The organism is Cohnella yongneupensis, from assembly GCF_042655785.1.
In the GTDB taxonomy this organism is placed as follows: domain Bacteria; phylum Bacillota; class Bacilli; order Paenibacillales; family Paenibacillaceae; genus Cohnella; species Cohnella yongneupensis.
Genome location: NZ_JBHSNC010000005.1, coordinates 57672 through 115342, shown reverse-complemented (window position 1 = coordinate 115342; position 57671 = coordinate 57672). Strand labels below are relative to the sequence as shown.

The 57671-nt window shown below is 50.5% G+C and carries 46 protein-coding genes and 5 pseudogenes (1 of these 51 only partly in view); 39 read left to right on the top strand and 12 right to left on the bottom strand.

Annotated elements, in window-relative coordinates; translation table 11 throughout:
• Window positions 1-18: 18 nt before the first annotated feature.
• The 13 genes from ACFPQ4_RS01600 to ACFPQ4_RS01540 all read left to right on the top strand — a co-directional run bounded on the left by ACFPQ4_RS01600 (window position 19) and on the right by ACFPQ4_RS01540 (window position 15216).
• Window positions 19-639, top strand: a complete 621-nt coding sequence (locus ACFPQ4_RS01600; protein WP_378109965.1) for a nitroreductase family protein — start codon at window positions 19-21, stop codon at window positions 637-639.
• A gap of 808 nt (window positions 640-1447) precedes the next feature.
• Entirely contained in the window at window positions 1448-1699 is a 252-nt protein-coding gene (locus ACFPQ4_RS01595) for a response regulator (protein ID WP_378109964.1), read from the top strand.
• Between the two features lie 75 nt (window positions 1700-1774).
• Entirely contained in the window at window positions 1775-2659 is an 885-nt protein-coding gene (locus ACFPQ4_RS01590) for an alpha/beta fold hydrolase (protein WP_378109963.1), read from the top strand.
• A 104-nt stretch (window positions 2660-2763) separates the two neighbouring features.
• Window positions 2764-4017, top strand: coding sequence for a substrate-binding domain-containing protein (locus ACFPQ4_RS01585; protein ID WP_378109962.1), 1254 nt, complete (start codon window positions 2764-2766; stop codon window positions 4015-4017).
• Between the two features lie 78 nt (window positions 4018-4095).
• Window positions 4096-5586, top strand: a complete 1491-nt coding sequence (locus tag ACFPQ4_RS01580) for a sugar ABC transporter ATP-binding protein (RefSeq protein ID WP_378109961.1) — start codon at window positions 4096-4098, stop codon at window positions 5584-5586.
• Entirely contained in the window at window positions 5567-6550 is a 984-nt protein-coding gene (locus ACFPQ4_RS01575; protein WP_378109960.1) for an ABC transporter permease, read from the top strand. The genes ACFPQ4_RS01580 and ACFPQ4_RS01575 overlap by 20 nt, the downstream gene beginning before the upstream one ends.
• Window positions 6551-6580: 30 nt before the next feature.
• Window positions 6581-7399, top strand: a complete 819-nt coding sequence (locus tag ACFPQ4_RS01570) for a sugar phosphate isomerase/epimerase family protein (protein WP_378109958.1) — start codon at window positions 6581-6583, stop codon at window positions 7397-7399.
• Window positions 7400-7444: 45 nt separating this feature from the next.
• Window positions 7445-8611 carry a levoglucosan dehydrogenase gene (locus tag ACFPQ4_RS01565; protein WP_378109957.1) on the top strand — a complete coding sequence of 389 codons (1167 nt, stop codon included), beginning with the start codon at window positions 7445-7447 and terminating at the stop codon, window positions 8609-8611.
• Window positions 8612-8805: 194 nt separating this feature from the next.
• Entirely contained in the window at window positions 8806-10353 is a 1548-nt protein-coding gene (locus tag ACFPQ4_RS01560) for a response regulator (RefSeq protein WP_378109956.1), read from the top strand.
• A gap of 14 nt (window positions 10354-10367) precedes the next feature.
• Window positions 10368-12005 (top strand): sensor histidine kinase, encoded by a 1638-nt coding sequence (locus ACFPQ4_RS01555; protein WP_378109955.1) that lies wholly within the window; start codon window positions 10368-10370, stop codon window positions 12003-12005.
• 571 nt (window positions 12006-12576) lie between these two features.
• Window positions 12577-13602, top strand: coding sequence for an LLM class flavin-dependent oxidoreductase (locus tag ACFPQ4_RS01550; protein ID WP_378109954.1), 1026 nt, complete (start codon window positions 12577-12579; stop codon window positions 13600-13602).
• Window positions 13603-13768: 166 nt separating this feature from the next.
• On the top strand, window positions 13769-14893 hold the full coding sequence (locus tag ACFPQ4_RS01545) for an NADH-dependent flavin oxidoreductase (protein WP_378109953.1): 1125 nt from the start codon (window positions 13769-13771) through the stop codon (window positions 14891-14893).
• Between the two features lie 20 nt (window positions 14894-14913).
• Window positions 14914-15216, top strand: a complete 303-nt coding sequence (locus ACFPQ4_RS01540) for a Rossmann-fold NAD(P)-binding domain-containing protein (protein ID WP_378109952.1) — start codon at window positions 14914-14916, stop codon at window positions 15214-15216.
• 193 nt (window positions 15217-15409) lie between these two features.
• Here the strand turns inward: ACFPQ4_RS01540 and ACFPQ4_RS01535 are convergent, their stop codons facing one another.
• Window positions 15410-15628, bottom strand: coding sequence for a hypothetical protein (locus ACFPQ4_RS01535; protein ID WP_378109951.1), 219 nt, complete (start codon window positions 15626-15628; stop codon window positions 15410-15412).
• A gap of 187 nt (window positions 15629-15815) precedes the next feature.
• On the bottom strand, window positions 15816-16694 hold the full coding sequence (locus ACFPQ4_RS01530) for a MerR family transcriptional regulator (RefSeq protein ID WP_378109950.1): 879 nt from the start codon (window positions 16692-16694) through the stop codon (window positions 15816-15818).
• Between the two features lie 168 nt (window positions 16695-16862).
• On the opposite strand from ACFPQ4_RS01530, the gene ACFPQ4_RS01525 reads away from it, so the two are divergent.
• From ACFPQ4_RS01525 to ACFPQ4_RS01510, 4 genes are read left to right on the top strand one after another with little or no spacing between them, the layout of a single operon-like run.
• Window positions 16863-17795: a methyl-accepting chemotaxis protein gene (locus ACFPQ4_RS01525; RefSeq protein ID WP_378109949.1), complete on the top strand. Its 933-nt coding sequence runs from the start codon at window positions 16863-16865 to the stop codon at window positions 17793-17795.
• A gap of 34 nt (window positions 17796-17829) precedes the next feature.
• Window positions 17830-18840 carry an EAL domain-containing protein gene (locus tag ACFPQ4_RS01520; protein WP_378109948.1) on the top strand — a complete coding sequence of 337 codons (1011 nt, stop codon included), beginning with the start codon at window positions 17830-17832 and terminating at the stop codon, window positions 18838-18840.
• Window positions 18828-20636 (top strand): DegV family protein, encoded by a 1809-nt coding sequence (locus tag ACFPQ4_RS01515; protein WP_378109947.1) that lies wholly within the window; start codon window positions 18828-18830, stop codon window positions 20634-20636. The genes ACFPQ4_RS01520 and ACFPQ4_RS01515 overlap by 13 nt, the downstream gene beginning before the upstream one ends.
• Window position 20637: 1 nt before the next feature.
• The gene (locus ACFPQ4_RS01510) at window positions 20638-21417 is read left to right on the top strand and encodes a DUF1295 domain-containing protein (protein WP_378109946.1); all 780 of its coding nucleotides are present in this window, start codon (window positions 20638-20640) and stop codon (window positions 21415-21417) included.
• A gap of 632 nt (window positions 21418-22049) precedes the next feature.
• Here the strand turns inward: ACFPQ4_RS01510 and ACFPQ4_RS01505 are convergent.
• Entirely contained in the window at window positions 22050-22460 is a 411-nt protein-coding gene (locus ACFPQ4_RS01505; protein ID WP_378109945.1) for a winged helix-turn-helix transcriptional regulator, read from the bottom strand.
• Window positions 22461-22610: 150 nt separating this feature from the next.
• On the opposite strand from ACFPQ4_RS01505, the gene hxlA reads away from it, so the two are divergent.
• The 3 genes and pseudogenes from hxlA (at window position 22611) to ACFPQ4_RS01490 (ending at window position 24551) form a co-directional block, all read left to right on the top strand.
• Window positions 22611-23243: a 3-hexulose-6-phosphate synthase gene (gene hxlA / locus ACFPQ4_RS01500; protein ID WP_378109944.1), complete on the top strand. Its 633-nt coding sequence runs from the start codon at window positions 22611-22613 to the stop codon at window positions 23241-23243.
• A gap of 3 nt (window positions 23244-23246) precedes the next feature.
• Entirely contained in the window at window positions 23247-23810 is a 564-nt protein-coding gene (gene hxlB, locus ACFPQ4_RS01495) for a 6-phospho-3-hexuloisomerase (RefSeq protein ID WP_378109943.1), read from the top strand.
• A 22-nt stretch (window positions 23811-23832) separates the two neighbouring features.
• Window positions 23833-24551, top strand: a pseudogene (locus tag ACFPQ4_RS01490) (3-ketoacyl-ACP reductase).
• Window positions 24552-25183: 632 nt separating this feature from the next.
• On the opposite strand, the gene ACFPQ4_RS01485 reads toward ACFPQ4_RS01490, so the two are convergent.
• From ACFPQ4_RS01485 to ACFPQ4_RS01470, 4 genes and pseudogenes are all read right to left on the bottom strand, one after another.
• Window positions 25184-26425 carry an MFS transporter gene (locus ACFPQ4_RS01485; protein WP_378109942.1) on the bottom strand — a complete coding sequence of 414 codons (1242 nt, stop codon included), beginning with the start codon at window positions 26423-26425 and terminating at the stop codon, window positions 25184-25186.
• A 60-nt stretch (window positions 26426-26485) separates the two neighbouring features.
• The gene (locus ACFPQ4_RS01480) at window positions 26486-27625 is read right to left on the bottom strand and encodes a winged helix-turn-helix domain-containing protein (RefSeq protein WP_378109941.1); all 1140 of its coding nucleotides are present in this window, start codon (window positions 27623-27625) and stop codon (window positions 26486-26488) included.
• Window positions 27626-27874: 249 nt separating this feature from the next.
• Window positions 27875-28508: pseudogene (locus ACFPQ4_RS01475) on the bottom strand (SDR family NAD(P)-dependent oxidoreductase).
• A gap of 6 nt (window positions 28509-28514) precedes the next feature.
• Window positions 28515-28622, bottom strand: a pseudogene (locus ACFPQ4_RS01470) (MerR family transcriptional regulator); the annotation flags it as partial.
• Between the two features lie 218 nt (window positions 28623-28840).
• Between ACFPQ4_RS01470 and ACFPQ4_RS01465 the strand changes: the two are divergent.
• Window positions 28841-29938, top strand: coding sequence for an L-dopachrome tautomerase-related protein (locus tag ACFPQ4_RS01465; protein ID WP_378109940.1), 1098 nt, complete (start codon window positions 28841-28843; stop codon window positions 29936-29938).
• Between the two features lie 192 nt (window positions 29939-30130).
• Here ACFPQ4_RS01465 and ACFPQ4_RS01460 read toward each other — a convergent pair.
• Window positions 30131-30794, bottom strand: a pseudogene (locus ACFPQ4_RS01460) (class I SAM-dependent methyltransferase).
• A gap of 148 nt (window positions 30795-30942) precedes the next feature.
• Window positions 30943-32028, bottom strand: coding sequence for a sensor domain-containing diguanylate cyclase (locus ACFPQ4_RS01455; RefSeq protein ID WP_378109939.1), 1086 nt, complete (start codon window positions 32026-32028; stop codon window positions 30943-30945).
• Window positions 32029-32291: 263 nt separating this feature from the next.
• Between ACFPQ4_RS01455 and ACFPQ4_RS01450 the strand changes: the two genes are divergently transcribed.
• Window positions 32292-32768: an NADPH-dependent FMN reductase gene (locus tag ACFPQ4_RS01450; protein ID WP_378109938.1), complete on the top strand. Its 477-nt coding sequence runs from the start codon at window positions 32292-32294 to the stop codon at window positions 32766-32768.
• A 363-nt stretch (window positions 32769-33131) separates the two neighbouring features.
• Window positions 33132-35483 carry a P-loop ATPase, Sll1717 family gene (locus ACFPQ4_RS01445; RefSeq protein WP_378109937.1) on the top strand — a complete coding sequence of 784 codons (2352 nt, stop codon included), beginning with the start codon at window positions 33132-33134 and terminating at the stop codon, window positions 35481-35483.
• Between the two features lie 521 nt (window positions 35484-36004).
• Here ACFPQ4_RS01445 and ACFPQ4_RS01440 read toward each other — a convergent pair.
• Window positions 36005-36475, bottom strand: coding sequence for a rolling circle replication-associated protein (locus ACFPQ4_RS01440; RefSeq protein ID WP_378109936.1), 471 nt, complete (start codon window positions 36473-36475; stop codon window positions 36005-36007).
• 253 nt (window positions 36476-36728) lie between these two features.
• Here ACFPQ4_RS01440 and ACFPQ4_RS01435 point away from each other — a divergent pair, with 253 nt between their 5' ends.
• The 8 genes from ACFPQ4_RS01435 (at window position 36729) to ACFPQ4_RS01400 (ending at window position 45526) form a co-directional block, all read left to right on the top strand.
• Complete coding sequence (locus ACFPQ4_RS01435; RefSeq protein WP_378109935.1) at window positions 36729-39089, top strand: chitobiase/beta-hexosaminidase C-terminal domain-containing protein; 2361 nt, start codon at window positions 36729-36731, stop codon at window positions 39087-39089.
• A 143-nt stretch (window positions 39090-39232) separates the two neighbouring features.
• Window positions 39233-39715: a MarR family winged helix-turn-helix transcriptional regulator gene (locus tag ACFPQ4_RS01430; RefSeq protein WP_378109934.1), complete on the top strand. Its 483-nt coding sequence runs from the start codon at window positions 39233-39235 to the stop codon at window positions 39713-39715.
• A 32-nt stretch (window positions 39716-39747) separates the two neighbouring features.
• On the top strand, window positions 39748-40962 hold the full coding sequence (locus tag ACFPQ4_RS01425; protein WP_378109933.1) for an MFS transporter: 1215 nt from the start codon (window positions 39748-39750) through the stop codon (window positions 40960-40962).
• 137 nt (window positions 40963-41099) lie between these two features.
• Window positions 41100-41366, top strand: coding sequence for a hypothetical protein (locus ACFPQ4_RS01420; protein ID WP_378109931.1), 267 nt, complete (start codon window positions 41100-41102; stop codon window positions 41364-41366).
• A 102-nt stretch (window positions 41367-41468) separates the two neighbouring features.
• Window positions 41469-41930, top strand: a complete 462-nt coding sequence (locus tag ACFPQ4_RS01415) for a phage tail protein (RefSeq protein WP_378109930.1) — start codon at window positions 41469-41471, stop codon at window positions 41928-41930.
• A 312-nt stretch (window positions 41931-42242) separates the two neighbouring features.
• Window positions 42243-43643, top strand: coding sequence for an ABC transporter substrate-binding protein (locus ACFPQ4_RS01410; protein WP_378109929.1), 1401 nt, complete (start codon window positions 42243-42245; stop codon window positions 43641-43643).
• Between the two features lie 62 nt (window positions 43644-43705).
• Entirely contained in the window at window positions 43706-44668 is a 963-nt protein-coding gene (locus ACFPQ4_RS01405) for a carbohydrate ABC transporter permease (protein WP_378109928.1), read from the top strand.
• Between the two features lie 3 nt (window positions 44669-44671).
• The gene (locus ACFPQ4_RS01400; protein ID WP_378109927.1) at window positions 44672-45526 is read left to right on the top strand and encodes a carbohydrate ABC transporter permease; all 855 of its coding nucleotides are present in this window, start codon (window positions 44672-44674) and stop codon (window positions 45524-45526) included.
• Window positions 45527-45950: 424 nt separating this feature from the next.
• On the opposite strand, the gene ACFPQ4_RS01395 is transcribed toward ACFPQ4_RS01400, so the two are convergent.
• A complete protein-coding gene (locus ACFPQ4_RS01395) occupies window positions 45951-46313 on the bottom strand; it encodes a hypothetical protein (protein ID WP_378109926.1) in 363 nt (120 codons plus the stop codon).
• 797 nt (window positions 46314-47110) lie between these two features.
• On the opposite strand from ACFPQ4_RS01395, the pseudogene ACFPQ4_RS01390 reads away from it, so the two are divergent.
• The 7 genes and pseudogenes from ACFPQ4_RS01390 to ACFPQ4_RS01360 all read left to right on the top strand — a co-directional run.
• Window positions 47111-47353 (top strand): annotated as a pseudogene (locus tag ACFPQ4_RS01390) (AAC(3) family N-acetyltransferase); the annotation flags it as partial.
• 52 nt (window positions 47354-47405) lie between these two features.
• Window positions 47406-50084 (top strand): glycoside hydrolase family 10-like protein, encoded by a 2679-nt coding sequence (locus ACFPQ4_RS01385; protein WP_378109925.1) that lies wholly within the window; start codon window positions 47406-47408, stop codon window positions 50082-50084.
• Window positions 50085-50144: 60 nt separating this feature from the next.
• Window positions 50145-51236, top strand: a complete 1092-nt coding sequence (locus tag ACFPQ4_RS01380; protein ID WP_378109924.1) for a HupE/UreJ family protein — start codon at window positions 50145-50147, stop codon at window positions 51234-51236.
• Window positions 51237-51361: 125 nt separating this feature from the next.
• A complete protein-coding gene (locus tag ACFPQ4_RS01375) occupies window positions 51362-53698 on the top strand; it encodes a LamG-like jellyroll fold domain-containing protein (protein WP_378109923.1) in 2337 nt (778 codons plus the stop codon).
• 33 nt (window positions 53699-53731) lie between these two features.
• Window positions 53732-54841 (top strand): SGNH/GDSL hydrolase family protein, encoded by a 1110-nt coding sequence (locus ACFPQ4_RS01370; protein WP_378109922.1) that lies wholly within the window; start codon window positions 53732-53734, stop codon window positions 54839-54841.
• 227 nt (window positions 54842-55068) lie between these two features.
• Window positions 55069-55275: an RNA polymerase sigma factor gene (locus ACFPQ4_RS01365; RefSeq protein WP_378109971.1), complete on the top strand. Its 207-nt coding sequence runs from the start codon at window positions 55069-55071 to the stop codon at window positions 55273-55275.
• A gap of 104 nt (window positions 55276-55379) precedes the next feature.
• A complete protein-coding gene (locus ACFPQ4_RS01360) occupies window positions 55380-56174 on the top strand; it encodes an arylamine N-acetyltransferase family protein (protein ID WP_378109921.1) in 795 nt (264 codons plus the stop codon).
• A gap of 150 nt (window positions 56175-56324) precedes the next feature.
• Here the strand turns inward: ACFPQ4_RS01360 and ACFPQ4_RS01355 are convergent, their stop codons facing one another.
• A complete protein-coding gene (locus ACFPQ4_RS01355) occupies window positions 56325-57356 on the bottom strand; it encodes an SGNH/GDSL hydrolase family protein (RefSeq protein ID WP_378109920.1) in 1032 nt (343 codons plus the stop codon).
• Window positions 57357-57597: 241 nt separating this feature from the next.
• Between ACFPQ4_RS01355 and ACFPQ4_RS01350 the strand changes: the two genes are divergently transcribed.
• Window positions 57598-57671 carry the 5' end (the start) of a MurR/RpiR family transcriptional regulator gene (locus ACFPQ4_RS01350; RefSeq protein ID WP_378109919.1) on the top strand. It continues 796 nt past the right edge of the window, so 74 of the gene's 870 nt are visible here — the first part of the coding sequence; its start codon is at window positions 57598-57600; the stop codon falls past the right edge of the window.

Here is a 57671-nt window from a genome sequence, read left to right as displayed (position 1 = left end):
GAAAAGAGGGGAACCTGCATGCCGCAAGTTACAAATCAGCCGTTGACCGTCACGGAAGCGATCGAATCCCGCCACAGCATACGTAAATTCGTTCAGGAAGCGATTCCGAAACAAGATTTGCTGGAATTGATAAGATTGGCCGGGCTGGCGCCGAGCGCATGGAACCTTCAGCCTTGGCGGTTTCACATCGCCGCGGATCCCGCGATGAAGGCGAAGCTGCAAGAAGCCGCGTACGGCCAGCAGCAAGTTACTTCCGCCTCGGTGGTCGCCGTGGTCGCCAGCGATATGGAGGATGTGCTGGAAAAGCTTGCGGATACCGTACATCCAGGACTGTCTGCGGAGAAGAAAGAAGAGGAAACGGCCAATTTGTCCGCTTTCTTCGGGTCGATGAGCGTAGAAGAAAGAGGGCAATGGGGACTCGGTCAAACTTATATCGCGCTCGGATTTCTACTCCTTGCAGCTGAGGGGATGGGATATGCCACTGTCCCGATGCTTGGGTTCGACCCGAATAAAGTCAAGGATATCTTGAATCTTCCTGAACACGTCAAGTTCGCAGCCTTGGTGCCGATCGGGCGCAAAGCTGCCGAAGGATACGCCACCCATCGCCATACTGTCGACCGAATCGCCATTTTCCATTAATTAAGGTTCATCATCATGATAGAGGATATCGACCCGGCGGAATTGCGCGGGGTGGCGCAATGAATTTCGGAGCGGCTGGCTGATCGGCCGGCTGGCCGACCGTTCGGCTATCATAGGGAGATCGGCAAGAGGCTTGAATAAGGACAGACATCGCAAAAGGGCATCCGGTCGGGATGCTCCCTGTTATCACCACCTTCTATGCCTCTAAGAACAGCATTAGAGAACCAGTTTAATGACCGATATATTAAAGAGCCACCGATCATAAAAATATCGGTGGCTTGTTTTGTTTATTTTCTGCTAACTATCGACGCTTCAACTCCGCAAATCTCATCATATCTACTTTGAAACACAGCTTTATCTGAATTCATAAAGGAACTTCTTGGATCGTCATGTTCCCAAGGAGACAATTTTTTATACATATCCCTCAGTTTGTTAGATTCGGCGTCAAGCAACGGCGTTAGTCTTGTATACTCAGAAAACACCGAGACTTTAATATTATCGCGCTTAAACTGAGTTCTAGTCTCATTAAAAACATGTACGTTAATATTTTACCCATACGCCCAGGCCTAGAGTTGCCTCATTCGCCTGGAATTCGCGGACGAACAATACCTGTGTCTGTCGATTAGCGACGATGGCCGGGGCATACCCGACGGGCATCATGCGGGCGTAGGCATTCTTTCCATGCGCGAACGCGGTGGAGAATGCAGCATCACCGCCAAGGCGTCAGGAGGAACCTGTGTCTCCGCCCGGTTGCCTTTGCGATCGTCACAGCCATACCTAACATAAGGACAGGAAGGAAAAGACGCAAATGGACCCTGTTCTTCTGTTAATTGCTGACGATCACTCGTTCTACCGTGAGGGCGTGCGAACAATGTTGCAAAGGGTGCCCGATATGGAAGTCATCGGCGAGTCCTCCGACGGCATTGAGGCAACACAGCGCATCCTCCAAACCAGTTCAAGTATCCAGGTATTGGTGGTTACCTGCCGTGCGTCACAAGAAAAAGACAAACTCACTAAAACAACCATGACAAACGTTAAATGCCTCGTGTTCATGGATTAGCCGTCCGCAGGTAATATTGAGTTGTGAGAAAGACGATGGCTTTCTTACAATACCCAAAAGAAATGAGGAGAACAAATGGCTCAACTGATTGTAGATCACAAAGGAAATCCCGTCACACACGGCCGCGAAACCGTTAACGGAGTTCGTCTCCATTACTATACCGCTGGCGAGGGTGAGCCTATTGTCCTGCTGCACGGAGTGCCGAAAACCTCCTATTACTGGCGCAACGTATTGCCGAAGCTGTCCCACAAATACAAAGTCATCGTTCCAGACCTTCGCGGTTTCGGCGATTCCGCCCGCACGTTGACTGGTTACGATATGCCGAACATGGCGGAAGACATCGCGCAACTGATGACGGCTCTCGGCCACGAGAAATTCTACCTGGTCGGCGAAGACTGGGGCGCTGCGGTAGGCATGGCGCTCGCGATGAAATACCAGGATCGCGTCAAGAAATTCGTTTACCAGGAAATGCTGCTTCCCGGCTTCGGTCTGGAAGACTGGTCGCACCTGACGGAAGAGAACGTGCGTACGAACCACTGGATCTGGCACATCAACTTCTACAACGTACGCGACTTTCCGGAACTGCTCATCTCCGGCAGAGAAATGCTGTACTTCTCCCACTTCATCCGTCACGAATGCTACGATCCGACCGCAGTTTCGGAAGAAGCGATCGCCGAGTACGTGCGCTGCTACGCTGCGCCGGGCGGATTGCGGGCGATGTTCGAAGTGTACCGCGCGACGTTCCAGGATGCGGAATTCTTCAAGACCGCACTCAACAACAAGCTGAAAATGCCGGTTCTGGCGCTCGGAAGCACCTACTTCATCGGCGACGAAAACACCCGCGAAATGAAGCTGGTTGCGGAGAACGTCGAAGAAGCAAGCCTGCCTTGGGGTCACCAGCTCGCTGAAGAATGCCCGAACGAACTGAGCGAAGTTCTGCTGAAATTTATCGGCAAGTAAGACGCGCATAACCGTTTCAGCAACATCACGCCACATTCATCCCGTGGCGTGATGTTGCAAATAAGGGTTGCATCTCGATCGAGAATCTCAGGGGGAACAGACAAATGAAAAACAAAAAGCTGATTCTGATCAGCTCGGTGGCGCTTCTCATGCTCGCTACGGCTTGCGCCAAAAACAACGACAGCGCGAATGCGGACAATTCCGCAGCGCCGGCCTCCTCGGCTGGGAGCAGCTCCACCGCTTCCGCGCCAGCTGCCGACGGCAGCAACATTGCGGACGTCAAGCAGCCGCCGTGGTATCAAGAGCCAAGCGCCGCGCAATTGGAAGCGGTTAAACTGGACAACGCTTCCGACACGATTGTCAGCAGCGGTCCGCACGGCGAACCGGCAACGCCGGCAAGCGAAATCAACATTTCGGACGAGCAAAAAGCCAAGATCAAAGCGGGCAATTTCACCGCAGCGATCTCCATGGGCTTCCTGGGCGACGACTGGTCCCAGCAGCAGCTTGCCGGCCTGAAGTCCACTTTCAGCGATCTGGGCATCAAAGTGATAGCCGAAACGAACGCGAACTTCAAGGATACGACGCAAATCTCCGACCTTCAAGCTATCGCAGGCAAGAAGCCGAACATTGTGGTCAGCATTCCGCTCAACGGACAAACGACGGCCAGCGCATACAAGGCGCTTGCAGCCGCCGGCACCAAGATCGTATTTATGGACCAGCCGGTAGACGGCATGGAAGCGGGCAAGGATTACGTTTCCGTCGTTTCCGCGGACAGCTTCGGCCTCGGTATGAACATTGCCGACGAATTGGCCAAAGCCGTCGGAGACAAAGGCGAAGTCGCCGCACTCTATTACGCTCCTAACTTCTATGTCACCAACCAGCGCTATCAAGGTTTCGTGGCTCGTCTGGCCGCCAAACATCCGAACATCAAGTTGGTTGAAGCGCAAGGCTTCCAGGATCCGAACCGTTCCCAGGAAGTGGCGGCAGCCATCCTGACGAAATATCCGAAGCTGAGCGGCATGTACGCCAGTTGGGACGTGCCCGCAATGGGCGCCGTAGCGGCTGCGCGCGTCGCAGGCAAGTCGACCGACAGCTTCAAGATCGCGAACGAAAATCTCGGCAACGAAGCCGCCCTCAACATGGCGCAAAAAGGCTTTGTCTCCGGCATCGGATCGCAGCGCCCGTTCGACCAAGGCGTTGCCGAAGCCAAACTGGCCGCTCTCGCCATGATCGGCGAGAAAACGCCGGCTTACGTTGCGGTACCTTCGCTCGCCGTCAACCGCGACAACCTCGCGGACTCCTACAAGGCGATCTATCACAAGGATGCTCCCGCAGATATTCTTGACGCTTTGAAATAAGAACAGACCGATGAAGGCATGGCCGGGGCGAAAGCCTCTGCCATGCCCAACCATTTTATACCTGCAGGCGGTGAGAGCGTGACAATCCCACACATTCTTGAAATGGCGAACATCAACAAGTCGTTCAGCCGCGTACCCGTGCTGAAGAACGCCCGCTTCGAGCTGCGGAGGGGCGAAGTTCACGCCCTGATGGGAGGCAACGGCGCCGGAAAATCAACGCTGATGAAAATATTGACCGGGGTGTATACGAAAGATTCCGGCACGATATCACTCGAAGGCCAGCAGGTGGAGTTCCACAAGCCCAAGGACGCCGAGCGAAACGGCATCGCGATGATTTTCCAGGAGTTTAGTCTGATCCCGACGCTGACGGTTGCGGAAAACATTTTCCTGAAGCATGAGCCCAGAATAGGCATTTCCATCGACGGCAAGGAGATGGTTAAACGCTCCAAGGCCATTCTCGACGATCTGGAGGTGAACATCGACCCGAACGCGAGACTCGATTCGCTCAGCGTCGGTTACTGGCAGATGGTGGAGATCGCCAAAGCGTTGTCCAAAAACGCGCGCATTCTGGTGATGGACGAGCCTACCGCCTCCTTGACGGAAAGCGAGATCCGGTCCCTGTTTCAATTGGTCGGGCGCCTGAAGAACGCAGGCATCACGATCGTGTACATTTCGCACCGGATGGCGGAAATTTACCAAATCTGCGACCGCATCACGGTCATGAAAGACGGGCAGAATGTGCTGACGAAGGAATGCAGCGAAATCTCGATGGAGCAAGTGATCGAATCTATGCTGGGGAAAGAAACGGCTTCATTCGAGTGGCAGGAACGGAAATACGACAAACCTGCCGAACCCGTTGTCCGCGTCCGCAATGTCGCCGTCGGGAGCCGGGTGAAGAATGTCAGTTTCGACCTTTACCCCGGCGAAATCGTAGGGTTGGCTGGCTTGATGGGAAGCGGAAGGACGGAAATCGCGGAGGCTATCTTCGGCATTCGCAGCCGGGACAAGGGAGAAATCCTGATTAACGGAAAGAAAGTCAAGGATGTCCGCGATGGCATCAGGCAAGGGATCGCGCTGGTTCCGGAGAACAGGCGTAAGCAAGGCCTAGTTCTCGACCATTCGGTTCGAAGCAACGTGATGCTGACGAACATATACGATTTGTCGAAACGGCTGTTCGTGAACGATTCGGCCGGCACGACCATGACGAACGAGTATATCCGGAAGCTGAATATCAAAACCGACGGACCCGAGAAAGTGGTCAAACTGCTGTCCGGCGGCAACCAACAAAAAATCGTGCTTGCCAAATGGCTGGCTAAAAACCCGAGCCTGCTGATCTTGGACGAACCTACCATCGGCGTGGATATCGGAGCAAAATCGGAAATCGTTGAGATCGTCCGCGAGCTTGCCAACAGAGGAATCTCCGTGCTTGTCATCTCCTCCGAATTGCAGGAGCTTCTGGCGATAAGCGACAGAATTCTCGTTCTATTCAACGGCGAAATCATGAAAGACATAAATCGACGCGATATCGAAACCGAGGAGGTTCTTCACCATGCAATCCAAGGGTACTAAAGGCGCGGAACCGATGGCGGTTTCCCGGCCGGGTTTTCGTTTCCATTGGAGAGATTATTTCGTTTATATCGCGTTCGCGATCGTCCTGATCTATTTTGCCTTCACGATCGCGTCGGACGGGTTCTTCCTCTCTTCCAACCTGTTCAACATCGTCCGCGCGACGACCATGATTTCCATCATGGCCGTGGCCATGACGTTCGTTATCTCGGCGGGAGAGCTCGACTTGTCCATCGGATCGACGACGGCATTCTCCGCTCTCGTTTCCGCGATGGTCATGGAACACGGGTACGGCATGGCGGGCGGCGTCATTGCGGCGCTGCTGTGCGGCTTGCTGATCGGAGCCGCCAACGGCATTCTGGTAACGAAAGTCGGCATCCCTTCTTTCCTCGTAACCCTCGGCATGATGCAGCTGCTGCGCGGCGTCGACATGTGGCTGACGAATACGGAACCGGTGGTCATCAAGAATTCCAATTTCAACTTCCTGTTGGGTTCCGGCAACTTCGGCTCGATTCCTGTTCTTCTCGTCTGGTCCATCGTTTTCCTGGTCATCGGCCATTACGTCCTGAAGCACACGCCTTTTGGACGCGAAGTGCTGGCAACCGGCGGAAACCGGTTGGCGGCCGAATATTCGGGCGTCAATACGAAACGCATCAAGTTCTACGCTTTTCTGATGTCGGGCGTCGCCGCGGCGATTGCGGGCATGCTCTATGCGGGCATGATGCAAAGCGCGCGCTACAGCTTCGGACAGGGCGACGAGCTGACCGCGATCGCGGCGGTTATTCTGGGCGGAACAAGCCTCTTTGGCGGTGCGGGCACCATCATCGGCACGCTGATCGGTTCGCTGCTGATTGGCACCATCAACAACGGACTCATCATCATGGGACTCAGCGTCAGCCAGCAGATGATCGTCAGCGGCGCGATCATTATCCTGGCGGTCGCGTTCGGCAAAAAACCGACGTCCTGAAGCTAAGGGCAATTTGGGGGGGCACGCAAAATGAAGATCGGTTATCAAACCAATACGTGGGGCGGCGTTGTCGGTCATCCGGCAGGCGTCACTTCCGTCAAAGATCTGTACTACTTGGCGAACGGTTCTACGGAAACGGCGGTGCACGATATCGCGAAAGCCGGCTATCGCGGCATCGAGCTGTTTGACGGCAACCTGATGCAGTACGAGGACCGCCCCGAGGCGTTCAGAAAGCTGTTGGCCGACAACGGGCAGGCGCTCGTCGGGGTATACTGCGGCGCCAACTTTATTTACGCTGATATTCTGGAAGACGAGCTTTACAAGATCGACAAAGCGGCGAAATTGGCGTCGGAGCTCGGAGCGGAGCATCTGGTGTTGGGCGGCGGAGCCATCCGAGCGGGCGGCATCCGGGAGTCGGATTACCAGGCGCTGGCGGACGGGCTGGCCCAAGCGGCTGCGATCGCGAGGAAATATGGGTTGACCCCGAGCTATCACCCGCACTTGGGCACGATCGTCCAAGCGCCGAAGCAGCTCGACAAGCTGATGGCCATGACGGATATCTCGCTGTGCCCGGATACGGCTCACATCGAGGCGGGCGGAGGAGATCCGGTCGAGGTCATCCGGAAATACGCGAAGCGGATTCCTTACCTTCATTTCAAAGATTACGGAAACGGCGCTTTCCTGCCTTTAGGCGAAGGCGGGCAGCGATTTGCCGATATGCTGCAGGCGCTGGAGCAGAGCGGTTATGACGGTTGGATTACCGTCGAGCTCGACAGCCACGACAATCCGGCCGAAGGCGCCGCCGTGAGCATGAAGTATTTGCGGGACAGCCTGAAAGTAACCGTATAAACTACCCATCTGACAAAATTACCGACAGAAGAGGAGACTTTCACCATGCGAAAATTGAATGTTGCGATGATCGGCGGAGGCTTCATGGGCAAAGCCCATTCGATCGCCTATGCGGGAATGCCCATGTTCTTCTGGCCGGCTCCGGCCATTCCCCAGCGGAAGCTGGTGGTGGACGTAAACGACGAGCTGGCTCAAACGGCCGCTGCGCGATACGGCTTCGAATCCTACGCAACCGACTGGCGCCGCGTCATGGAAGATCCGTCGATCGACATCGTGGATATCGTCACCCCGAACGACTCGCACGCGGAGATCGCGATCGCGGCGGCCAAAGCCGGAAAACATATCATTTGCGAGAAACCGCTGGCGCGGACGGCCGAGGAATCCAAGCGGATGCTGGACGCCGTCAGGGAGGCGGGCGTCAAGCATATGGTGGCGTTCAACTACCGCCGCACGCCGGCGATCGCGCTGGCCAAGAAATATATCGAAGAGGGCGCGATCGGCAAAATCCTGAATTTCCGCGGCACGTACCTGCAGGACTGGTCGGCGGATCCGGCTTCTCCGCTGTCCTGGCGTTTCCGCAAGTCCGTCGCGGGCTCCGGCGCGCTCGGCGATATCGCAACCCATGTGATCGACATCGCCCGTTATCTGGCGGGAGAAATCTCAGAAGTCATGGGCATGGCCACCACTTGGATCAAGGAACGTCCGGTGCAGTCCGGCGGCCTGGACAAGCTGGGAACGGTGAAAGCGACCGGAGACGTCAAGAAGGAAGCGGTCGACGTTGACGATGAAATCAGCACGCTGATCCGCTTCGAAAGCGGCGCGGTCGGCAGCATCGAAGCGACGCGCAACGCCTGGGGACGCAACAATTTCATTACTTTCGAAATCCACGGCGAGCTCGGCTCCATCTTCTTCAACTACGAGCGCCGCGACGAACTGCAGGTTTGCTTCTCGAACGATCCGTCCGACCGCCGTGGGTTCCGCACGATATATACGGGTCCGGCTCATCCTTACGGCGAAGCGCTGTGGCCGATTCCGGCCCTGGGCATCGGCTATACCGAAACGAAGATCGTCGAGGCGCACGATTTCATCTCGTCGATCGTGAACGATACCGAAGTTTCCCCCAATTTCTACGACGGATACCGGATCGCGCTGATCTCCGATGCGATCATCGCTTCCTCCGACAGCGGGAAATGGACCAAAATCACCGAATAGCCGGCAACGGCAAGCGCGCTTGACGTTTCACCACATGAGCACCCTTGGAATCGGTCATCCGGTTCCCTGGGTGCATTGTCATGGTAAGGAAACCATCCATTCCCGCTACTTTTCCCTGCTCAATCGTGTGATGATTGGAGGAGCATCGCACGCGCGGCCGAAAACCGGAGTTCATATGCAAAGGGTGATCCGACATGAAAGTCATTGTCGTGGAAGACGAACCGAACTCGCTTATGGGAATGAAGAAAGCAGTGGAATCTCTGGACATGGAAATCGCCTTGTTTACCTCAAGCCATGCGGAAGAAGCGATGGAAATCATTGCGGAGCACCGGCCGGATTTGATCGTAACGGACATCATGCTGCCCGGCATGACGGGCTTGGATCTGGTAGAGCATTTTGCCGGGGAGCATTATCACCCTAAGGTCATCGTTGTAAGCGGATACAGCGATTTCGAATATGCGCAAAGAAGCATTCGTTTCGGAGCCGCCGATTATTTGCTGAAACCGTTCGACACGGAAGAGTTTGCGGAGAAAGTGCGCAAGTCGCTGCTCCTGATCCGGCAAGAAAAGGATCAGGTCCGGTACCTGCACGAGCAGCATACGTTTGCCCAAATGGGCAATCAGCTGATGCGCGACAATTATTTGAACGATTTCTGCCTGAAGCATACGCCGCTTGAGGAGCATCTGTACCAGAGGCTGAAGTTGTGGAACCTGGCGTGGCTGGCGGACTATTCTTATTGGGTTATCGTGATCGACGCCAAAGGATTTCCGGACGGCAGACCGGCTGGGAAGAACGATGCGCTGCAAACGTTCGCCATCGGGAATATTTTGGGCGAAATGCTGGCGGGGTACGACGAGACCGCATTTTTCAAAGATTCCAAGCAGCGTTGGGTCGTCATGACGGCGAACGCCGAGGTTCGGGAGTCCATTCATTCCGTTGCGGAAGTGGTCAAGCGTTATCAGTATATCGATCTGGCAATCGGGATCAGCGCGGCGGCGCATTTGTTCGAACAGATTCATTTCGGCTACCAGGAGGCCGTCAGAAATTTCAGGATGGATTCCCTTTCGGAGCGTACGGAGTCGCCCGGCGACCCCGATTCGTCCCTCTCCAACGGCGTGACGCCGGACGAAATGGCAACCCTGATCTGCAGACTGGACGAGGAATCGGTCGCGCGGGCGGTGAACCGGTTCGTCCGGGATACAGTGATGCTTGACGGAACGCAGAACAGAGGAGATATCACCCGCGGCGTCCTGAATTATCTCTCGCAGATTCACGACAGTCTGAGCGTAAAAACCGGGAAAGAACTGGAAGAAATTCCGATGAGCGTATGGGAGTCTTTCGACGAATGCGCCACGCTTCAAGAGTATCAGCAAGTACTGCGCAACTACCTGACCGATCTGAGCCGCCGGCTGTTCGCTCCCAAGACGAATGCGCTGGTCGAGCGCGCGATGGAGAAAATGGCGGTGTCGTATATGGAAGATATCACGTTAAGCAGAGTGGCGGAGGAATTGTCGATTCATCCCGTGTGGCTCAGCCAGGTGTTCAAGAAAGAAACCGGACACACCTTCACGGATTATCTTGCCGAGCTCCGGATCACCCGCGCTAAGACGTTGCTCAGGGAGACCAGCATGAAAATTTACGAGATCGCCGCCGCGGTAGGCTACCATGACTTGCAATATTTCGGCACGCTGTTCAAGAAGAAAACGGGCGAAACGCCTAAAGAATTCAGGTACGGCAAATGAAGAGAATGGCGAATTTGAATACGCTTTTTATCAAGATGCTTCTGATTATGGGAGTGTCGATGCTGATCCCGATCGCGGTGCTGGGCCTGTTGTCCTTCGAGAAGTCCAAGCAGCAGATCCAATCCGTCACCGCCCAATTTCTGCAGGACAACCTCGGACTGAACGGCATGCAGGTGCGCAAAATATTGGTCGGCGTCGAAGAAGAGGCGCGAAACGTGTCGGCGTCCTCCGCCATACAAGGTTACGTGAACACCTACGACGCGGCGGATGCGGCGGACCGCGTTCCTTTTGCCGAGGTGGAATCCAGACTTCAGCTGGTGCTGAAAAGCGCTTACCGCATGAATGTATGGACGAAGGATTCGGATGCGTATCGGCTGCTTTCCCGGCAGATCTACGCGTCGGGAGACCGGGGAGTCTGGCTCCATCAGTGGGATCTGAATACGGCGAACCCGGTGTTTACCTATGCCTCCTTGATCCGGAATTCCGACTTCCGCCCCATCGGCGTGCTGACACTGGAAATTCCGGAATACCAGGTGCGCGGGTCCATGGTATTCCCGTCCTCGTTCAAGAATTATAAAGTGATGCTGGTCGACAGCGGCAACCGGATCATTTCCCATTCGGACACGAGCCTGTACAACAAAATCTATCGGGAGGCCGATTATTTTCCTCCGGCTGAATGGGAGAAAGGCGAAATCTCTTTAACCCGGGACGGCTGGAAGCTCATAGCCGCGGTTCCCCGCAACGAGCTTACGGGGACGATCTACCAGATCAAGGATTTCACCGTCTGGATCGTGCTGATCAGCATGATTGTCGTTACGCTGCTTCTGGTCATCCTGGTGCGGACGTTCACGATTCCGGTGAAAAATCTGGTTTTGCATATGAATGAAGTGAAGAGAGGGCTGCTGAACCCCTTTCCCCGGTACAAGGGGAGACGGGATGAAATTGGCCAGCTTGTACGCGGATACAATCAGATGGTCTCCGGCATGCTGGAATTGCTCGAGATGACGAAGTCCATGGAGTCCGACAAAAGGAACCTGGAGCTGCAGAGCCTGACCCACCAGATCAATCCTCATTTCTTCTACAACACGCTTGATGCGATCAAGTGGAGAGCCGAGCACAGCAACGAGACTACGATTGCCGCCATGGTAACCAAGCTGGCCATCCTGCTGCGGTTCAGTCTGAACAATGGCGAAGAATGGACGACGGTGGAGCGGGAAATCGAGCACGCCCGGAATTATCTGGACATCGAGCTTCTCCGGAGCAACCGGTCTTTCGAGGTGTTCAGCCAGATCGCGGCGGACATCCGCAAACGGAAGATCATCAAGTTGATCCTTCAGCCGGTGATGGAGAACGCAGTGAAGCACGGCATCAGCAAGCTTCCCGACGGAAAAGGCAAGATCAGGCTGACCGCAAAACGCGAAGGCGCCGAGATCGTGTTCATCATTGAGGACAACGGGCCTGGCATTCAGGGCGGAACGCTGCCGGACCTGGACAGAATTCCGGAGAAAGGCGTTACCGGGGGCATCGGACTGGTGAATGTCCACAAACGGCTGCAGCTTCATTTTGGGCATAAATTCGGTCTGTTGATGTACCCGAATCAGGAAACCGGATTCAGAGTGGAAATCCGCCATCCCATCATGGATGAAGTGTAAGTGCGCAAAACTTCCATGATCCGGCATATATTTTTGAAAAAATATCCGGTAGTGGCCATGAACTTCTATGTGAATAGCTCGATGGACCCGCAATTGTTAGGAAGTTGCGATACTCGCTCCGCGGCGAATTGTGGATTTGCTGATCCACGGTTGGGTGGGTAGTAGCCGCTGACAGGCAAGACCATATTCAATGTTCTATAATCCGATGTGGAGTCTGATGGGCGATTACAATCACCATTCGGATCATGTTTCTTACTTCTAGAACACTTTTGATCAGGTTATTGTACGCAAACCCATTATAGATAGACTTGGAACGAGAGCTGGAGAGAAGGCGCAAAGCGGGCATCTCCGATGCAGGCTGATTTGTCGGAGCAATACGGAAGGCTGGACCGGGAGACCGGGCTTTTCGTGCATCTCATCCGCAACAAGTAACCTCCTACATCGTTTCACCAATCTAGCAGAGCCGTCGGGGACGTTCCCTGACGGTTTTTCTTTCGCAGGCGGTGATGACACGGTCAATGGACATACTACAGTGAAGGAAACTAATGAAAAAGGAAATGAGGATATACGAATGACTGCCGATCATACAACCAAACAACTGACTGATATCCCTTTTTCGGTGCTTGACCTGTCTCCGATCGTCGCCGGCGGCAGTCCCGCCGAATCGTTCCGGAACACACTGGATCTTGCCCGGCATGCCGAGATATGGGGATACCACCGGTATTGGCTTGCGGAGCACCACAATATGCCTTTTATCGCGAGCTCGGCCACTTCCGTCGTGATCTCGCACGTCGCCGCAGGAACGTCAACGATTCGAGTGGGTTCAGGCGGGATCATGCTTCCGAATCATTCGCCGCTCGTGATCGCGGAGCAATTCGGAACGCTTGAATCCCTGTATCCGGGACGCATCGATCTCGGACTTGGCCGGGCGCCGGGTACCGATCAGCGTACCGCCCGGGCGCTGCGCCGCAGCGGCCGGAATGACGCCGAGGATTTCCCGGAGCAGTTGGATGAGCTGCGGGCGTACTTCGATCCTTCACTGGCGTCAGGACCCATGCCTGTCAAGGCGATTCCCGGCGAAGGGTTATCGATTCCTGTCTGGCTGCTCGGCTCCAGCGGGTTCAGCGCCCAATTGGCCGGTCAGCTCGGTCTTCCGTTTGCCTACGCGAGTCATTTTTCGCCTGTCAATACCGTGCCGGCGCTGGAGTTGTACCGCCGTTCCTTCAAGCCTTCGAAGGCGCTGGAGAAGCCTTACGCGATGGTCGGCGTGAATGTTGTCGCCGCCGACACGGATGAGGAGGCAAACCGGCTGGGAACGACGCTTCAGCAGCAATTCCTGAATCTGATCCGTGGCGAAGAAGCTCCGCTGCAGCCGCCGGTAAGAAGTATGGATGGCCTATGGACCGAGTACGAGCAGCGGGCGGTCCATCAGCAGCTCGGGTCTTCCATCTTCGGCAGTCCGGGAACGGTGAAAGATAAGCTCCAATCGTTCCTGGACGACACCCAGGCGGACGAACTGATGGTCATTGCCCAGGTGTTCGACCATAAGGCTCGCCTGCATTCGTATGAGATTGTTACGAATCTGTTCAAATCGTAAGCCGCGTACGATAAATGAATGTGCGCGCTCACCTCCCGTACCTGATTGGTCACGGCGTACCGTATTCTGAGCTCATTTTAATCGTGTTTCTCCATCTTCCCATGCTTTTCCCGTTGTTGAACAAACTAGTTGAGGTCTAATCATCCATAGGGAGGACATATTACGCATGAACCCCAAATATAAGCCATTATTTGAAGACTTTACGCTGCGAAGCGGCATCCGGCTGAACAATCGAATCGTCATGGCTCCGATGACGAACTGGTCGTCGAATGAGGACGGCACAGTTTCGGACCCTGAGGTCGACTATTATATCCGCCGCGCCGGCGGCGTCGGCATGGTCGTGACCGCATGCACCTACGTCACCCGCAACGGAAAAGGGTTCGCCGGCGAGTTCGGCGCCGACACCGACGATATGATCCCAAGCTTGCGGCGTCTTGCATCCGCGATCAAGGAAAAAGGCGCCGTGGCGCTGCTGCAGATTTTCCACGGCGGGCGACTGTGTCCGCCGGAGCTGGTGCCGAACGGGGATATCGTGAGCGCGAGCGACGTACCGTCGGAACAGAACGGGAATGTCAGGCCAAGGCCGCTCCAGGATGAAGAGATCGAAGCCATCGTACGCGACTTCGGGCAGACGGCGCGACGGGCGATTGAGGCGGGCTTCGACGGGGTGGAGATTCACGGCGCGAACGGATACCTGCTGCAGCAGTTTTTCTCGCCGCATACGAACCGCCGCGACGACCGCTGGGGCGGGGATCTGGCGAAACGGCTGACGTTTCCGCTCGCGGTGGTGGAGGAGGTGAAGCGGGTCGTCGCCGAGCATGCCAAACGGCCGTTTGCCGTCGGATACCGCTTCTCGCCGGAAGAACCGGAGGAGAACGGCATCACGATGGACGACACGTTGAAGCTGGTCGACGTGCTCGCGGGCCGGGAGCTGGACTATCTCCATGTATCGCTCATGGACTTCCGATCCAAACCGCGGGTCGGGGCGGACGACAACAAGTCGCGGCTGCAATGGATTGTGGATACGGCCGGCGGACGGACGCCCGTCATCGGCGTCGGCTCCGTGCATACACCCGAGGAAGCGCTGGAGGCGCTGCTGCCGGGCGCGGCGTTGGTTGCCCTCGGCCGCGAGCTGATCATGGAGCCCGATTGGGTCGCTAAGGTCGCGGAAGGCCGGGAGGCCGAGATCGCGACGACGCTCAGCAAGCAGGACCAGCGCCAGCTGGTCATCCCGGATCCACTCTGGCAGGGCATCATGGGCGCACCGGGCTGGTTCCCGGTGGTGGACTGAACGCTTCGCCGTAGGCCGCGGTGGAGGCTGCGAAGCGCGCGAACGTCGTCGGCGGCGTAGCCGTGCTGGCCGGAAGCGGTCATGAGAACACCGTTTACGAGCTTTCGGGCAAGCCCCTCACGCAGGAGCAGTTCGCCGCGGAGCTTGCTCCGGTGCAGCAGGTGGATAATGAGACGTACGCCTCCATCATGGCGGGCGCCGGCGTGCCCGAGCCCGTGGTGCCGATTGTGGTGGCAATACAACGAGCGATCCGCGAAGGTAATCTGGACATCGAGAGCGGCGTGCTTCGCGGTATGGTGAGCGAGCTCCAGTCCGGGAAATAATTGATTTTGCAGGGGCTATCCTAGGGCCGATTCGAAGATGGCCGGGGATAGCCTTTTTTGCACGGACACAGGTGGGTAAACACGAAAAATCGTGTCCAGACGGGCAAGAAGGCGGGGGGAACGGCGAACGGGCATGAAAATTCGTGTCTGCGAAGTCCCCCTGGCAAGCCGATACGCAGGACACGCTGGCTTGTTACAAAGCAGCGAGCCGTACCGCCGACAAAAGGGACACAGGATCTATCGTGATGAGCAGCAGCAAGCAGGGGAGGAGGGCGGGCATAGCCCCGTGGCTGTCGGTGCGGGATGCATCGCAAGCCGCGCTTTCTATAAGGCGGTGTTTTGAGCGGCCGAGCGGTACCTTCTGGATGACGACAACGGGAAGCTTATCGTCAGCGAAATGTCCGTGGGGCATTGAAACCTCTTTTCGGGTAACAAAAAACGAAACGGCACAGGACTGTGTCCCATGCCGTTTCGATTTACAACTGTATTCGCAGTCTTGTCTTGGAGCTAACTTAATGACATTGCCCAGTCGGGTGCCCTTTTGTTTTTGAGATCATTTACCTCCGCTGATACATGTCCCCTTGCTGATCCAACTATTCTTAAGCGTTATGCCAATCTTCCCACTGTTCGGCAGACAGGTAGCGTACGTTAGCTTTAACAGGACGCCATTCCACTTGGTCGAAGGCCGCCCCTCCAAGCAGGAAACGCAATTGGGGATGATTCCGCGCGGCTACTTCAATCCACTCCATGAGCTTATCCACATAACGGCGGTCCGTAACGGAAGCAGCGATGAAAGAAACAGAATGATTTGTAATAATCCCGTCCAGATCCTTCAAAGGAGTATCGGGTCCCAAATACAAAACGGCGGCTCCGCGTTTCCGCAAGAAGAGGCTGAACGACATGAGTCCGAGATGGTGACGTTCTCCCTCGGGGCAAAAAGCCAATACGACAGGCAGACCGGAATTCACGGGAAAGACCCGGAATAAGGCAGATATTCTGCGCAAAATAGTTTCCGTAGCGAAATGCTCCTGAGCCACGGCGATTTTGCCGGCCTCCCACTCCGTTCCGGCCCTATAAAGAACGGGGACGAAGATACGTCGGAACGCCTCTTCGAAGTCGTATAAGGCAAACGCCAGATCTATCGTCTCGTCCGCTTGGACGGAATCGAAATGGATTAAATTCATATATAGCTTGTCGACTAGACCGTCGAATGTCCGGCTGCTTGTCGCCTGTTCTGCGACCTGTTCCGGGGGGACGGAATCGCTTTTCCGCAGTAGCAACACAGCTTCGCTGATCTTCAAGCCGTTTTGTTCGATTTGGTTTTTAAGGAAGCGAAGCCTAGATAGATCCTCTTCGCTTAACAGGCGGTGTCCGCCTCCGCTACGTCTCGGGGCAATGACCCCGTATCGGTTCTCCCAAGCTCGGATCGTTACAACCGGGATATGCAGCAGCTCGGATGCCCTCTTCATACTGTACATGATACGTTCCCTCCTGTATGTAATTATACATAATCGATACAAAATGAGGAGGGCTTGGCCAAAATTTTGTTCATTTATAAAAAAAATATTCTAAATTCCTTGCTGTTTATGTATAGATTTTGTACAATTACAGTCAATAATCTATACATAATTGAGGAGCACATTCCAATGATTAGAGAACAGGCGACGGCTTCAATAGAGAGACATGGCGATAAGAAACTTCTTGCACTGATGACGGCAATTGAAAGCTCCCTTGCTATGATCGAATTCGACATGGAGGGCCGCGTGCTTTATGTCAACGATAACTTCGCGCAGTCCATGGGTTATCAGGCATCAGAAATGCGAGGAATGCGACATCCCTCGTTCTGTACTCCTGAATTTCGAAACAGCTCCGACTACCTCAAGCTGTGGGAAGGTTTACGGCAAGGCAAGGCGTTCCAGAACAAAATTCAGAGGGTACGAAAAGACGGCCGTCTCGTCTGGCTTGAAGCGACTTATATGCCGATCCTAAACGAAGAGGGAACACCTTCCGGCGTGCTGAAGATCGCGACGAACATCGACGAACGGGAACAAGCGGCTGCCCGATTAACGGAGGACCTCTTGCAGATGTCCGAAGAGCTGCTAGGCAGGGCTCGTGGAGGCATGGCTTGCAGCAAGCAGATCGAAGAAGCCGTCGGCAACGTCGTATCGGGCTCCGAGGACAATATAGCTGTGCTGCATCAGTTGGAAAGCCAGTCCGATTCCATACGCGGAATCGTACGGTCGATTAAAGACGTTGCCGCGCAAACGAACCTTCTTGCCCTTAACGCGGCGATCGAGGCTGCCCATGCGAAGGAGCACGGGCGCGGTTTCGCGGTAGTCGCCAGCGAGGTTCGCAAGCTGGCCTCCCAAGTAGAGCAAGCGACTAAAGAAGTAAGCGGATTCGTCGAAGGAATCCAAGCCCGAGTGCGGGAAGTCGCGAAAAGCACGAAACGTACCCGTACGCTTGCCGCCGAAAGCCAGAACGGGCTTCAGCAAGCCGTCGAAGAATTCCAGGGTATCGGGGAAGCCGCCCATAAGCTCGACGGAAAGGCGAACGAAATCAGGCTGATCCTGAATTAATCGACGAATCCGATCACAGCGGGAGGGAAAACCATTGGGCTGTCAGGGCTGCGGACTAAATGAATTGCTAATCGATATTAAGGCCGAAGGGCCCCTTAACCTGCATTTGCTGCGTGATGCGTCTAGACTTATGCGAATTAGTAACGCGTTGCATCACGCGGACGAAGGCGTTTTAACGATTAAAGAATCCGGCGCTCGCGAGTTTGCGGACTTTTGCGACGATCATATGGATGGAGAGAGGGTGCGGTTTCGGCTACCGGGAGAGGACTGGAGGGCTATGTCGGAGCTCTCGGCGGTACTTGAAACGGAATGGATCGATAAATTAATCGCCGAGCGTCGAATATGCATGTATTTTCAACCTATTGTGGACATCGAAGAACGGATTTATGCCTACGAAGCATTGGCGAGGTTCACGGACGAAGACGGCTCCTTGCTGTATCCTAACATCGTCTTTTCGGCGGCTAAGACACGCGGCCGGCTGTATGCGCTGGACCGGCTATGCAGGATGAAAGCGGTAGAAGAAGCAGCGCCCCTTCGCGCGAAGACGTTTATTAATTTTATACCGACGTCCATTTATTCTCCTGAATTCTGCTTAAAGTCCACGACCGAATTAGCCGCAAAATTGAACGTTGACCCCTCGCTGTTCGTTTTCGAAGTCGTCGAATCCGAGAAGACGGAGGACTTGGAGCATTTGAAGCGTATATTGGCGTTTTACAAAGAGAAAGGGTTTCAATACGCCCTCGACGATGTCGGCGAAGGCTTCAGCACGTTGGAAATGTTGGCGGAGCTAAAGCCTCATTATATGAAATTGGATCGAGCGCACGTTCATGGAGTCTCGCGAAATTCGGCGAAGCAGCGGACGGCGGAACTTTTCCTCGATACGGCTTTACGCATCGGGTCAGTACCGCTTGCCGAAGGTATCGAATCCAGAGAAGACTTTGAATGGTTAAAACAACGGGGGTATCGACTATTCCAAGGCTACTTATTCGGAAAACCCAGCCTTCCTCCTAGCCCTCTACAGGAGGTAAAGACTTGCAATTTCTAAATCATCAAATGTTTTACCGCATGATTCTGGCCGGAGCCAACGAAATTATTGCGAGGGAAAAAGAGTTGAACGCTATCAACGTTTTCCCCGTTCCTGATGGAGATACGGGAAGCAATCTTGCGTACTTAATGCGGATGATCGTACGGGAAACGAAACGGAGCGACACCTCCTCAGAGATGCTCGAAAGCATGAAACGAGCTTGCTTAAGAGGCTCTCGGGGCAATTCGGGCATGATCTTCTCGCAGTTTATCCTCTCCATGTGCAGTTATATGGGCACTCGCCCGGAACTAAAGGCAGAGCAGTTCATAGAAATGTGCGAGCAATCCGCGGCTATGTCCCGGTGTTCGGTGCTTGAACCGAAGGAAGGAACCGTGCTGTCCGTCATGGATGACTGGGTCAACTCTCTTAAAGCAACGTTCCCTCCTTCGGAGGGGCTTGCGAACATGCTGCGTCGCTCGTTCGCCGAGGCATGTATTTCGCTGGACAATACGAAGAACCAGCTGGAAGTGCTTCGAAAGCAAAACGTCGTCGACGCAGGCGCCAAAGGCTTTGTCTATTTCATGCAAGGCTTTATCGTCTCATTGAACGATACTTTTACCGTCGCTGAGCTGGCCTCCGAAGACGCGGAACCATTCGCTTCGCCTACCGTTGCCGCCCACAACCCTTCCCATGATCTTGCTAACTTGGAGTATCGCTATTGTACCGAATTTATGTTCGATATTCGGACGAATTTGGATGAAGTCAAACAAAGTATCGCCGCTATGGGCAACTCGATTGTAGCCGTTGGCGACGGTAATCAGGGCAAAATTCATATCCATACCGACGTTCCCGCGCAGGTCGCCGAAGTGATTCACAGTCACGGCTGGATCGTCTACCAGAAGGTTGAAGACATGAAGCGGCAGCAAGATATGATTTACAACCGCCAAGCGTCTATTGCCCTCGTGATCGACTCTGCCTGCGATATTCCCGAGACGTGGCTGGACGACTATCAGATCCATAGACTCCCTCTGCATTTGCAGTTTGGCCGCTCGACGTATCTAGATAAAGTAACCCTTGAATCAGATACTTTCTACACAAAGCTCGAACAGTCGACCTATCAACCGACGACGTCGCAGCCTGCTCAAGAAACCATTGCTCTGCTATATGAGCAGCTATTGGCTCATTATGACCATATTGTTTCCATTCATCTTTCTAAGCCGCTAAGCGGCACCTACGATGCATGCCGACAGACAGCCGAACGCATCAATTCCGACAGAATACATGTAGTTGACTCGCGGACGTTATCCGGCGCTTACGGGCTTATCGTCCATCGCGTCGCAGATGCTGTTAAAGCAGGGAACACGATCGAGGAGGTGCTTTCCGTGCTGGCAACGTCCATCCCACGATCTGAAATCCTGGTGAGCGTACCGACTTTGAAGCACATGATTAGAGGCGGAAGAGTAAGCCCGCTTCAAGGCAAAATCGCGAGATGGCTCGATATGAAGCCCATTGTATCGGTCGATCAAGAAGGCCGATCGATACTGTACAGCAAAACCTTTTATAAAAAATCCAATCTTAGAAAAATGCTGAAAATGATTGCCCGCATCCATCGCCGCAATCCGATCCAGCGCTATGTTGTCCTTCATTCCGGGGCTAAGGCGGACAGCGCGCTCTGCGAGGAACAAATGGTGCGGATGACCGGACAAAAACCGCTGTACATCGCCGGCGTTGCGCCTGTTATCGGGCTGCATGCAGGCAAGGGAGCGGTGAGCGTGGCCATGATGCTAAGCAGCGAAAATACGAGGGGGACTACATAAAATGTGGACATTGTATGGAATCAGCGGGGCGGCCGTTTTTATTTTTATGGTCTTCTTATTTTTAGCGGCGCAAATCAAGAAAGACAACTCGATCGTCGATATCGGTTGGGGTTTAGGATTCGTCATCGTCGCGCTGACGACATTCGGGTATCAAGAAGGTTTTGACAGCAGGCGAGTACTTGTCACGAGCTTGGTTTGCATATGGGGCGTTCGCCTTGCCGCCTATCTGTTCATTCGTTCCCTTGGTCGAGGGGAAGATTATCGCTATGCCGACTTTCGTAAGCAATGGGGGAGCCGCGCAACGCTGATCGCTTTTTTCCGCGTATTCATGATGCAAGGCTTAATCATGCTGTTGCTCGCATACCCGATCATTCGCGTTAACTCGGAGCAGAGCGGCGCCCTCGATCTTGCCGCTTATCTAGGTTTGGCTGTATGGATTATCGGGTTTGGCTTCCAAGCAATTGGCGATTGGCAGCTTCGACAATTTAAGAGTAACCGTCGGGATAAAGAAGAAGTGCTAACGACCGGGTTATGGCGCTATACCCGTCATCCCAATTACTTTGGCGAAGCCGTCATGTGGTGGGGAATCGCGCTGATCGTCCTTCCTATGCCCGGCGGTTGGGGCGCGATAATCAGTTCCCTGTTGATTAACCTTCTGCTGATCAAAGTTTCCGGCGTACCGTTCCTCGATCGGCGTTACGCGCATAATCCGGCTTACCAGCAATATAAAAAGGAAACCAATCGGTTCTTACCTTGGTTCCCAAGAATTGAACGCCGGTAAGACAATAAAAATTTGCGTCATTTGTAATAAGGTTCGGTTTAACGGGGCTATCGGGGAAAAATAAACCGCTCGAACGCGATCCTTTTTCCTAGAAAAAACAGCCATCTGCATAATACGCCAGCGACCAGGCATCGCTCGCATCTAGCTGAACATTGAACTCCCGCCTTGACTGATACATTATGCCCCAACTTACAACGAGAGACGTAGCTTCCACCATCTTCTGTGGAACTGCGCTCTCCGACTCCTTATTCAGCCATTCAAACAACAGTTGATAAAGTTCCTTTTGCATCGCAATTTCAAAAAGCGATTCAAATTTACAATCCTCTTCTGGTTATGCTCGCCATAGCCTGCCGGCAAGGCATAGTCAGCACCCATTTCTTTATAAAGCCGGCCTTGTTCTATGGTGTCCCCCCTTGAGCCTCATAGTTTTCTTTTCCTTGGTCATTGCTTACAAATTCCGGTATCTGCTGAATGGCTTAACATCAAAAATATAACAAGCCAAAAAACCACTTCTAGCCTGTTCTAACTGCTCAATTCCCTCTAGAATGACTTCAATTTTCTTTACGATATCATCTTGGAACTTTGCATTAACCATCAACATAAGATCATACAGCTTGTCTTTTCCGAGCATACTAACTCTCTAATTTGCTGCTATTATAACCGAGCTCGCCTTCCGCCGTTCCCCTCTCGGCGCCGCGAATCGTCACCTGCTCTCCCATATCCGCGATATAGTCTTTTCCCCACTCGTACATCAGATCCAGAATTGGAATCAGGCTCTCGCCGCGGGGCGTCAGACTGTATTCCACTTTAGGCGGCACGACGGGATACACTTTGCGGTTCACGATGCCGTCGTCTTCCAGCTCCCGCAGCTGCGTCGTCAGCATGCGCTGCGTGATATCCGGAATCAACGATTTAAGCTCGCTGAACCGTTTGGTGCCCTCTTTTCCCAGGTGCCACATGATGATCATTTTCCACTTGCCCCCGATAATGGAGAGCGTCAGTTCTTTCTCGCAATTGAATACCTTGTCCGCATTTCTGCTCATGCTGCAGTCCGCCTCCTACACCGTAGTATACTTTTACACACTATATAACAATATTGTGCCTACTTCCAGTTTTGATACCTTCTCCTTATAATTAAGTTCAGCCTTGCGCATACTCAGTACATTCATACTCAAAGGGGGCACACATTCATCATGAAACTTCAGCTTGCACTCGACTTGGTGAACATTCCGGAAGCCAAGGAAGTCGTGAAGGAAGTACAAGCATATATCGATATCGTCGAGATCGGCACCCCGGTCGTCATTAACGAAGGACTTCGCGCCGTGAAGGAAATCAAGGAGGCGTTCCCGAATCTGGACGTGCTGGCCGATCTGAAAATCATGGACGCCGGCGCTTACGAGGTCATGAAGGCTTCCGAAGCCGGGGCCGACATCATCACGGTGCTGGGCGCGACCGACGATTCCACCATCCGCGGCGCGGTTGAAGAAGCCCGCAAGCACGGCAAGAAAATACTGGTAGACATGATCAACGTGAAAAACCTGGAGGAGCGCGCGCGCGAAGTCGATGCGCTCGGCGTTGATTACATCTGCGTGCATACCGGGTATGATTTACAGGCGGAGGGAGAGAATTCCTTCGAACAGCTTCGCGTGATCAAAAAAGTCGTGAAGAACGCCAAGACGGCGATTGCAGGCGGGATCAAGCTCGCCACGCTGCCGGAAGTCATCGAGGCGTCCCCGGATCTGGTCATCGTCGGCGGCGGTATTACGGGCCAGGCGGACAAAAGTGCCGCGGCGGCCGAAATGAAGCGGCTAATTTCGGCGCGTTAAGCGATGGCGCAGTCCATCAAGCGCCATGCGGCGCATATCGTGCAAGAGCTGGAGCATGCAGCATCGCTGCTCACAGAAGACACCGGCGAACGGCTGACGGAAGCGATTCTCGGGGCCGGACGCATTTTTGTGGCGGGGGCGGGACGCTCCGGCCTCATGATGAAGGCTTTCGCGATGCGCCTGGTGCATCTAGGGCTGCAAGCCCATGTCGTGGGCGAGACGGTAACACCAGGTATTACTAAGGGTGACCTGTTGCTGATCGGCTCCGGTTCGGGCGAGACGCGGACCTTGATCGGCATGGCCGAAAAGGCGAAGGCGCTGGATGCGGACGTCGCCGCACTCACCATCCAGCCGCAGTCGACGATCGGAGCGCTGGCCGACATCGTCGTTCAGCTGCCGGGCGTGCCGAAGGATCAGGCGTCCGGCCGGGATTTGACGGTGCAGCCGATGGGATCGTTGTTCGAGCAGACGCTTCTGGTTGTGCTAGACGCCGTCATCCTTCGGATCATGGAATCGCAGCACCAGAACTCCGGCAAGATGTACGGCAATCACGCGAATCTTGAATAACAGGCAGGAGGGAAATCTAGGCATGCTAAAAGGTAAAACGGCTATTATTACAGGCGCGGGAAAGGGGATCGGCCTCGCGGTCGCCCGCGCCCTCGCGCAGGAAGGCGTGCGTCCGGGCCTGATGGCGCGGTCCGCGTCCGATCTGGAACGCGCGCAGAAAGAGCTGAAGGAGACATACGGGGTCGACGCCGCCATCGCGACGGCCGACGTCAGCAACCGCGGCGAGGCCGAAGCGGCTGTCGCCCGCTTGATTGGTGAGCTCGGCACCGTCGATATCCTGATCAACAACGCGGGAACGGCGACGTTCGGCACCGTGGCGGACATGGATCCCGAGGAGTGGCAGCGCATCGTTCAGGTCAACTTGATGGGGACGTACTACGTTACACGCGCCGTGCTGCCAACGATGCTGGAGCGCAAGTCCGGCGACATTGTCAATGTCGCGTCCACGGCCGGAGAACGCGGCTTCGCGACGGGTTCGGCCTACTCCGCGTCCAAATTCGCCGTGATGGGCCTGACGGAATCCCTCTTCCATGAGGTCCGCAAGTCCAACATCCGGGTCGTCGCCTTGACGCCGAGCACCGTGAACACGGACCTCGCCGTCAGGACTGGCTTGCCGGTCTCGGCCCGGAGGAGCGGATGATGCAGCCGGAGGACGTGGCGCAGCTGGCGGTCGCGGCCCTCGCGCTGCCGTCGCGCGTCGTATTGAAAACCGCAGGCATTCTCACGACCAACCCGCAATAATCGCCGGCATACGTAGAAAGGACATCCCGACCGGGCAATGTCATTAAGTTAAGCTCCAAGACAAGACTGCGTATAAACGGCATGGGACACAGTCCTGTGCCGTTTCGTTTTTTGTTAAGCACGGAAAAAATCGCACAGCAAACAAGCGGATGGTATATTGGCAAAATCGATTTCTGGTTTTTTGACATAAGGTGCAGGTGCGTCTGACATTTCTCGAATGAGGGATGTCAGTTTTTCTTTTAGTACGTTATCTTTCGATAACCTTCTCTTTTCCGTGATTTTTGGGCATTTGCCTTAACTTAATGACATTGACCCATTGGGTGCCCTTTCGAGCGATTTCGCCTTTTGAGTGATACGGGGAACCGTATCATAAATAACGGCAAGCTTTTTTTCGGAATTCCTTGCGGGGTTGTGTCTAAACAAAGAAAAGCCCCCCACCTTGTCGCAGCGTCTCGTCGAATTCCAGTTCGGTGCCTAGAATCTTTTGACCTTGCTTTGTGGCTATCTGCTTTACTATGGTCAGACTACCTTCTCTCCGCGCTTTAGGCAACGGATAAGGCGGACTGATTACCTCAAAAGCGATTATCCATCATTATCAGTACACAGTCATAACGTAATAATTTTGAGCATAATCAAGCCACAACTGAACGCATATTCTCGGCAGACAATGCCGTTCTCCATAACAAGCGTTGCAAAACGACGCCAATCATACCGACGCCTCCAACAATAATCCCTACAGATAAGAAAGTAAAAGAGGCACCCCATCGTTCGATCAAGGCTCCGCCGATGAGCGGTGCGATCACGAAGATGACGCTGTTCAAGGAATCGAAAATACCGCTAACCCTGCCGATTGCCTCTGAAGGCGTCTCTTTCTGCAGAATATAGTTCATGCCTGCCGAGGTAAATCCGGTGCCGATTCCGCCGATGAAGGCTGTGAACAGGATGAGGTAGAGCGGGGTATCCTGCTGAAACATGCCCGCGACGGCAAACAAAATACCGATTAGCGTCACTCCACCTCCTAGCAGCCAGCCATATGCCGAGAGCTGTTTGAACCGGCGCAGCCAGGCGACGCTCGCAAGGCCGCCTGCTCCGATCGCGGTCACGAGCCAGCCAATCAGTTCGGGTCGGTACGGGGCTACATCGCGCAGCAGAACTGAAATCTGGGCGTCGATCATTTGGATGCCGGATAGTCCGATCAAGCAGAAAATGACGCTTACCCGCAAGGTGCGATTTTGCAAGAGAATCCGCCAGCCATCCCGCCACGCCGTGCGGAGGCGGAGTGTTTCCGTAGATGCCGCTTCTGCTGAGGCAATATGTCCTTGTTTAGAGGGGATGAGCAGAAGCAGACAGGCGGATAGAACGAAACTGGCCGCATTCACCGCCATGCAGCTGGATGGGGAGAAGACAGTGGCCACGGTTACACCAAACAGAGGACCGAGCACTTTAGAGAGTTGAAAGACGGCTCCATTGAGCGAGGTCGCCTGCAAGAGTTGATCAGGTTCGACTACGCCCCGTGTCATCGCCTGTTGAGCCGGATAGTGGAAGACGCGAGCCGTGGATCGAAGCGCGATCAAACCGATCAGCACCATTGCATTTGGCGCGAAGATGAGCATGACGGTAATGCAGGCACGAATCAGATCGGTGGCAATCATCAGATTCCGCTTGTTCCACCTGTCAGCCAGAATCCCGGCCAGTTGGCTGAATAGAATACTTGGCACAGCGAAGGAGAGCGGCATTAGAGAGATGGTCATTGCGTCTTCTTTCCAGATTAATCCCATGAGAATAGCGACAGCCATGAAATCGAAATAATCACCGAGTGCAGACAGACCGTAGGCAATGAACATTTTAGTGAACGCGCGATTTTTCCTTAACATGTGAAGGCCTCCTGTTACGAATCATTACAATTATCGTAACAGGGGAATGTCAGAGGAACATCAGAGGAGGTTTCCAAGCAACTGCTCCGCTTTAACCAATAGCTCGTCGAAGCGGTACTGTATCGCTAGCTGGTCCCATTGACGCTCATATTTGATGCGATAGGTCTCGTCGCGCACGTGCATTCTAAGATACAGAAGGGTCGTGTTCAAGTTGGCGAGCAAATGAGGGATAAACTGGGTATGCCGAGTTGTTTCCATTCCTTCATCAAGTGTTTGTCTCGCAGAGGCGATGCTGCCTTGCCGATACAGGAAGAGTGCCTTTACGACGAGGAATGTCCCTCTTTCTCGCTGAATCGGATGCTGGGCAAGCAGCATTTCACACTCCTGCAGCGTGGAAGCTGCGGCATCCATTTGGCCTTCCTGCAGTTGTAGATGAACCTCTTTTATCAGAAAGTTTGCAGTGAAGCTCGGGGAATTTAGATCAGCGATGTTCTGCCTAATGGCGTCCAACTCTTTACGCGCCTTAACGAGCATACCGAACTCCAGTAAAAGGGGAATCACATTTAATCGCAGGTCGTACTGCCATTCTCGCGAAAGCATGTTGCCTTGGGCGATTAATCTTTCAAAGTAGTGCAAAGATGATTGATGTTGAAACTGGATGGTCGCATGGATAAATACCGCATAGGAAAGCTTCTGCCAATAATTGATGCTGTCAGTCGTTAGTATCCATTCGAAATCGCCACGGATAAAGTGAAGATAGGTATCGTAATAAGCATCGCCCGGCAAGCTAAGGATGTCTCGGTGTGTCGACAGCAATTGCATTGCCGCGCCCATCCCTAGTCCATGATATTTGGAGAGTATTCGGTTAATATCAACAGCAAATTGTTCATCCTGCAGGAGCAGACTTTCTTGCTGTTTCTTAGCATGGCGAGATAGTTTGTAGCCTTGTCCCCGAATTGTCTCCACGTGGAGCAGATGCGACCATTTGGCCAGTTTTTTGCGTACACGGTAAATATGATCGTCTACAGTCCGATCGCTGGGCGCCTCTAGCGGCCAGACGGCCTCCAATAACTCGTCACGTGAGAACGAACGCCCCGCATTCTCGTAGAGAAAACGAAACAGGGCAAATTCCTTGGGCAAGAGTTGAATGCTTTCCCCTGCATACGCAGCCTGATAGGTATGCTGATCAAGATGGATCATGTGTATCCTCCTTACCCGTTCATGGTACGGGCCGATCTTCTTTATAGGGATAATGGCATGGCAGAGGGGAAAGCAAGGGCACATTCCACATTCCGACTACACAATTAATGAAGCGCAACAGAAACGCCCCGCACTTACATGTTTGAATTCATGATTTAATTTTAGAACAACAAGGCCATATCGATCAAATTATTAATAATGGCGATGAGGATGGCTCTAAAACTTGCCGTTACAGCTACAATTTTCGTCTTAGATCAAGTTTTTCGTTGACAGATACATCTTTTCGGTATACACGTCGATGTCGTCTCGAGACATGCGCAAGCAAGCTACAGAACTACCATAACCGATTTCTTTGCCGTCCCCAGCCAATTCGTTGAAAATGGCATCCGCAAAGGCACCCAACGGTTCTCCTTGCGGATGTAGTCCTACTCCCCCCCAAATCCGTGACTACCGCCGGAGGAGCAACTTCAATAACTTCGACAGACGTTTCGGAAAGCTGGTGTCTTAAGCTTACGGTGAACGAATGAAGCGCCGCCTTGGTCGCCGAATACATAGGGGCATTTGCAAACGGTGTAAAAGCCAGACTGGATGTGACATTAATGATTGCCGCCGATTCCTTGGCCGCAAAATAAGGAGCGAACAGCATGGTCAAGTGGAAGGGGGCTTCAAGATTGGTCGTTATTTGAGTGATAAGACCGGGAATCTTCTCTTTCGCATCTTGAAGGACATGTTCACGCCTGCCGCATATAATCACTGTATTGCCTTTTTTAATGAATCGTTCTGCCAAAGCAAGTCCTATTCCAGTGCCTCCACCAGTAATCAATAGGGTATTTAATGTCAAGTCGACACTCAAGGGGGGCAACCCTTCTACAATCCAATTCATATACTTCTTGATGGCTTTTATGGGCATATGGGTGTTTTTGAAGCAGACGACGGCTTGAAGAAGCCCCACTTGACGTTCTGAAAATAAGCGCCTGCCCGCATCATCGCGCTCGATAGGTTGTCAAGAAGGGGGGGGGAAACCCGTAGGAGTATTGGAGGAAGATGCTATAGAGATATGATTCTTCGCTTTTTCAAGTGAGACAAATATAACGGAATGGAATCTAAGTCATCATTTAGCAATTGAGTTGTAGGAAATTTATCAAGAACTAGGCACTACAAAAAATTTTCATCATATATAGGTGATAACCGTTCGGATTTGATGAGGAGGATATCATGCAGCCTATGTTACCTATGGAAAAATATTTTGGGCAGTTTGAACTGGTGCATGCTTTTTATGGGGCTATGCCTACAGGTGTCAGCGTTTCCGAAACCGGTCGTATTTTTGTTTGCTTTCCGAAATGGGGAGACGACGTTCAATTTACTGTAGCGGAAATTGTTGAGGGTGAATTGCAGCCTTATCCCAGTTTAGAAACCAATTTGGTTAATACTGCGAATATTACGATGTCTTTCGTCAGTGTCCAAAGTATCGTTGCAGATGGAAGAGGAACACTTTGGATACTAGATACAGGGGCACCAAATTTTTCTGAACCTATTCAAGGGGGAGCAAAATTAGTTGCTGTTGATTTAAGCACGAATACAATAAGGAGAGTATATACCTTTACAGAAGATGTTGTCTTGCCTACAACTTATCTGAATGATGTCCGTTTGGATTTCCGGGTTGGAAGAGCAGGCTATGCATATATAACAGATTCTTCTACCAGGGGGCCAGGGGCTATTATCGTCGTAGATTTAGAAAATGGGAACGCGTTTAGGCGGTTAAATGGGGCAATGTCAACTTCACCTGATCCCTATATTTTACCGAAAGTAGAAGGTATAATTTTGATGAATCGAAACCCGGACGGCTCGACTTCCCCATTTAGATTGGCTTCCGATAGTTTAGCGATTTCTCCTGATGGAAAGGTTTTATTTTATGCTCCGCTAACAAGCCGTCAGCTGTTCTCGATCTCAACAGAAGCCCTAAGAGACAGAAGGATACAGGACATGAATTTATCACAATATGTGCAGTATTGGGGGGAAAAAGGTGCGTCTGATGGAATGATCACCGGCGCAAAAGGAACCGTTTATGCGGGAGACTATGAAAACAACAGTATCCGGAAGATATTGCCGAATGGCGCAATGGAAACCATCGCACATGACCCGAGAATTTTATGGCCGGATACTTTTTCGATTGGCCCCGATCAATACTTATATGTCATTGTGAATCAATTACATCGGCAAGCGAGATTTCATTATGGAAGAGACCTGCGGGAAAAACCATATAGTTTACTTCGTATGAGAATTGATGAATTCCCTGCTCCTACCTTTTCATAATAATCTTAAACGAAGGGAGCTATCCCTCATAGGGAGCTGGCCATCACCAGCTCCTTTCGCATTTTTCGCCGATGGCCCCGTTACGGTGAACCGTATCACAAATAGTGGTAAAGCGAAAGCTATTGCTGATCCGGTCATTTTTTCAATCTGAATATCACGCGGAACGCGTTATTCAACATCTATATATCCAATTTAAAGTTTTCTTGCCTTGATTACGAAAGTTCTAGGAAGCATCTTTGCTTTTTTTGCAAAGTCGCTGCTGTTACCTTCCAACGATTGCATACTGTCATCATCAGGTTGCTCAATCATTTGCTCGATGGTAAATCCCGCTTTTGCCAAAGCATTCACATAGGTTGATAATTTACGATCCGATAAGGTAAAATGCGCCGTCTTTTTTTAGATAAGAAGCGATCCGGCGAAAAGTACCCTCAAGATCGGTGGTCCAGCCTATGGCATAAATCGAATAAACAAAATCAAAATAATTGTCTGGAATTCCACATTCTTCTTCCATAGGAGAACAAATCAATTTTGCTGAAAGACCGCAAGACGTCAAATGTTGTGTTGCCCTTTCGATTTGTTTTTCTGATATATCCATACCCCATAATTCAGATGGTTTGCGCCCCCCATGATACTGCAAGGATTGACCGTTTCCACAGCCTATCTCTAACATCTTTTTTCCTGAGACATCACCAAAAAGATGGAATTTTTCTTCTGAAATTAATGCTTCATAATCAGGAAGCACAATTGCTCCTAAAAAGTCATTTCCTTTTGTATCCCAATAGAAGCTGTTTGTTTCATGAATACTACGTTTATCCATGCCGACCGAGATGGCACCAACTTCACCACCGCCTATCATGTTTGTTCTATAAACCATGCCGTCGTCCTCCTGAAATAAGATTAAATGTAAATAATTAATTCAATCCCAACTCTACAGAGAACTTCGATGGAACTCGACCGGCGGCACCTTGTAGAAAAAGGCTGCCATTTCGAACCACGCGGCGAACTTACCCGACGAGCTCCTCATTAACCGCAATCCGGTTGGTGCCGTTGGACTTGGCGAGATACATAGCTTGGTCCGCCGCGCGAATGAGATCAAGCTCCGTCTTGCCCTCTGCCCATAGCGTACAGCCGACACTGGTGGTCATCGGAAGACTAAGCTCCTTAATCCGCATCGGTGACTCGAGTTGCTCGGTCAAACGCTTGGCAACCTGCATCAAGCCGTCGTAGTCGTTCTGCAACCATGCCGCCACCACGAACTCATCGCCGCCTACGCGCGCGAGAAGATCGGATTCGCGAATCGCTTTCTTGATGCGATTCGCGAATTCTACAAGCACGATATCGCCGACTTCATGTCCGTAAGTATCGTTGCATTGCTTGAATTTATTCAAATCAAGGTAGAACACCCCGAATATGCCTTCTTCTCGACTGGCTCGATTAATCCAGCCTTGGATTTGAGAGCTAAAGCCTCTGCGGTTCAGCACTCCCGTCAAAATGTCGCGCTCCGTCAGCTGAATAAGCTCGCTCTCTAATTTTTCGCGTCTTTCAATTTCCGCTCTTAATTGAATTAGTAATTGCTCGTAATCGTTCAGAATCCGAGTTTTGTCGTCGTAGTTGATTTGCTTGCCTAGCTCCGAGCCCAGAGCGAGCGATAACAACTGCAACGTCTCGATATCGCGGCTGGAGAAAGCATTGATACGGCCGGAAATGACTTTCAACACGCCGACGGCGTTGCTAGATTCGAACAGGGGAACGCAGACCATGCTCCGCGCGCCGACTTTCATAGTCGCTTCCTTGTTGACGCGATCGTCTTGTTGCGTATCCGGCGAATACAAGATATCTTTCACCGTCACGCACAAGCCCGACAAACTGTCGTTCTTATTGATTCGAATTCCGACATGAGGTTGCAAGGTGCCGCTGACGGCGGCATAAACCATTTCATCGCCAGCCAGCATCTCTATAGTAGAACCGTCGGCATCGGTTAATAGGCACATCCGATCGCAAATCGTCTTCATAAACAGCTTCAAATCAAAGTTAGATAACAGCATCTGCTGCTGCACTTCCATTATGACTTCAAGGCGATTCTCAATCATCGTCCCAATTCCTCCATGCACGCATAGTAATCTGTCGGACATTATTAGTTAACATGCTAGCATTTTTAAATAGGTTTGTCAGTCTGCGGCTTGAAACATCGTTTTCGTTTTTATTTGTCCTAAAATCCATTGACATAGTACGTGACACAAACCATATTGTTTGTATTACGTACTAATATTTCATCTTCAGGAGAAGATGCAACAATGGATCAGCAGAAGACAGTCCTCTTGGTCATGGGGAGCATACGAGCAGGCAGAACGGCATGGGTCGAGTCGATGAACCGGGGATTCCCGCATTGGTGAGCTACAGTCAGCCGCACACGAACGCGTGGAGCGAGAATATCAAGAGCGCGAGCGGTGTGGTTTTCGTCACGCCTCAATATAACTGGGGTTATCCGGCGGTCCTCAAGAACGCTATTGATCATCTTTACCATGAGTGGAGAGACAAGCCTGTCATGATTGTGACCTATGGCGGTCATGGGGGCGGCCGTTGTGCTAAGCAACTGAGGAGGGTCGCGGTTCGGCTGAGGATGCGCATTGTTCCGACATCTCTTGCGCTGAGGTTATCGGATGCCATTATCCGTGAAGGAGCCGAGCTAAATCCAGATCGTGATTTTCGCAGTTTTGCACCACAGGTCAAGCGAGCATTATCGGAGCTATCGGACCAACTCGAAGGCAATGAAAGTGTCCTGGCACGGATGCGACGCAAATGGAAAGTCGCGTTAGCTGTCCTTTCCTGATTAATAATCTAAGCTAACGAGGAACGATAATCGAACCTATAAAGATCAAAGAAAGGGCCATCCCTTTGTGGGATGGCTCTTAAACTTGCTGTTCCAGATAGCGCGGAGAACGTAGACATATAGTTTGCACTAAAACAGGGCTTATTCAAATGTTAAGGCACACAATAAAAATAAGATGCTCAAAGAAATGAGCATCTCAGATTGCTGCTGTTATTACATTTTTCTCACCTCAACGATGTAAGAGATGATTTTAATATATAAAATTACCAAAAGATGCACACCAAGCTGCAGATGTATTGATGCCTAGACTTCTGTCGTGAAATAAGGGATAATTGGTAAAATATCACTAAAGGGTGGGTGACAATGACTGTAGTAACTGGTTTTTATGCATATCCATCACATCCATCTGACTTAAACGAAACCGTAAAAACTTTTATTGAAAAAGTAAACTCATCAGGAATTGTTAAGATAACAAGTTGGAAGGACTTACAGATTAATGGTACGTTTATCATCGATAATATTTTAGAAGCAATTGATTCAGCGGATTTATTTATTTGTGACTTAACGTATCTTAATAACAACGTATTATTTGAACTTGGTTTTGCTATAGCAAAGAATAAAAAAGTATGGATTACCCTTGACCCTAATATAGATATTGCTAAGAGAGATTATGAAAAGCTTCGGATATTAACTACCATTGGGTATTCTCCCTATTCTAACTATCAAACGTTACATGATCAATTTTATAAAGATCAACCGTATGAAAACCTTTCAAAAACAATTTTATCGCAGACCAACTCTGGCAGCATTGAAGGCGGGAAGCTACTTTTTTTAAAAAGTCCTATTGATTCTGATGCATCTTTAGCTTTGTCAGTTAGGCTAAAGGAATCCCCTATTGGTTTAGTGATTGATGATCCAAAGGAAATTTCTACGCAACCGCTTTCTTGGTATATCAGATATTTAACTGATGCTTTTGGTGTAATAGTGCACTTTGCAAGCGATAAACATACTGAGAGTTCTATTATCAATGCAAAGTATTCATTAATTAGTGGATTATCCCGTGCAATGAATAAGCCACTTATAATGTTAGCGCATGAACCATTTAATTCTCCCATCGATTACAGGGATACATTAAAGATTCATTCTACCTCTAAGCAATGTTTAGAACACTTAATCAACTGGATAGAACCGCTAAACGAATCCTTTCGACAAAAACAAACAAAATACGATACTCATCTTAAGAATAAAAAAGCACTAACAGATTTACAAAGTCTATTTATCGGTGAGCCAATTGCCGAACATGAATCCGATAGCTTAACCGATTACTTTTTTGAGACAAGAGAATATAGCGAAGCATTAAATTCTCAACAAACACTGTTTGTTGGAAGAAAAGGAACAGGGAAAACAGCTAATTTTTATAAGATTGCGGATGAGTTATCCCAAGATAAACGTAATTACGTGTGTGTAATTCAACCAGTCGGCCATGAAATAGAAGGCGTTTTAAACATGTTGAAACAGGGTCTGCCAAATTCCGAAAAAGGATACTTAGTAGAAAGTATATGGAAGTATCTGATATATACTGAATTAGCCAAGTCTGTGTATGCAAGTATAAAAAGCAGGCCTAGTCATATTATGTCGACAGCAGACGAGAACGATTTTGTGTCATTTGTTAAAAAGAATGAAAAAATGATTAACGCTGATTTTACTTTGCGTCTTGAGAATGCAGTGACTCATTTATACAATTTGACAGAGTATAAGTCTATAGAGTCCCACAGAATCAGAGTCAGTGAAATATTGCATGATAACATGATTAATCAGCTCAGAGGGAAATTGGGGCAGATTTTAGAGAATAAGAATAAAGTATGTATATTGATAGACAATCTGGACGCGTCATGGAACCCACGAAACGATTTAAATGAATTATGTTTATTATTATTCGGACTATTAAATGTTTTAAAGAAAATTACAGATGAATTTACTAAAGCTGACTATCGTTATAAGAAGGTGAATTTATCATTAATTGCATTTTTGAGAAGTGATATTTTTAATCAAATACTAGCTTTTGCAAATGAAAGAGATAAAATCCAGCATAGCAAATTGGTATGGCAAGATGCCGAGCAATTGTTTAGAATAATTGAAAACAGAATTGAATTTTCAGTGGAAGGCATTACTAGTCCACAAGAACTTTGGGAAAATTATTTTTGTTCACATATAGTTGGGAAGCCGTTAAAGGCATACGTTTCATCTCTTATACTGCCTCGACCAAGGGATATTATTTTCCTTTTCAGAGGAGCTATTCATGAAGCAGTAAATCGTGGACATACGAAGGTAGAAGAAGAGGATTTTCTTAGTGCTGAATTGAAATACTCCCAATATGCACTCGAATCCTTGTTGCCGGAAATAGGAAATAGATTGGACGATTTAGAGTCTATTTTATATGAGTTTGCGGGTGCGACCGAAATAATTTCCATGGATGAAGTTGAGAATATTCTTAAAGGTAAAGGAATAACCAATACCGCTGAGGTAATTGATATTCTTTGTGAGTTAACTTTTCTTGGTCTTGAGACGAATCCAAATGTATTTGAGTTCATTAGTGAACATCGAAGCAAGAAAATTGTATTTCGACTCGCAGAGAAGACGGTTCATCAAAGTCAAACAAAGGTTCAAAGATTTAAAATTCATAATGCGTTTCATGCGTATCTCGATATAAATTAATTCGGTCAAATTACTACCATTATTCAAGTAAAGGAAGTGCGAAAGACCTCCCCCTTCCGTCCCCCTGCGGGGGAACGCAGGGGACTAGCCCCCTGCACCCCACACTCGGCGTGAGCCAGCCCCAGCCGAATGGCTGGGACACACTTGAGCGTGGGAGAAGCAATACGCCCGTCAAGGCAAAGTGAATGCCTTGACGGGCTTTGTTTTGATCTTCAAAGGTCTTTTCTTGTGTAGATCTACCGCGCGTGCTTCTTGAACACGGAGTGTTCCCGAATTTGCGCGGGTTCTGCCAGCACGAGTAATCCTTATTTGACCCAAACAACGTCCCCAAAATCAATCACTTGTTGATTGTCAAAGTCTTTCCCTCGGGCGTTAAGTAACTCTAATAACTCATCGACTGAATTTAGATACCGATCCTCCTTAATTAGCATTAGGCCATGGGAGCATAGATACCGATGCAAACCTTTTAGCCGTTCATCATCAGCATGCTTTGTAATGTATTTTCCGAGATACTGTGCCAATTAATCGATTCTTCCTGTTTTACGTTCAACCCAGACAAATCCTTTTCCCCATATCTCCGATATCTCTGCATGTGGGATAAAGGTGTTTACGGCTAAGTGATAATGTATAGCACCTCTTTGTTGGAATTCTCTAACACCGACATACTTGAAATCGGGATATTTACGCAGCAGACGTTTCATAAATTTCCGAAACTCCCGATCAGCTGCCTTTAAATCATCCTCGTTTTCTGCAAATGTCAGTGTTACAAAACGATCAAGTTTATAAAACTTGATGAGTCTTCGGATTTTCGACCTTGCCTTCTGCAATGTTTTTGCACGGTTTTGCTCGTAATCTTTGGATTCTCCACGCTTGGTTTGTGGAAACTCCTTTTTTGGGTTGTTAATCTTCCAGCCTGTCCTACAAAGAATTGCTTCATAATCACCGTTAAGATCATAAATCCTTGTGTTACGGAATACCTTTTCGACTTCCATTGGACACCTCGCGCGCATTGTAGTTGTGCGCACAGCAGGATGGTCCAGAGTCGCCGGAATGCCGCGACAAAATGAAAAGGACATGTGGCGGCGGTCCGCATCACATGTCCTTGGATTGCTCCAATTTTATCCTCATATACTCTCATCACATCAGCACCTTTCTCATCAATCAAGCAGGGGACCTCTACTCCTGCCGTAAAACTATCAATCACATTTAAGGTCCATATATCAATCATAGGTGGCTCTCAAAATTATGAAGTTTATTATGATTCATGTGCCACCTAGTAAACCTTCTTATTTGGTTTCAAGCATTCGATTAAACGCTGCCTTCAGCTTTTCCACTAACGCGGCAGAGGCGGCACCAATAGCAACGAAGACTTCCGCCGACTTTACAGACCTGAAGGATCTGGACGCGGCAACGAAAGCCAAGTTCGACGCCCTGATTAGCGCAGGGGTATTCGATGGCGTTAGCGATACGACCTTCGGGTTGAAAGATGAGATGAACCGTGCCCAGTTCGTAAAGGTCGCGGCATTGATTACGGGTCTTGAAGTCAATAAAGATCTGAAGACGTCCAGCTTCAGCGACGTCAAAGCGAATGATGCTGCCAACGGTTATGCGCTGCCTTACATTGAAGCACTCAAAACGGCCGGCATTACGGACGGCTATGGCGAAGGTACATACAATCCGGCCGGTAAAGTAACCAAAGAGCAGTTAGCCACGTTCTTGGTCCGAGTGCTAGGCAAGGACGCGGACGCAAAAGCGAAGACGGGCACCGATACTACGGTATCCAACTGGGCGCAGGGCTATGTCACCGAGGCATTGGCGCTAAAATTATTGCCGAATGGCGCGGACGGAAAGTTCGGCGGCCAAGCCAACGCAACGCGCGACTTGCTCCTTGCGGGTGCATACGAAGCCAAAGCTCAGTACGTCTCTCCCGGAAAAGTGAGTGTCACGGGAGCGTCGCAGGTGGGCGTGAAGAAGATCAACGTATCCTACAATAAGCCTGTTGACTCGGCGCAGGCTAGTCTATCCATCTCGAAGGGCGAAGGCGCACAAATCGAATGGGCTGCAGATAAAAAGGGTGCTACCTTGACCTTCCCGAAAAATTTGGTTGAGGGAGATTACACCATTACCTTATCCGGCCTTGATGCCGCGGGAGTGGACAAGACCACCGCCACCTTGACCGTAACCGCCGAGCAGGCCACTAAGATTGAATTTACTTCTACCTCGGACACGGTTGCCGGCTCGAAAGCGGTCACTATTCCGTTTAAGGCTATCAATCAGTTTGGCGAGACGATGCAGGACCTCTCCAAATTCGTAGTAAACGCTACGGTTCCTGCTGCTATTAATCTTGTAAGCTCGGCTGTCATAGCAGATACCTCGTCAAAGTTGAAAGATGATCGAATTTCCATTACCGTGTCTTCGGGGAGCGCCGGAGTTTCAGCTACTAAAATCTTTACGGTTGGAGCTTCTGAGGTTGTTGCGCCGGTAGTCAGTACGCCGAGCGTGGTTGCGACACCGACCGCTAGTGTACCGAGCGGAACTGCAGTGACGGTAGGCACGAGCGTATCGTTGAGCGCGGCGCAAGGGGCAACGATCTATTACACGACGGATAACAGCGAGCCAAGCACTTCGAACGGCACGGTGTACAGTAGCAGTCCAATCACGATCACGGATGCAATGACGATCAAGGCGATCGCAGTAAAAAGCGGTATGACGAACAGCGGCGTAATGACCGCAAGCTACACCTTGAAAGCCGCGACACCGACGGCTAGCATACCGAGCGGAACTGCTGTAACGGCAGGCACGAGCGTATCGCTGTTCGACACGACTCAGGGTGCAACGATCTACTACACGACGGATGGTAGCACGCCAAGCGTCAGCAGCACGGTGTACAGCAGTAGCCCGATTGTGATCGGGAATGCGGTGACAATCAAGGCAATTGCAGCAAAAAGGGGTATGACGAACAGCGATGTGATGACAGCGTCGTACACGATTACAGTAGCGCAAGTCGCAACCCCTACGGCTCTCGAGGCTGACTCGAGTGGCATGGTCCTGGTTACGCTAAACACAACGCCGTCCGATGCGACGATCTACTACACGACGGACGGGATTCATGATCCGTCGACTAACCCGCAGAACGACCTGTATACCATGACGTACAACGGACCCTTCCTTGTCCCGAGCAGCACTACGGTCAAAGCGATCGCAGTGAAAAACGGCATGGCCAATAGTAGCATAATGACACATCAAACCACGCTCGTTCCCACGCCGGTCTTGGCTGCAAACAGCTTGGCGTATATCGGCGTAGCGTCCAATCCATCCCACAGTCTTCTGAAGTTAACGTTCAGCAAGGACGTGGACGAAACATCAGCAGAACATGATTATAATTATATGCTGTGGATCGGCGATTTCTTGTCCATGTACCAAGGGTCTGTTTTTTCGGCGACTCGGGGCGGCGATGGTCATAAGAACGAGGTTACGCTAGAGGTTGAAAGCCTGGCGAGCCTAGACGCAGATACTATTATAAAGGTTCAGGTGCACAACGTCCGAACCGAAGACTTGCTCGAAACGATCGGATCTGGGAATAATATTGCCGAATTCCCGATGTAGGCAACCAATCTGTTTCCATTTCAATTCATAATCGAAGGCACCCCGCGGGGGGCCTTTCGTTTTTGTTCCGTCTTGCCCCATATACATTGACATAAAAGGTTGCTAGGCATATAGTTGTCTTAGCAACTATTATTTTAGCGGGGATGATTCGCATATCAACCGATGACCTTAACAACACGAGACATCTACCGATCGGTTTCGCAATGGGCATCACGCACCGGAAGCTATCGGCTTTGTTCCAGTACCGCCTTGCTCCTTACGGGATTACGCCTGAGCAGTGGTCGGCGTTGAACCAGATCGACCGCGCGCAAGGACTGATTCAGAAGGAAATCGCCGACAGGACGGGCAAGGACAAGCCGACGACAACCCGGATATTGGACCTGTTGGAGAAGAAAGGTCTTATCTATAAGAAGCTCGGCGAGCGAGATCGCAGGTCGTTCCTTGTCTTCAGCACGGAAGCGGGGAAAGCGGTCATCCGTGAAACAACGCCGATCGAGGACAGCGTGACAGCGGATGTGAAGATGTGCATTTCGGAGACGGAGTACGACACGCTGATGAATCTGCTGCTGCGCATCCAGCATCATGTGGCCAGTAAGCTGGATGGTTCAGAGCAAGAGGAAAAATAACGATACTTACAAGAATAGCGGAGCGGTGATTTATGCAACCAGAACAACAGACAGCATTATGGACAAGGCCGTTTATCGCATTGACTGCTTGTTTTTTTCTTTTATTCCTTGGATTGCAAATGCTGTTGTCTTCCTTCCCGGCTTATGTGAAAGAGGAATTCCATGCGGGAAACATGCAAGTCAGTCTAGTCACATCTGTATTCGCGCTCGCGGCGATCGTGTCGCGGTTCGCGACGGTCGCGCTGATGCGGCGGGTTTCCCGCATGGCTCTGCTAATCGTCGGGCTGTTGATCGCAGCGGCGACGACGGGCTTATATACGGCGGCTAGTTCCTTTAACATGCTGCTTGTGCTGCGAATCGGCTTCGGGATCGGCTTCGGCATGGCAAGCACGATATTGCCGACGCTCGTCTCCCGTATCATCCCGGTTCGCCGAATGGGCGAAGGGATTGGCTATTTCGGCTTATCAACGAGCCTGGCTATGTCCATCGGCCCTTCGATCGGGCTGAATGTCATGAAGCATGCAGGCTTCACAACGCTTACGCTGCTCGGACTTTTGGCATCGGTGCTCATCTTCCCCGTACTGTGGTTATCTCGTTCGAAGGGGACCGGGACGTCGAAGGAAGAGGAGTCGCACCCGCGGCAAGCAAAACGGAAAACGGCCGCAAAACCCGGCGTCAATCGTAAGTTACTGTTTCCGGTACTGCTGAACATCATGCTATCCATTACTTATAGCGGTCTGCTTGGCTTTCTTGCGCTGTTCGGCGATTATGTGCATATCGAACAGGTGGGTCTGTTCTTCCTGTTCAACGCCATTACGATCATTCTGATCCGTCCGTTCTCCGGACGTCTGTTTGACCGAAGGGGGCACGCAGCCGTCCTCATTCCGGCCAGCTTGTTCGTAACGGCAAGCATGACGCTGTTGTCGAACACGCATGCCATGCCGATGCTCATTTTGTCGGCGCTGCTGTACGGCTTAGGTTTCGGTGCCATTCAGCCGACGATTCAAGCTTGGATGCTACGGTCTTCGACACCCGAGCAGTACGGCACCGCGAACAGTATGTTTTATAACTCGACGGATTTTGGCGTTGCATTGGGTGCAATCCTTCTGGGCGCCATTTCTTCAGCCTCGAACTACGCTGTCATGTACCGGTTTTCCGCGGGTTGCATGGCGTTGTTCGTTGTCCTGATCCTGTTGCAGCCTATCTTGTCGGCCAATCGCTCGAAACGAGCGGCAGTGGAAGCCTAGCTTACGCGCTTCAGAGATCTAAATGCAGTTCCATAAATAACGTGCAAGAAGGCAGGATCGGGGGAGCGCCCGTATCCTGCCTTTTTGCGCTATATCTCATTATCTTACTGCACCAAACTATCCATATAGCCGCATCCATGTATGAAGATCAAGTAGAGTTAACTCATAAAGAGAGCAACACGAATAATAGTCTTACGCTCGAGAAGCTGATCGCGTTCAGCGCTGCTTCGGACGTCCATCTCACGAATGCCATGCGCGAGTTACCGGAGGAAGCGTGGGGATATTGCCGTAGATTCCCCGATAGGTCCGTCGACGCCTCGCGAAGCGTTAGGCGCACGCTCTACCACACAGGCTTGCACGCCGGTCAAATCTCGTTAATCCGCAAGCACGCGCCGAGAGAATAGCGGAATAAAACGCGAACGATTAACATGCATCATTTTTGGTATAATAAGGGGTAGATAAGAACCGTTAATATGGAAAAATGAGAGAAAACGAGGGGTGAAATAATGTCGTATATCGTTGATTTTAAAAACGTATCCACGGTTGGTTTAGAGTCTTCGCCCGTAGTAGACGCGCTTGCTGGTTTACGCGCTAATGAAGCCCGTTATTTCATGAACAAATACGAGCATGAATTTACGGTTGTACCGGCTAGCGAAAGTCAGGATGCCCTTGATTATGTGAATCGGATTTTGAAAGAACGCAATATCGAGTTTGCGGCGAAACCTTTAGAAACGTCGCGTTTTCAAGTGGAAAATATCCAATTTACGTACGTCTTTTATGAAGACGGGCTTGCGCTCAATGTCATGTATACGGTGGATGACCCTAAGAAGCGGGCCGTTGGCTTTAAGCTCTCTGAGGGAATGGAGATCCCCAAGGAGCTAGCGGAGAAGTTTAAGTTTGCTAGGCAGAAGTCTAAGCTGGCCGGAACGATTCGGGGCTCGTTCTTCGTAATTAAGGGAGAATATTGAATAAAGCAGATTGCCGACAAAGCTGTCCTTCGGTCTTAACGACCGAGTGGCGGCTTTTCTTGTTTTAAGGCCCTTCATGCATGAAAACCGCTTGCGAAGTGAAATTAAAGGGGTTTGTGCTACTTCTTTCCAATGGAGGATGATCAATGGAAAAGATCTCGCGATCAGGCAAAAGTGCGGGGTGACGATCTATCCAATAAAAGTGGAACTTTACCCAATGGTAGTTCCTTATGCGCTTACGGTACAAACACTATAATTTTGATAGCGGTTACAAAGTAACTGTTAAGCGTAGAAAAGGGAGGATATAAAGATATGAAACGTATTCTTACTACGAGCACTGCCATTCTCATGTTGACTTCCGTTCTCACCGCGTGCGGCGGCGGAAACTCGAACAACAATGCAAGCCCGGCGGGTAGCAGTTCCGCGCCTGCGGCTAGCAGTGCCGCTCCGGCGAGCGACAAACCCACGGAGAAAGTCACGATCAATCTTTGGAGCTTCACGGACGAAATCCCGAACATGACGACCAAGTATATCGCAACGCATCCAGACGCGAACGTGGAGTTCAAAACCACGATTATCGCGACGACGGATGGCGCTTACCAGCCTGCTCTTGACCAAGCGCTCGCAAGCGGCGGTAAGGATGCTCCTGATATCTATGCAGCCGAAGCTGCTTTCGTCCTCAAGTACACGCAAGGCGACGCATCCGACTATGCTGCGAATTATGCTGACCTGGGTCTTAGCGACCAAATGGTTAAAGATGCCGGCATCGCTCAATACTCGGTCGACATCGGTAGCAAAGACGGCAGTCTGAAAGGTCTTGCTTATCAAGCTACAGGCGGCGCTTTCATCTATCGCCGGTCGCTTGCTAAAGACGTATTCGGATCGGACGATCCTGCAACTGTCAAAGACGCAATCGGTCCTGGCTGGGATAAGTTCTTCGATGCCGCTGCTAAGCTGAAAGCTAAAGGTTATGGTATCGTTTCCGGCGACGGCGATCTGTGGCACCCGATCGAGAACAGCTCCGACAAGGGCTGGATCGTAGACGGCAAGCTTCATATCGATCCTAAGCGCGAACAGTTCCTTGATCTCGCTAAGCAACTGAAAGACAAAAACTACTCTAACGATACGAAAGACTGGACGGAATCCTGGTACGCGGATATGTCCGGTACCGGCAAACAACCGATCTTCGGATTCTTCGGACCAGCTTGGCTCATTAACTACGTAATGAACGGCCAAGTTAAAGACACGAACGGCGACTGGGCAGCAACTGAACCGCCAACTGGCTTCTTCTGGGGCGGCACGTGGCTTCTCGCGAACAAGGAAGCTGCTAAGGACGATGCTAAGAAAGCAGCCGTTGCTGATTTCATCAAGTGGGTAACGCTTGATACTTCCGAGACGGGTCTTCAATACTACTGGGCTAACGGCACGATGAAGGATGGCGAGCAAGGTACGAAGGATAGCGTAGCTTCCTCCGTCGTTATGTCCAAATCCAACGGCGAAGTTGCATTGCTTGGCGGACAAAATATGTTCGACGTATTCGTTCCGGCCAATGCTAACGCTACAGGCAAAAACCTTACTCAATTCGACGAGTCCATCAACCTCATCTGGCGCGATCAAGTACGTGAGTACACCGCAGGCAACAAAACCCGCGAGCAAACGATCGCGGACTTCAAGCAAAAAGTTAAGGACGATCTCGGAATCGAAAGCGAGTAATTCGGCGCCGAAGGGGCGGGGCTTTCCCGCCCCTTTATATTACTAGATATGGGGTGAGAGCCATGCGCCGCAAGGGTGTAAGCTATTCAAAATTTGGTTATATTTTCAGTTTTCCATTTGTTCTCGCGTTTCTAGTTTTCTCGTTATATCCCGTACTGTACACCGCGGTCATCGGGTTTACGGACATGAAGGGCGTAATCCCTAAGCCGATTCACATTCTTGATAACCCGTTCCAAAATTTCAAGGATCTCATCTTTGACAATGTCTCGTTCAGAGAGTCGTTTACCAACACGTTTATTATCTGGATTGCCAACTTTATACCTCAGATCGTGCTCGCGCTCTTGCTCACCGCTTGGTTCACGAACCAGCGCCTCAAAGTGAGGGGGCAAGGCGTATTCAAAGTTTTACTCTACATGCCGAATATTATCACGGCGAGTACGATTGCCGTGCTTTTTAACTCTTTGTTCTCGTACCCGATGGGTCCCATTAACACTTTGTTCGAGTCGCTAGGTTGGATTGATAATCCGGTCAATTTCCTGCAGGACAAGACGACTGCACGGGGAATTGTGGCGTTCATCCAATTCTGGATGTGGTACGGAAATACGATGATTATACTGATTGCAGGCGTTATGGGCATCAATCCCGCGTTATTCGAGGCTGCTGCAATCGACGGCGCCAACGGGTTCCAAACTTTCTTCCGCATAACGTTGCCAAGTCTTAAGACGATAATGCTCTACACGTTGATTACGTCGACGATCGGCGGTTTGCAGTTGTTCGATATCCCGCAGTTGTTCCTAGGCGGCGGTCCGGATGGCGCAACGCAAACTACGTCCGTGTTCATATACGGTCAAGCGTTCAAGGGAAGTTATATGTTCAATCGCGCGGCGGCGGCGAGCATGGTCATGTTCGTAATTGCGGCGATCTTGTCGGGACTGTTGTTCTACTTGATGCGCGACCGCGATGCGGCAAAACTTAAGAAAACACAAAAGAAGCTAGCTACGCAAGCGAAGGCAAGGGGGCTGTAAGACATGCAAAAAATTCAAAAGGATGCTACAGTCTCCCGTAACATTAATAGGACGATAATCTACGTTGTAGGTATCGCCTTGTCGCTGCTCAGTATCTTGCCGTTCTGGATTATGTTCGTCAACGCTACGCGCTCGACCCCGGAAATTCAAAGCGGGCTTTCCTTGTTGCCGTCTACGCACATGATGACGAACCTGGACGTGTTGCTGAGCAAGAGCTTCGATCCTCTTAAGGGATTTTTCAACTCGCTCATCATATCGGGTACCTCAACGCTTTGCGCGGTTTATTTCTCGTCGCTGACCGCGTACGCGCTGGTCGTATACAACTGGAAAGGGCGCCAAGCGTTCTTTACCTTCATCATGTTAGTCATGATGATTCCAGCACAGGCAAGCGCTATCGGATTTTATAAATTCATGTATCAATTGCATTGGACGAACAACTTCCTGCCGCTGATTCTACCTGCCATTGCTGCGCCGGCGATCGTGTTCTTCATGCGGCAATACTTGCTCTCCACGCTATCGATCGAGATGGTGGAGGCATCGCGTATTGACGGAGCGGGCGAATTATACACCTTCAACCGAATCGTCATCCCGGTTATGATGCCGGCTATCGCAACGCAGGCCATCTTTGCCTTCGTGGCCAGCTGGAACAACTTGTTCATGCCATTGATCTTGCTTACCCAGAAGGATAAATATACGTTGCCGGTCATGGTAAGCTTGCTTAAAGGCGATATTTACAAGACGGAGTTCGGTTCGATTTACATGGGGCTGGCGCTTACGGTGTTGCCGCTGTTCGTAATCTACTTCCTGTTGTCGAGGTATATTATCGCGGGCGTGGCGCTTGGCGGAGTGAAAGAGTAAGGATAGTTGGCTTAAATGAATGCGAGAGGGTTACCCGGCAGACGGTTGCAATTGGCCGTTTGAGGGGTAACCCTTTTTTCGAAGACAAAGGTGTGAACCCATTTGCTGATGCTTTTCCGTTTCGCTGTATAGATGATAAGGTGAACCGTATCATAAATAAGGGCAAGTTTTTTTGCGGAGTTCCTTGCGGGGCATGGATTTGTATATATGTGTGTAGTTTTCGGGCTACGGTAATGCTGAAAAGGTACATAGGGCAATCGTATTTTAATTGGACCATCCTCGTCACATCCCAAGGAAGGAAGGGGGCTTCGTGAACGGAGGAGGCTCCCCGAGGCTAGGAAAGAAAAGTGTCAGAAGTGTCAATGCTGGCAGCGAACGCGCTTCTGACGGTACTTTAGCTTTGCAGAAAGGGAGGGTCTCTAGATCACGATCGTAAAGGGCGAGGGGGCTTGCGTCTGGACAAAGAAAAAGCCCCGTCCACCTTGTCGGTGGAGGGGGCTGCGACGACGAGACATTGTCGTAGCGTCTCGTCGAATTCCAGTTCAATGCCTCGAAGCTTTTGGCCTTGCTGTACGGATATCTGCTTCACTATGGTCTGTATTAAGGTCTTCTGCGTTTCGACTGGAGAGGTCTGAAGAAGCCCGTTGAAGTCGCTGAGCGCCTTGCGTACAAGGTGGAGCGGAATGGGTTCCGCTTGGTTTTCGTCAAGCTGGCGTTCCGCTTCGGATTTCCGGTTTGCAAGTACGTCGTACTTCGACTTCAGCTCGTTGATGCGCTCGACCAGCATGTCGTTGTCGATCGCGTCGCTTTCGTAGAGAGCAAAGTACCTCTGCTTCTGGGAGTCTAGCGTCTTCAGCTCGCGTTTGATATATGAGTTGGAAACCTAAGGTGCTGCGGATTATCATATTATCGTATATTGCCTTAAGCTTCTATGAGCCTTTTTGGAGATTGCTTATCAGAGGATTGCTGGAGCCGAATTTCACTTGGAATTATATGGGTATAGGTGGCACAGGAATGACGGGAGATTATTGGGTCATCCTAGCGGTTATCACACTAGGTTTGTGCTGAAACACTTCATATCGAGCTTCCGTATCTGTGGGTTATTTTACCCTTTGATGCCATGTTCTTTTTAATAACCTCAGTATGGATACTTTATTTTAGAAAAATGTATGGTAGAGAATCTAGACCTAGGTGGAGTCGTGTGAACAGTGTGTTGGTTTTTCTTGCAGTTGGGTTGATCCCATTAGAATATATACTGTTCAATAGTGGAGCACAGCATGGTCTATTAGATCGAGTGGGGGTATTTGTTACATTTGTTCAATGGATATTTCTTAATCTAGCAATCTATCCATGGGTCATTTGCGTGTTTTGAATAGACGAATTAGCTAAATATCATTTGGCATACCTCCTTGAAAAAGGGACGGTATCATGGTTTTTGTCGTGCGACTGACTATTTTTGAAGGTTATATCCATTATTAAATGTAAATTTAGAGGAAATATCTATTGATCATTTTCGTGACCTACTTTATGATTTGAATAATGGAATCTGACTATTGAATTCGAGGGGGGGCATTCCTTCCATGCATGCAAAAAATAGGAGAAGTAGACGGAGGGGCGGATACGGTTCTAGATGCTCTATCGGATTATATGAAAGATGGACTGCTCGTCCTGCCGACGCATACCTGGTCCTATATTAACGCGGACAACCCTAGATTTTCCGTGGATGGTTCGCCGGTATGCGTAGGGCTCTTGCCAGAGCTATTCCGGAAGCGTCCCGGTGTCGTACGTTCCGCCCATCCGACTCACTACGTGGTAGTTGCTAGTAGGAGTAGATCTTCGCTGCAATACTTTTAGCAATTACATATGGGGGTAACTATCTATGAACCTGCTTCGCAAACCATTTTCCGCATTCGTCATTTTATTCGTATTGGCGGGCTTTATATTGCCTGCCGGCCAAATGAAAGCGCATTCCGAGCCGATTTCGGCGGGGCCGTCCCTGCTTTTGGATGACGGTACAACCCAGATGGTCGATTTAATTAACCAAGACAGGACGCAGGATCGCATTGCCGTCTATACGCGCAAATACGGAGAGAAAACCAAACCTTTTGATTCCGCTACGGTCGAATACATCGTTTCCGGCAATACCGTCGTCGTGATCAACACGAAGGGCTTAAATGGGACCAACATCCCGACGAAAGGGTTCGTGGTATCGGTACCTGCGGCGGGGCCTTTCGGTAAGATCGAAATCGGACAAAAGCTGACGCCCGCCAATATGGAGGAAGTGACCCTTCCGCCAAACTATATTCAAATCGGCGGTCTCTCGGTTGGAATCGATAGATTTAACGATATTCGGGGTGAAAGCGAAGTGGTTTTGTTCCAGCCGAGCTATGGTTCCAGTACCCATACGAATCCTTGGGGGTTAGAGTTCACCATAGTAAATGATCAGGTCACGCATGTGGTTTCCGTGTCGGACCAGGCTGCGAACAGCACCCTCGTCGATAATGATTCCCTGATTCCCGCACAAGGGTATGTGATCTCCATTCATACTTCTAGTCCGTATTTCGCTCGACTGGACGGCAAGTTAAAAGTAGGCGACTCTGCGAAACTCGTATTAAGCCAACAGGAAGAGGGAGTAACCTACAAAGTCATCCAGACCGGTTATGACGAACTTAATTCGCCGATCCGGGATTTGGACAAAATGGTCGTGTACGACAGTTCATTCGGAAAGAAAACCGACACCAATTCTTGGGGGAACGAGGTGACGGTTGACGCCAGAGGAGTTGTCATCCGAAACGGGGGCAACAATAGCGATATTCCCGAAGGAGGGCATGTCATTTCGGGAGTCGGAACAACGGCCGCTTGGCTGTCCGTTAATGCCAAGGTTGGGGCTACCGTGCGGATAGACCAAACGCGCAAACAGATTACGGTCGTGTATACTCCGGAATCGTATTTGAATAAGGCCGAAATCATGCTGGAGAACGCGAAGGCGGGACTCCAAGTTTCCAAACAACGTTATCTGGACGTCCCTTATTCGCAAATAGAGAGTGAGATCGCATCGGCCCGAAGCTTGCTAGAGCAGGCTCGATCCAAAGTGGATAGCGGCGATTATTCAGGGCTCATCTCTTTGCTGGGGGAGTTGGACCAGAAGGCGGAAGATACGCTGTTCATGAACTACGAGTCGCGAAAAGTAGAGACGCGGGGAGTATGGAGAAGACCGACGGAAACAAGTCTCGAGCAGGTCAAAGAGACTCTGGACAAGATCGCGGGTCTTCATATCAACTCTATTTATTTGGAAACCTGGTGGGACGGGTTTACGATCTACCCTTCCCAATCGAAGGATACGGAATTGAATCCGATTTATGAAGGCTTTGACGTAATGAAGGCCTATATCGTGGAAGGGAAGAAGCGTGGCATCGAAATTCACGCCTGGGTGCAGAACTTCTATGTCGGACAAGGGCATACGAGCCCGGTTTACGACGACCATCCGGAATGGACGATGCTCAGTAGAAGTGGAAGACACTATAGCATGGGTAGCGATCGGTTCAGACATTACTTCTTTAACCCGGCTTTGCCGGAAGCCAGAGAATTCGTTCTATCGGTGTATAAAGAACTGGTCAAGAAGTACGATCTGGCAGGGTTACATTTGGACTTCGTCCGTTATCCGGAATCCGGAGATTATACGAACGACTTCTCTTACGATCCTTACACCCGAGACTTGTTCAAGAAGAAATACAAGGTAGATCCGATTGATTTATTTCCGGGCGATGACTTATGGGAGAAATGGAACCGGTTCCGGATCGATATTATTAATAGTTTCGTAGACAAGGTTGCTACGGAAATCGTTCCCCTCCGTCCCGGCATGAAGCTCACGGCGGCCGTATGGCCAGATTACGAGAGTTCCCCGCAGAACGTGCTGCAGGAGACGAAAAACTGGACGAACAAGAAATATATGGACAATATTTTCCAGATGTCCTATGTGCCGGATGCGGCCTTGCTTGAAGCCGATGTGAACAATTCTCTGAATTTGATGAACTACAATGGCTTCGTTACTAGCGGCATTGCCACCAATTTGAATTTCACCAAGTCCTCGATCGTCGAACAGGTGGATGCGGCTTATCGGTTCGGAGCGTCCGGAGCGTCTTTATTCGAGTGCGAGTCCCTATTCGAAAACGGTTATGATCATGATTTGCGAATCGGTATTTACCGTAACGAAGCAATCATGCCGGATTATGCGACAACCAAACCGCTGTATACGATTCTTGAAGAGATCGCTCGTAAAACGAACGAGGTTTACGTGCCGTTAAACGGGATGAATCAAAACGATGCAGATGAAATCTCCCAAGGGCTTCTGGACGAATTGAGCAAATATAAAACGCAGAATAAGATGAATCGCGAAATTGTCCTGCCTTTGAAGGAGTATGTCATGCAATTAGGTTCGAAGGTCAGGAATCATCCGTCCATTGACGCGGAAGTGAAAAATCGCATGATCGACGATATGCATCGCGCGATCAAAATCATGGATATTTATCTCTCGAAAACGAGAGGCAAAACGAAGTAGATTGCAGAAAAGCTACTAGAAAGGCCAGCATCTACATTTTCCATCTTGACGGAGGCTCCTATGAAAAACATCATGCTCAGACTGATTGCGAGTACGCTATTCCTTTGCATTGGGATGTCATTTTATTTGTTGCCATCAGCCGAGGCTCATTCCGGTACGTTCGTATTTACGGAGGTTTCCTCTAAGGATCAAGATCTATACGTTACGCTTCGATTCGACACGCTCACGGCGCTTGAAATACCCGGGGACATCGATATGAAGCTGGACGGCAAGCTAGATGAGGAGGAGTTGGAGGCGGCGCTCACGACGGTTATTCGTCCGTATCTGGAGCAGGGATTTACGGTCAAGAACAACGGAACGAAGCTGTCGATGGAAATGGTAAATAGCTCGATGCCTAATCCGAATATCGTGAGGCTTGAACTCAAGTATTCGGCGGATGAACCTATCGACAAGATGGAGATTCACTATGATCTTTTTTTTCACAGAGCTCCTTCCCACAATAATATCGGCACCTTCCGCCTGGCCGACGGAAGTACGCAAGAGTTTATTCTGAATGCATCGGACAAAGTCTGGTCTTATCGCTTTTCCGATCCGGCTCCGAGCTCATGGGCAACGATAAAGGACTTCGTTTCGCTTGGAGTGCACCATATTTTGACGGGATACGATCATTTGATATTTCTCCTGGCTTTATTGTTGGTGGCATCCAAGTGGCAGCGAATTCTGCTGCTGATCAGTTCATTTACCGTCGCTCACAGCATTACGTTGATCTTAGCGGCGACCGGTGTGGTTACGCCTGTGTCGAGATGGGTGGAAGCCTTAATCGCTTTGTCGATCGTATATGTGGCCGTTGAAAATGTAGTGGTGCAACGAGCTATGCAATATCGTATCATTCTGGCGTTTGCCTTTGGATTAATCCATGGGTTCGGTTTTTCCAGCGTCTTGAGGGAGATCGGTTTGCCGAAAGGGCATGAACTCGTGGCGCTGCTCACATTTAACGTCGGAGTAGAAATCGGCCAACTGGCCGTCGTAGCTTGCGTAACTCCGCTGCTCTTGTATGCCAGAAAGCAGTCATGGGGTGCGGCTTCGCAACGTTATGCCTCTTTAATGACCGGAGTTGTCGGACTTTATTGGTTTATCACCCGCATTATATAGAGGAATTATTTATTATTTTATAATAAAAAGAAAAAAATATTTTTTATTGAAAGGAATTCGGAAAAAGGGCTGGAATATAGTTATTGAATACCAGAATCCACAAAAACCATAGACAGGGGAATAACATGAGAAAACTATCAAAGATTTCATTACTTGCAGTTCTGGGTTGTTCATTGCTGCTGCCCTCAAGCTTTCAATGGAATCAAAGCAACACGGCGAATGCGGCGGAAAAGCCGCTCGTAAGCTTTCCGGTGCTCAGCGACATTCATATGTTGCAAAACGATTACGTCTCCGAGCAGAAATTCACTAATGCATTAAATGATCTTAACAAAATCAATCCGAAATCCGACGCGCTCATTCTTAACGGCGATTTGACGATTACGGGACGAAACGAAGATTATGATTTGATGAACAAGGTTCTGAAAGCCGCTCCCCATCCGAAAAACGTGTTTTATACGATCGGAAACCACGAATTCTATAAGGCGTGGTTCGATCCGAAGACGGGAATCAACAATCCGGACGGTTTCCCGAACGGGGAAACGGAAAAGATGTCGATCGACCGGTATTTGAAGAAGACCGGTACGAAGAAGCTGTATTACGATCAATGGATTAACGATTATCATTTCATCTTCCTTGGTTCGGAGAAATACCGGCAGTCCGATCCGACTAATGGAGAAGATGCCTTCCTCTCCCAAACGCAGTTGGACTGGCTAAAAACGAAATTAAAAGAAAAGGCATCCGCCAACAAGCCGATTTTCTTGTTCCTGCATCAGCCGATCGGATTCACCGTGGCGGGTACGGACATGTCGGCACCGGAAAATGCCCGCGCAGTCATTCAGTACAAGCAATTGACGGAAATTCTGGCGAAATATCCGCAGGTCATTAATTTCTCAGGCCATACGCACTGGTCGCTCGGCCTGCCGAACCAAACCGTTCAATATGAGTTCACGATGGCGAACTCCGGAAGCGTACGCGATCCGTATAACGACAAGGACCAGCCGCTGGGCGGGGCGCAAAGCGACGGCCTATACGTTCAGGCATACAAGAACAAAGTCGTTATCAAGGCGCGCGACTTCAACCAACACAAATGGTACAAGCAAGTATATACGATCAACTTCCCGTATAAGGGGAAGAAGAACCCGAATCAACCGAAGGAACCGGAAGCCTTGTCTTGCGCCGAGCCGGTAAAAGCCGATCTGATCGATTACCGCTTCGAGAAATCGGCAACGGAAGACAGCTCCGCGAGCAAAAACAACGGCATCGAGGCAGGAACGCCAACGGTTCAATATGATCCGGCATTCGGAAAGAACGTCCTCGTATTGGACGGTAAGTCCTATGTCAGAATCAAGGATAACGCGGGTCTTCGTCCGGATGCGCTGACGTTGACAGCGCAATATTCCTTGAATTCGTTGGAAGGCGTCCAGGATATCGTAGCGAAAAATCAAGGCTCCGATTACGGATTTGAATTCAATCCGGACACCAAGCAAGTTGAAGCCTGGTTCTATATCAAAGGAGATACGGAATCGAAATATCTCATAGCAAAAACACCTCCGATAAAGGCAAACACGGTGTACACTACAGTGGCTACCTATGACGGTAAAGAGTTGGTTATGTATCAGGACGGAGTTAAAGTGGACGCTCAAGCTTTCAAAGGCAAGATCAGCAATTCCGGGGTCATCGTCGATTTGGCGATCGGGGTAGACCCTGAGCCGGATGACGCCGTAAGAAGCTACGCCGCGGGTAAAATCGGCCTCGTTCAAGTGTACGGAAAAGCATTGAGCAAAGAGCAAGTCGGCTGCTTGCAGCAACAACTGAAAAATCAAGTAACCGCCGACCTCGTTGACTATCGGTTTGACGTTTCGGCGATCGAGGATAGTTCCCCGGCCAAGAACAACGGAATTGCGGTCGGCAATCCTACGGTTCAATTCGATGAGGCGTTCGGGAAAAAGGTACTCGTTCTGGACGGCAAGTCTTATGTTCGAATCAAAGACAATGCTGCGCTCCGTCCTGATAAGTTAACGCTCGCCGCTCAGTTTTCTCTAGATAAGCTGGATAGCGTTCAGGATCCCGTGGCTAAAAACCAGTCGTCCGATTACGGCTTGGAATTTAACCCCGCAACTCAGAAGCTGGAAGCATGGTTCTACGTGAAAGGCGATACGGAAGCGAAATACGTGATCACCACGACACCTGAACTAAAAGCCAAAACGGTGTATACCGTTGTCGTAACTTACGACGGCAATGAGCTGGTCATGTATTTGAATGGTGCGAAAGTCGATAGCAAGCCGATGAAGGGGAAGATTAGCACTGGCGGAGATATCGTTGATTTGACGATCGGCGTAGATCCGGAACCGAACGACACGGCCAGAAGCAACATGACCGGCAAAGTCGGTTTCGTCAAGGTCTATTCCAAAGCGCTGAATAAAGATCAAGTTGCCGCGTTGTTCGCGGGATTGAAGAAATAACGAATTAGCGATAGCCTTCTTTCTTGCTAGCCTTTGGCGGGCGGAAAGAAGGCTTTTGTTTTTGAAGATCATTCACAGGAGCGACGATGCTATGTAAAAGAAGAAGGGGAGATCGGAATGGAATTGAAGTGGCATACTCCGCATGATCAGCCGTTTCATGTCGCAGGTTTTGCTTGGTTCGAACAAGATCGGATCTATCGGAGACTTCCGCAAAATCCGTCGCACGCTCTTCCGGAGGCTGTTGATTATCTGGCCAATAACACGGCTGGCGGGCAGATTCGTTTTCAAACGGATTCGAGCAAATTGTCCATAAAAGTAAAATTGGATGGAAAGGCAGATATGAACCATATGCCTGCTACGGGACAATGCGGCTACGACTGTTATATCGGAATGCCGGGCGAGCAGACTTTTTATAGCACTGCCAAATACGATCATTCGAAGGAAGAATACGAGGTTGATCTGTTCGAACGCTATGATGGGGGACTCCGGAACATAACGCTGTATTTTCCCCTCTATAGAGGGGTGAAGGAGATTCTGATCGGTCTGGATCAGGGAGCGGCGCTCGTATCGCCTCCTCCGTATGACAGTAACAAACGGATCGTGATTTACGGCACTTCGATCACGCAGGGAGGCTGCGCTTCGCGTTCGGGAATGGCTTATCCGAACATTTTGAGCCGCAAGATCAACTGGGAATTTATTAATTTAGGGTTCTCAGGAAGTGGAAAGGGCGAAGCGGAGGTAGCCCGGGTTATCGGAGAGATTCCAGACCCGGCGCTTTTTGTTCTCGATTATGAAGCCAATTGCGTGAGTCCGGAGCTGTTCGCAACAACACTGCCCGAATTTATCAGAATTTATCGCAGCATGCATCCCGAGGTGCCGATTCTTGTACTATCGCAAATCCGTTTCGGGCAAGAGCTCTTGGAGCGCGCACAGCTCGACATGCGATTGACACGGAGAAAAATTCAGATTGATACCGTCCGCGAATTCCGTGAACAAGGCGATAACCATCTCTTTTTCTATGACGGAGAGTCTCTGCTAGGCAGCGATTTCGCAGAATGCACCGTGGACGGCGTTCATCCGACGGATCTCGGCTTCTGGCGTATGGCCGATCATCTGGAACCTGTGTTGAGAACCTATCTATAAAGTTTCCTTTGGAATCGCCCAACCTTGTTCAAATCTATCCTCTCGGGAACGCAGATTCAAAGCTTGGAGGCTTATATTTGGACGGTCGCCCGATATACTTGGGTCCATTGGGTGAAAAAGCGTGCGCACGCTCCCAAGTCCATCGAAATCAACGGGGTGTCCGATTGGCTAGCCGATCCGGATCCGATTCCTCTTGACCATCTGCTTGAAATCGAAGCCTACCGGACATTGCGCCGGGAATCACCTTCCTATCTAGCATTCATCGCCGAATTGTTGTCATGTATTACTATGATGGCTTTAAACAAGGCGAAATCGCCCAAGCTCTCGACATCTCTGTCGGTACGGTAAAATGGCATATGCATGAAGCCAGTGTTAAACCGATCCGGTTTACCGGAGATAGAGAACGGAATAGCGACACTGGGACTCGTCGATAAGCTAAATGGTTCTGCCGCTATCGATTATTCCGGTTGGAGACCTGACGGAAGTTTCGAAGCGCGAAAATTACAAATAGACTAGAATCAAAGGAGTTGAATGATCCATGACTGAGCGGAAGGATGGCTTGAAGCCGAAAGTTCAATCTTACCTCGATCGGATCGGTTTTACGGGTCCGCTGGATGGGAGCGCGGAAACTCTTGCTATGCTGCAGGAACGTCATCTGCATGCGGTCCCATACGAGAATCTGGATATTGTGCATCGGATTCCGTTATCGCTGGGAATCCCAAAGCTTTTCGACAAAATCGTTGTTCGCCGCCGCGGCGGGTATTGTTTTGAACTTAATGCCCTGTTTGGGTGGCTTTTGCGGGAGTTAGGATACCCGGTGACGGATTTCATGGCGCGGTTCTGGCGGGATGAACCGAATACGCCTCCAAAAAGGCGTCATCATGTCCTGAAGGTTGACGTTGGGGATGATTCTTATCTTTGCGATGTGGGCGTAGGAGGGATCGTGCCGCGCAGGCCAATCCAAATAATTGAAGGTCTTAAGCACGATCAGGAAGACGAGCGGTATGTTCTGAAACGGGATCCCTACTTTGGTTGGGTATTATGTGAGTATAAGCACGAGCAATGGGAATGGCTGTACTCCTTCACCGAGGAACCGCAGCTGCCGAAAGACTTCGAAATGGCCACCTTTTGGTGCGAGAACGCTCCCGACTCCATTTTCATCCGCGACAGCATGCTCGCCGTACGGACGCAAGAGGGGCGCAATACCATTGCCGGCGAGGAGTTCCGCATCTTTACATCCAACGGTGTCCGCGTATTTACTCCGCAGAGCAAGAGGGAATACGATGAGGCTTTGCGGACGTACTTTGGGATAGTCTTGGAGAAAACCGTTTGACGACGCCGATCCATTTCCAGAAGAGGAGAGGTGACATGTATTTGAAAACCTGATTTGGCAGGTTTCTGGGATAGTATTCGGTTTTTGGAACCCACATCTTGAAACAAGTAAGAAGCCGGTGCAATCGCTGCACCGGCTTCTTACTTGTTTCTACTCGATAATGAATCCTTTGAAATCGAGATGAGTGGATACTCCGGAGAACACCTCCAGGCGATGAAGGCCCAGATCCAAAACGCCTGCGTTAGTTTCCGTTTCCTTCAGTGCCAAGGTCACTCCGTTTATTTTCAAATAAGTGCTCGAAGAAGGCGTTCCTTTGAACGCTTTTAAGGTCAACGCTCTCGTGGAGTCTACGAACACCCATGCCGTCATGATCTTCGTGTCCGAGTTTTCAGCCTTCGAATAATCGACGTATACCTTGAAGGGATCCTTCGGCTCTTCAGGCATCGTCAACCAATCTTCCGGAACGCAATTCGAAATCCTTTGGGTGGAGTAGTCGATTTTGGCATACCCTTCGATCGCGAGAGTCATGGGACAGAGACGGGCAAACAGCAACTCCGCCTCGTATTGATGTCCGACATCTCCGAAATGAAGACGGTCCGAAATGATGCTTTGAGAACTATATGAAGAATACAATAGAAATCTCTCGGTCAACCGGCTCATATCGATTAAAGGCAAACGGTATTCCTCCGCGAGCTCCCGCTTCACTTCGTTGGCCACGGAATCGATATGTCCGTTCGTTCTCATGGGATATTCATCGGCGTAGATCGTCATGACTCCCGGCTGCAGAATCGCTTGGGTAGTCAGAAGAAAGGGTTGAATACGTTTCGAATAACACCATTCGATGATGTCCCGAATATGCCCCTCGAAACCGTCCCTGTATGCTTTCTCGTTCGGATACATCAGCCGGTCATTGATTCCGAAGCCGATCCCGATCATCTTTACGTCCGCATAGGCGGAGGTCGGACCAAATAACGGTTCCAGATTAGCACTTGCCCAACTGGCGATTTGACCGCTGAATCCCGCGTTATAGATGCGCAACGCTTCATTTCCGGTCGCTTTCCTTAGAATTCCCTCCAGTTTCTTGGAGAAGGAATTAGGCGAGATGCTGTCCATTCCAACCGTATTGGCTTGCCAGTCCGTGGTGTTGACGCCGTCGATCGTACTGTCTCCGAAGAACGCCACCGGAAACTTGCTGCCTTGAAGCCATTCGGTCCAGGCGTCATTGAAAGTGTATATCTGGGTTTTCAGGCGAATTCCTCCTAGGATAATGAATGTCTCCTTATGTTAGTTCAGTTCGTTAAATAGTGGAGTTTTCCTTTATATTTCATGAAGTAAATAATTGCTCTGTTGTTAACGACTTGTCAATCCCTGCGTAATCAACTATCCTTTAACTATGAAAATCGATGAAAAGCGGTGGTAGAAGATGTCTAGATTAGGGACAAAGCTAAATCAATCGAATACGCTTCTTATGATATCGAGCATTTATTCTTCCCTCAC

Bases quoted from the DNA above. Each gene is read 5' to 3' on its own strand.
- ACFPQ4_RS01600 (WP_378109965.1), top strand. From the start codon at position 19: ATGCCGCAAGTTACAAATCAGCCGTTGACCGTCACGGAAGCGATCGAA.
- ACFPQ4_RS01595 (WP_378109964.1), top strand. From the start codon at position 1,448: ATGGACCCTGTTCTTCTGTTAATTGCTGACGATCACTCGTTCTACCGT.
- ACFPQ4_RS01590 (WP_378109963.1), top strand. From the start codon at position 1,775: ATGGCTCAACTGATTGTAGATCACAAAGGAAATCCCGTCACACACGGC.
- ACFPQ4_RS01585 (WP_378109962.1), top strand. From the start codon at position 2,764: ATGAAAAACAAAAAGCTGATTCTGATCAGCTCGGTGGCGCTTCTCATG.
- ACFPQ4_RS01575 (WP_378109960.1), top strand. From the start codon at position 5,567: ATGCAATCCAAGGGTACTAAAGGCGCGGAACCGATGGCGGTTTCCCGG.
- ACFPQ4_RS01570 (WP_378109958.1), top strand. From the start codon at position 6,581: ATGAAGATCGGTTATCAAACCAATACGTGGGGCGGCGTTGTCGGTCAT.
- ACFPQ4_RS01565 (WP_378109957.1), top strand. From the start codon at position 7,445: ATGCGAAAATTGAATGTTGCGATGATCGGCGGAGGCTTCATGGGCAAA.
- ACFPQ4_RS01560 (WP_378109956.1), top strand. From the start codon at position 8,806: ATGAAAGTCATTGTCGTGGAAGACGAACCGAACTCGCTTATGGGAATG.
- ACFPQ4_RS01550 (WP_378109954.1), top strand. From the start codon at position 12,577: ATGACTGCCGATCATACAACCAAACAACTGACTGATATCCCTTTTTCG.
- ACFPQ4_RS01545 (WP_378109953.1), top strand. From the start codon at position 13,769: ATGAACCCCAAATATAAGCCATTATTTGAAGACTTTACGCTGCGAAGC.
- ACFPQ4_RS01535 (WP_378109951.1), bottom strand. From the start codon at position 15,628: ATGCCCCACGGACATTTCGCTGACGATAAGCTTCCCGTTGTCGTCATC.
- ACFPQ4_RS01530 (WP_378109950.1), bottom strand. From the start codon at position 16,694: ATGTACAGTATGAAGAGGGCATCCGAGCTGCTGCATATCCCGGTTGTA.
- ACFPQ4_RS01525 (WP_378109949.1), top strand. From the start codon at position 16,863: ATGATTAGAGAACAGGCGACGGCTTCAATAGAGAGACATGGCGATAAG.
- ACFPQ4_RS01510 (WP_378109946.1), top strand. From the start codon at position 20,638: ATGTGGACATTGTATGGAATCAGCGGGGCGGCCGTTTTTATTTTTATG.
- ACFPQ4_RS01505 (WP_378109945.1), bottom strand. From the start codon at position 22,460: ATGAGCAGAAATGCGGACAAGGTATTCAATTGCGAGAAAGAACTGACG.
- hxlA (WP_378109944.1), top strand. From the start codon at position 22,611: ATGAAACTTCAGCTTGCACTCGACTTGGTGAACATTCCGGAAGCCAAG.
- hxlB (WP_378109943.1), top strand. From the start codon at position 23,247: ATGGCGCAGTCCATCAAGCGCCATGCGGCGCATATCGTGCAAGAGCTG.
- ACFPQ4_RS01485 (WP_378109942.1), bottom strand. From the start codon at position 26,425: ATGTTAAGGAAAAATCGCGCGTTCACTAAAATGTTCATTGCCTACGGT.
- ACFPQ4_RS01480 (WP_378109941.1), bottom strand. From the start codon at position 27,625: ATGATCCATCTTGATCAGCATACCTATCAGGCTGCGTATGCAGGGGAA.
- ACFPQ4_RS01465 (WP_378109940.1), top strand. From the start codon at position 28,841: ATGCAGCCTATGTTACCTATGGAAAAATATTTTGGGCAGTTTGAACTG.
- ACFPQ4_RS01455 (WP_378109939.1), bottom strand. From the start codon at position 32,028: ATGATTGAGAATCGCCTTGAAGTCATAATGGAAGTGCAGCAGCAGATG.
- ACFPQ4_RS01450 (WP_378109938.1), top strand. From the start codon at position 32,292: ATGGGTCGAGTCGATGAACCGGGGATTCCCGCATTGGTGAGCTACAGT.
- ACFPQ4_RS01445 (WP_378109937.1), top strand. From the start codon at position 33,132: ATGACTGTAGTAACTGGTTTTTATGCATATCCATCACATCCATCTGAC.
- ACFPQ4_RS01440 (WP_378109936.1), bottom strand. From the start codon at position 36,475: ATGGAAGTCGAAAAGGTATTCCGTAACACAAGGATTTATGATCTTAAC.
- ACFPQ4_RS01435 (WP_378109935.1), top strand. From the start codon at position 36,729: ATGAAGTTTATTATGATTCATGTGCCACCTAGTAAACCTTCTTATTTG.
- ACFPQ4_RS01430 (WP_378109934.1), top strand. From the start codon at position 39,233: ATGATTCGCATATCAACCGATGACCTTAACAACACGAGACATCTACCG.
- ACFPQ4_RS01425 (WP_378109933.1), top strand. From the start codon at position 39,748: ATGCAACCAGAACAACAGACAGCATTATGGACAAGGCCGTTTATCGCA.
- ACFPQ4_RS01420 (WP_378109931.1), top strand. From the start codon at position 41,100: ATGTATGAAGATCAAGTAGAGTTAACTCATAAAGAGAGCAACACGAAT.
- ACFPQ4_RS01415 (WP_378109930.1), top strand. From the start codon at position 41,469: ATGTCGTATATCGTTGATTTTAAAAACGTATCCACGGTTGGTTTAGAG.
- ACFPQ4_RS01410 (WP_378109929.1), top strand. From the start codon at position 42,243: ATGAAACGTATTCTTACTACGAGCACTGCCATTCTCATGTTGACTTCC.
- ACFPQ4_RS01405 (WP_378109928.1), top strand. From the start codon at position 43,706: ATGCGCCGCAAGGGTGTAAGCTATTCAAAATTTGGTTATATTTTCAGT.
- ACFPQ4_RS01400 (WP_378109927.1), top strand. From the start codon at position 44,672: ATGCAAAAAATTCAAAAGGATGCTACAGTCTCCCGTAACATTAATAGG.
- ACFPQ4_RS01395 (WP_378109926.1), bottom strand. From the start codon at position 46,313: ATGCTGGTCGAGCGCATCAACGAGCTGAAGTCGAAGTACGACGTACTT.
- ACFPQ4_RS01385 (WP_378109925.1), top strand. From the start codon at position 47,406: ATGAACCTGCTTCGCAAACCATTTTCCGCATTCGTCATTTTATTCGTA.
- ACFPQ4_RS01380 (WP_378109924.1), top strand. From the start codon at position 50,145: ATGAAAAACATCATGCTCAGACTGATTGCGAGTACGCTATTCCTTTGC.
- ACFPQ4_RS01375 (WP_378109923.1), top strand. From the start codon at position 51,362: ATGAGAAAACTATCAAAGATTTCATTACTTGCAGTTCTGGGTTGTTCA.
- ACFPQ4_RS01360 (WP_378109921.1), top strand. From the start codon at position 55,380: ATGACTGAGCGGAAGGATGGCTTGAAGCCGAAAGTTCAATCTTACCTC.